The organism is Tenacibaculum sp. (assembly GCF_048269885.1).
Classification (GTDB): Bacteria; Bacteroidota; Bacteroidia; order Flavobacteriales; family Flavobacteriaceae; genus Polaribacter.
The window spans coordinates 107,099-159,508 of the sequence record NZ_JBLWTZ010000007.1; the positions used below are offsets into that span (position 1 = coordinate 107,099).

47 protein-coding genes are annotated in these 52,410 nt (G+C 32.9%); 25 read left to right on the top strand and 22 right to left on the bottom strand.

The features are described 5' to 3' along the window. The first annotated feature begins 124 nt into the window (after positions 1 to 124). The 3 genes from ACN0WY_RS07270 to ACN0WY_RS07280 are packed head-to-tail and all read left to right on the top strand — an operon-like array spanning position 125 to position 3,707. Positions 125 to 607, top strand: a complete 483-nt coding sequence (locus ACN0WY_RS07270; RefSeq protein WP_417799944.1) for a GNAT family N-acetyltransferase — start codon at positions 125 to 127, stop codon at positions 605 to 607. Further along, positions 594 to 1,847: an aspartate kinase gene (locus tag ACN0WY_RS07275; protein WP_330487852.1), complete on the top strand. Its 1,254-nt coding sequence runs from the start codon at positions 594 to 596 to the stop codon at positions 1,845 to 1,847. The genes ACN0WY_RS07270 and ACN0WY_RS07275 overlap by 14 nt, the downstream gene beginning before the upstream one ends. Positions 1,848 to 1,898: 51 nt before the next feature. Beyond that, complete coding sequence (locus ACN0WY_RS07280) at positions 1,899 to 3,707, top strand: lysophospholipid acyltransferase family protein (protein ID WP_330487853.1); 1,809 nt, start codon at positions 1,899 to 1,901, stop codon at positions 3,705 to 3,707. A gap of 78 nt (positions 3,708 to 3,785) precedes the next feature. Here the strand turns inward: ACN0WY_RS07280 and rseP are convergent, their stop codons facing one another. Further along, the gene (gene rseP / locus ACN0WY_RS07285) at positions 3,786 to 5,132 is read right to left on the bottom strand and encodes an RIP metalloprotease RseP (RefSeq protein WP_330487854.1); all 1,347 of its coding nucleotides are present in this window, start codon (positions 5,130 to 5,132) and stop codon (positions 3,786 to 3,788) included. A gap of 159 nt (positions 5,133 to 5,291) precedes the next feature. Between rseP and ACN0WY_RS07290 the strand changes: the two genes are divergently transcribed. Next, the gene (locus ACN0WY_RS07290; protein WP_417799975.1) at positions 5,292 to 5,969 is read left to right on the top strand and encodes an SCO family protein; all 678 of its coding nucleotides are present in this window, start codon (positions 5,292 to 5,294) and stop codon (positions 5,967 to 5,969) included. Positions 5,970 to 6,083: 114 nt separating this feature from the next. Here ACN0WY_RS07290 and ACN0WY_RS07295 read toward each other — a convergent pair whose 3' ends face one another. Continuing rightward, a complete protein-coding gene (locus ACN0WY_RS07295) occupies positions 6,084 to 6,425 on the bottom strand; it encodes an SdpI family protein (protein ID WP_330487855.1) in 342 nt (113 codons plus the stop codon). Between the two features lie 3 nt (positions 6,426 to 6,428). Further along, on the bottom strand, positions 6,429 to 7,754 hold the full coding sequence (locus tag ACN0WY_RS07300) for a serine hydrolase domain-containing protein (RefSeq protein WP_417799945.1): 1,326 nt from the start codon (positions 7,752 to 7,754) through the stop codon (positions 6,429 to 6,431). A gap of 92 nt (positions 7,755 to 7,846) precedes the next feature. On the opposite strand from ACN0WY_RS07300, the gene ACN0WY_RS07305 reads away from it, so the two are divergent. Further along, entirely contained in the window at positions 7,847 to 9,058 is a 1,212-nt protein-coding gene (locus tag ACN0WY_RS07305) for an aminotransferase class V-fold PLP-dependent enzyme (protein ID WP_417799946.1), read from the top strand. Between the two features lie 87 nt (positions 9,059 to 9,145). Here ACN0WY_RS07305 and ACN0WY_RS07310 read toward each other — a convergent pair whose 3' ends face one another. Next, entirely contained in the window at positions 9,146 to 9,847 is a 702-nt protein-coding gene (locus ACN0WY_RS07310) for a Bax inhibitor-1 family protein (protein WP_417799947.1), read from the bottom strand. A 407-nt stretch (positions 9,848 to 10,254) separates the two neighbouring features. On the opposite strand from ACN0WY_RS07310, the gene ACN0WY_RS07315 reads away from it, so the two are divergent. From ACN0WY_RS07315 to gwsS, 7 genes are all read left to right on the top strand, one after another. Then, positions 10,255 to 11,286 (top strand): zinc metalloprotease, encoded by a 1,032-nt coding sequence (locus ACN0WY_RS07315; protein WP_330487859.1) that lies wholly within the window; start codon positions 10,255 to 10,257, stop codon positions 11,284 to 11,286. A 540-nt stretch (positions 11,287 to 11,826) separates the two neighbouring features. Beyond that, a complete protein-coding gene (locus ACN0WY_RS07320) occupies positions 11,827 to 13,320 on the top strand; it encodes a YfcC family protein (RefSeq protein WP_417799948.1) in 1,494 nt (497 codons plus the stop codon). A gap of 3 nt (positions 13,321 to 13,323) precedes the next feature. Next, positions 13,324 to 14,298 (top strand): glycerophosphodiester phosphodiesterase, encoded by a 975-nt coding sequence (gene glpQ / locus ACN0WY_RS07325; protein ID WP_417799949.1) that lies wholly within the window; start codon positions 13,324 to 13,326, stop codon positions 14,296 to 14,298. 566 nt (positions 14,299 to 14,864) lie between these two features. Then, complete coding sequence (locus ACN0WY_RS07330) at positions 14,865 to 15,044, top strand: hypothetical protein (RefSeq protein ID WP_125066489.1); 180 nt, start codon at positions 14,865 to 14,867, stop codon at positions 15,042 to 15,044. Between the two features lie 62 nt (positions 15,045 to 15,106). Then, positions 15,107 to 16,111, top strand: coding sequence for a grasp-with-spasm system ATP-grasp peptide maturase (gene gwsG, locus ACN0WY_RS07335; protein ID WP_417799950.1), 1,005 nt, complete (start codon positions 15,107 to 15,109; stop codon positions 16,109 to 16,111). Next, positions 16,056 to 16,277 carry a hypothetical protein gene (locus ACN0WY_RS07340; RefSeq protein ID WP_417799951.1) on the top strand — a complete coding sequence of 74 codons (222 nt, stop codon included), beginning with the start codon at positions 16,056 to 16,058 and terminating at the stop codon, positions 16,275 to 16,277. Before gwsG ends, ACN0WY_RS07340 begins: the two co-directional genes overlap by 56 nt. Beyond that, positions 16,270 to 17,259, top strand: coding sequence for a grasp-with-spasm system SPASM domain peptide maturase (gene gwsS, locus ACN0WY_RS07345; RefSeq protein ID WP_417799952.1), 990 nt, complete (start codon positions 16,270 to 16,272; stop codon positions 17,257 to 17,259). Before ACN0WY_RS07340 ends, gwsS begins: the two co-directional genes overlap by 8 nt. On the opposite strand, the gene ACN0WY_RS07350 is transcribed toward gwsS, so the two are convergent. From ACN0WY_RS07350 to aspS, 3 genes are all read right to left on the bottom strand, one after another. Then, positions 17,256 to 19,028, bottom strand: a complete 1,773-nt coding sequence (locus tag ACN0WY_RS07350) for a chloride channel protein (protein WP_330487866.1) — start codon at positions 19,026 to 19,028, stop codon at positions 17,256 to 17,258. The two genes, gwsS and ACN0WY_RS07350, sit on opposite strands and share 4 nt — an antisense overlap. Before the next feature lie 98 nt (positions 19,029 to 19,126). Then, the gene (locus ACN0WY_RS07355) at positions 19,127 to 20,890 is read right to left on the bottom strand and encodes an APC family permease (RefSeq protein WP_417799953.1); all 1,764 of its coding nucleotides are present in this window, start codon (positions 20,888 to 20,890) and stop codon (positions 19,127 to 19,129) included. 97 nt (positions 20,891 to 20,987) lie between these two features. Beyond that, positions 20,988 to 22,742 carry an aspartate--tRNA ligase gene (gene aspS / locus ACN0WY_RS07360; RefSeq protein ID WP_417799954.1) on the bottom strand — a complete coding sequence of 585 codons (1,755 nt, stop codon included), beginning with the start codon at positions 22,740 to 22,742 and terminating at the stop codon, positions 20,988 to 20,990. A gap of 180 nt (positions 22,743 to 22,922) precedes the next feature. On the opposite strand from aspS, the gene ACN0WY_RS07365 reads away from it, so the two are divergent. The 3 genes from ACN0WY_RS07365 (at position 22,923) to ACN0WY_RS07375 (ending at position 25,525) form a co-directional block, all read left to right on the top strand. After that, positions 22,923 to 23,267, top strand: a complete 345-nt coding sequence (locus tag ACN0WY_RS07365) for a HopJ type III effector protein (RefSeq protein WP_417799955.1) — start codon at positions 22,923 to 22,925, stop codon at positions 23,265 to 23,267. Between the two features lie 131 nt (positions 23,268 to 23,398). Beyond that, positions 23,399 to 23,620 (top strand): hypothetical protein, encoded by a 222-nt coding sequence (locus ACN0WY_RS07370; RefSeq protein WP_417799956.1) that lies wholly within the window; start codon positions 23,399 to 23,401, stop codon positions 23,618 to 23,620. 168 nt (positions 23,621 to 23,788) lie between these two features. Continuing rightward, positions 23,789 to 25,525, top strand: a complete 1,737-nt coding sequence (locus ACN0WY_RS07375) for a M28 family peptidase (protein ID WP_417799957.1) — start codon at positions 23,789 to 23,791, stop codon at positions 25,523 to 25,525. Here the strand turns inward: ACN0WY_RS07375 and ACN0WY_RS07380 are convergent. From ACN0WY_RS07380 to pheS, 3 genes are all read right to left on the bottom strand, one after another. Beyond that, positions 25,512 to 26,876: an alanine/glycine:cation symporter family protein gene (locus ACN0WY_RS07380; RefSeq protein WP_417799958.1), complete on the bottom strand. Its 1,365-nt coding sequence runs from the start codon at positions 26,874 to 26,876 to the stop codon at positions 25,512 to 25,514. The two genes, ACN0WY_RS07375 and ACN0WY_RS07380, sit on opposite strands and share 14 nt — an antisense overlap. A gap of 90 nt (positions 26,877 to 26,966) precedes the next feature. After that, the gene (locus ACN0WY_RS07385; protein WP_330487873.1) at positions 26,967 to 27,362 is read right to left on the bottom strand and encodes a hypothetical protein; all 396 of its coding nucleotides are present in this window, start codon (positions 27,360 to 27,362) and stop codon (positions 26,967 to 26,969) included. 166 nt (positions 27,363 to 27,528) lie between these two features. Continuing rightward, on the bottom strand, positions 27,529 to 28,548 hold the full coding sequence (pheS, locus tag ACN0WY_RS07390; protein WP_330487874.1) for a phenylalanine--tRNA ligase subunit alpha: 1,020 nt from the start codon (positions 28,546 to 28,548) through the stop codon (positions 27,529 to 27,531). 191 nt (positions 28,549 to 28,739) lie between these two features. On the opposite strand from pheS, the gene gdhA reads away from it, so the two are divergent. After that, a complete protein-coding gene (gene gdhA, locus ACN0WY_RS07395; RefSeq protein WP_417799959.1) occupies positions 28,740 to 30,083 on the top strand; it encodes an NADP-specific glutamate dehydrogenase in 1,344 nt (447 codons plus the stop codon). 76 nt (positions 30,084 to 30,159) lie between these two features. Here the strand turns inward: gdhA and ACN0WY_RS07400 are convergent, their stop codons facing one another. Beyond that, positions 30,160 to 30,489 (bottom strand): hypothetical protein, encoded by a 330-nt coding sequence (locus ACN0WY_RS07400; protein WP_330487876.1) that lies wholly within the window; start codon positions 30,487 to 30,489, stop codon positions 30,160 to 30,162. 338 nt (positions 30,490 to 30,827) lie between these two features. On the opposite strand from ACN0WY_RS07400, the gene ACN0WY_RS07405 reads away from it, so the two are divergent. Continuing rightward, complete coding sequence (locus tag ACN0WY_RS07405; protein ID WP_330487877.1) at positions 30,828 to 31,787, top strand: endonuclease/exonuclease/phosphatase family protein; 960 nt, start codon at positions 30,828 to 30,830, stop codon at positions 31,785 to 31,787. A gap of 51 nt (positions 31,788 to 31,838) precedes the next feature. Here the strand turns inward: ACN0WY_RS07405 and glmS are convergent, their stop codons facing one another. Genes glmS through ACN0WY_RS07420 form a run of 3 tightly spaced genes read right to left on the bottom strand, consistent with a single transcriptional unit; the run spans position 31,839 to position 36,073 of the window. Continuing rightward, complete coding sequence (gene glmS / locus ACN0WY_RS07410) at positions 31,839 to 33,695, bottom strand: glutamine--fructose-6-phosphate transaminase (isomerizing) (protein WP_417799960.1); 1,857 nt, start codon at positions 33,693 to 33,695, stop codon at positions 31,839 to 31,841. Between the two features lie 9 nt (positions 33,696 to 33,704). Further along, on the bottom strand, positions 33,705 to 35,258 hold the full coding sequence (locus tag ACN0WY_RS07415; RefSeq protein WP_417799961.1) for a DUF4270 family protein: 1,554 nt from the start codon (positions 35,256 to 35,258) through the stop codon (positions 33,705 to 33,707). Then, positions 35,258 to 36,073: a glycogen/starch synthase gene (locus tag ACN0WY_RS07420; RefSeq protein ID WP_330487880.1), complete on the bottom strand. Its 816-nt coding sequence runs from the start codon at positions 36,071 to 36,073 to the stop codon at positions 35,258 to 35,260. The genes ACN0WY_RS07415 and ACN0WY_RS07420 overlap by 1 nt, the downstream gene beginning before the upstream one ends. A gap of 96 nt (positions 36,074 to 36,169) precedes the next feature. Between ACN0WY_RS07420 and panC the strand changes: the two genes are divergently transcribed. The 5 genes from panC to ACN0WY_RS07445 all read left to right on the top strand — a co-directional run bounded on the left by panC (position 36,170) and on the right by ACN0WY_RS07445 (position 41,276). After that, a complete protein-coding gene (panC, locus tag ACN0WY_RS07425; RefSeq protein ID WP_330487881.1) occupies positions 36,170 to 37,021 on the top strand; it encodes a pantoate--beta-alanine ligase in 852 nt (283 codons plus the stop codon). A gap of 96 nt (positions 37,022 to 37,117) precedes the next feature. Beyond that, complete coding sequence (panD, locus tag ACN0WY_RS07430; RefSeq protein ID WP_028891458.1) at positions 37,118 to 37,468, top strand: aspartate 1-decarboxylase; 351 nt, start codon at positions 37,118 to 37,120, stop codon at positions 37,466 to 37,468. A 1-nt stretch (position 37,469) separates the two neighbouring features. Then, positions 37,470 to 38,420, top strand: coding sequence for a lysylphosphatidylglycerol synthase transmembrane domain-containing protein (locus ACN0WY_RS07435; RefSeq protein ID WP_417799962.1), 951 nt, complete (start codon positions 37,470 to 37,472; stop codon positions 38,418 to 38,420). A gap of 35 nt (positions 38,421 to 38,455) precedes the next feature. Further along, entirely contained in the window at positions 38,456 to 39,817 is a 1,362-nt protein-coding gene (gene radA / locus ACN0WY_RS07440; protein WP_417799963.1) for a DNA repair protein RadA, read from the top strand. Positions 39,818 to 39,923: 106 nt separating this feature from the next. Beyond that, positions 39,924 to 41,276 (top strand): TlpA family protein disulfide reductase, encoded by a 1,353-nt coding sequence (locus ACN0WY_RS07445; protein ID WP_417799964.1) that lies wholly within the window; start codon positions 39,924 to 39,926, stop codon positions 41,274 to 41,276. Between the two features lie 26 nt (positions 41,277 to 41,302). On the opposite strand, the gene ACN0WY_RS07450 is transcribed toward ACN0WY_RS07445, so the two are convergent. Continuing rightward, a complete protein-coding gene (locus ACN0WY_RS07450) occupies positions 41,303 to 43,486 on the bottom strand; it encodes a transglycosylase domain-containing protein (protein ID WP_417799965.1) in 2,184 nt (727 codons plus the stop codon). Between the two features lie 141 nt (positions 43,487 to 43,627). On the opposite strand from ACN0WY_RS07450, the gene ACN0WY_RS07455 reads away from it, so the two are divergent. The 3 genes from ACN0WY_RS07455 to ACN0WY_RS07465 all read left to right on the top strand — a co-directional run bounded on the left by ACN0WY_RS07455 (position 43,628) and on the right by ACN0WY_RS07465 (position 46,585). Beyond that, positions 43,628 to 44,821 (top strand): hypothetical protein, encoded by a 1,194-nt coding sequence (locus ACN0WY_RS07455; protein WP_417799966.1) that lies wholly within the window; start codon positions 43,628 to 43,630, stop codon positions 44,819 to 44,821. A gap of 10 nt (positions 44,822 to 44,831) precedes the next feature. Beyond that, complete coding sequence (locus tag ACN0WY_RS07460) at positions 44,832 to 46,019, top strand: hypothetical protein (RefSeq protein ID WP_417799967.1); 1,188 nt, start codon at positions 44,832 to 44,834, stop codon at positions 46,017 to 46,019. An 80-nt stretch (positions 46,020 to 46,099) separates the two neighbouring features. Then, positions 46,100 to 46,585 carry a hypothetical protein gene (locus tag ACN0WY_RS07465; RefSeq protein ID WP_417799968.1) on the top strand — a complete coding sequence of 162 codons (486 nt, stop codon included), beginning with the start codon at positions 46,100 to 46,102 and terminating at the stop codon, positions 46,583 to 46,585. Positions 46,586 to 46,668: 83 nt separating this feature from the next. Here ACN0WY_RS07465 and arsM read toward each other — a convergent pair whose 3' ends face one another. The 7 genes from arsM to ACN0WY_RS07500 all read right to left on the bottom strand — a co-directional run bounded on the left by arsM (position 46,669) and on the right by ACN0WY_RS07500 (position 52,129). Further along, positions 46,669 to 47,637 carry an arsenosugar biosynthesis arsenite methyltransferase ArsM gene (gene arsM / locus ACN0WY_RS07470; RefSeq protein ID WP_417799969.1) on the bottom strand — a complete coding sequence of 323 codons (969 nt, stop codon included), beginning with the start codon at positions 47,635 to 47,637 and terminating at the stop codon, positions 46,669 to 46,671. Between the two features lie 90 nt (positions 47,638 to 47,727). Continuing rightward, positions 47,728 to 48,543 carry a purine-nucleoside phosphorylase gene (locus ACN0WY_RS07475; protein ID WP_417799970.1) on the bottom strand — a complete coding sequence of 272 codons (816 nt, stop codon included), beginning with the start codon at positions 48,541 to 48,543 and terminating at the stop codon, positions 47,728 to 47,730. A 48-nt stretch (positions 48,544 to 48,591) separates the two neighbouring features. Continuing rightward, entirely contained in the window at positions 48,592 to 49,194 is a 603-nt protein-coding gene (locus ACN0WY_RS07480) for a TIGR04282 family arsenosugar biosynthesis glycosyltransferase (protein ID WP_417799971.1), read from the bottom strand. Further along, positions 49,187 to 49,630, bottom strand: coding sequence for a rhodanese-like domain-containing protein (locus ACN0WY_RS07485; RefSeq protein ID WP_417799972.1), 444 nt, complete (start codon positions 49,628 to 49,630; stop codon positions 49,187 to 49,189). The genes ACN0WY_RS07480 and ACN0WY_RS07485 overlap by 8 nt, the downstream gene beginning before the upstream one ends. 224 nt (positions 49,631 to 49,854) lie before the next feature. Continuing rightward, on the bottom strand, positions 49,855 to 50,910 hold the full coding sequence (arsS, locus tag ACN0WY_RS07490; RefSeq protein ID WP_417799973.1) for an arsenosugar biosynthesis radical SAM (seleno)protein ArsS: 1,056 nt from the start codon (positions 50,908 to 50,910) through the stop codon (positions 49,855 to 49,857). Between the two features lie 102 nt (positions 50,911 to 51,012). Next, positions 51,013 to 51,348 carry an arsenosugar biosynthesis-associated peroxidase-like protein gene (locus ACN0WY_RS07495; RefSeq protein ID WP_330487894.1) on the bottom strand — a complete coding sequence of 112 codons (336 nt, stop codon included), beginning with the start codon at positions 51,346 to 51,348 and terminating at the stop codon, positions 51,013 to 51,015. 73 nt (positions 51,349 to 51,421) lie between these two features. Next, entirely contained in the window at positions 51,422 to 52,129 is a 708-nt protein-coding gene (locus ACN0WY_RS07500; protein ID WP_417799974.1) for a DUF547 domain-containing protein, read from the bottom strand. Between the last annotated feature and the right edge of the window lie 281 nt (positions 52,130 to 52,410).

The window sequence follows — 52,410 nt, forward strand, 5'->3', positions numbered from 1 at the left end:
ACAAAATTCCCAACTTTTATTTAGTATTTTAAAATTTTCAACAAAAAAATATGATGTGTTTTAATTTTTCATTTGTTTTATCAGAAAGTTTTAAGAGAAGTATCTTTACCCAAAAAAGTAAGAAATGAGTTTTATTATCAGGTCAGGAGAGCAAAAAGATGCTCAAGCTATATTAGATTTAATTATTGAATTAGCTGTTTTTGAAAAGGAACCTAACGCGGTTAAAATTACGGTAGAAGACATTATTAAAGATGGGTTTTCTGAAGAACCGAAGTTTAAAACCTTTGTGGCTGAAGAAGGTAATAAGATTATAGGAATGGCGTTGTTTTATGAACGTTATTCTACATGGAAAGGAAAAGCAATTCATTTAGAAGATCTCATGGTAACACAATCTAAAAGAGGTATTGGAGCTGGAAAAGCACTGTATAGTGCTGTAATGAATTATGCGCATAAAAACAATTGCAAAAGAGTGGCATGGGAAGTATTAGATTGGAATACAGGAGCTGTTGATTTTTACAAAAATACAGGAGCAACCATATATGATGAGTGGAGAGTATGCCATATGAATGAACAAAGTTTAGAACAGTTTTGTAATGAGAATATTTAAGTTTGGAGGAGCGTCGGTAAAAGATGCGAATGGAGTAAAAAATGTTGCAAAAGTATTGCAACATGAAGGAACAGAAAATACGTTGGTTGTAATTTCTGCCATGGGAAAAATGACCAATGCTTTTGAGCAAGTGGTTAATGATTATTTCTATAAAAAAGAAAGTCTTAAAGACTCTTTGAAGTTTGTAGAAGACTTTCATCAAAATATGTTGAACGATTTGTTCAGTCCAAATCATGAAGTATATAATAAAGTAAATCATTTATTTGGTGAATTGAGTGGTTTTATGGCTCGAAATACATCCAAAGATTATAACTATGTGTACGATCAAATGGTTGGTTTTGGAGAGTTACTATCTACCACTATAGTAAGTGCTTATTTGTCTGAAATAGGAGTAGAGAATCAATGGTTAGATGTAAGAGAGTACATAAAAACCGACGGAACTTATCGCGATGCTAAAATAGATTGGGAGCAAACACAACAGCAAATCCAAGAAAAGGTTGATATATTAAAACTAAATATTACCCAAGGGTTTTTAGGTGGGTTTGGTACAGAAACAACCACCTTAGGAAGAGAAGGCTCTGATTATACCGCAGGTATTTTTGCCTATTGTTTGGATGCTGATAGTGTTACTATTTGGAAAGATGTACAAGGTGTATTAAATGCAGATCCTAGAGTGTTTTCGGAAACTGCTTTGTTACAAGAAATTTCGTATACCGAAGCCATTGAAATGGCGTTTTACGGAGCCTCGGTAATTCACCCAAAAACAATTCAGCCTTTAGAACAAAAAAACATTCCGCTATACGTGCGTTCGTTTGAAGATGTTACTAAGACCGGAACATGTGTTGGAAGAGGAAAAAAAATAACACCTGAGGTTCCGTGTTTTATCGTAAAGAAAAATCAAATTCTAGTAGCGATTTCAGCAAAGGATTTTTCTTTCATGGTAGAAGACAATATTAGTGATGTTTTTAAGAAGCTTCATGATTATAATTTAAAAGTAAATCTAATTCAAAATTCGGCGATTAGTTTTTCTGTTTGTATAGAGGATAAGTACAATAAGTTTGAAGATTTTTACAACGATTTAAAAGGGGCTTATAACATAAGAGCATATAAAGAAACGACCTTGTATACAATTCGTCACTTCAATGACGAAGCAATAAAAACGATAAGAAAACGGGGAAAATCAATCATTCGTCAAATAAATACAGAAACTGCACAATTAGTGATTCAAGAAAACATGTAAAGCTTGCAAAAAATCGATTATATTTGCAGTTATGTCAATTGATAACTATGTATGGGATTAGTAACACCTAAAGAAGTTGCAAAAGCAATAGGAACCGATAAGTTCGGCGTTTTCGGAACGTTTTCAGGTTGGTTGCTGATGAAAGTTTTGCGAATTTCTACCGCCAATGAAATTTATAACAAGCATAAGCATAAGAAAGATTTACCTTTTTTAAATGGCTTGTTGGAGGAATTTCAGATTGAGTTTGAAATTCCAGAAGAAGATTTAAAGCGTATTCCTAAAGAAGGCCCTTTTATAACGATTTCTAACCATCCGCTTGGAGGGATAGATGGTATTTTATTATTAAAGCTTTTATTAGAGCACAGAACTGATTACAAAATTATAGCAAATTTTTTACTGCATAGAATAGCGCCATTAAAGCCCTATGTAATGCCGGTAAATCCTTTTGAGAACCATAAGGATGCTAAATCGAGTGTAGCAGGAATTAAAAATGCCTTATTACATTTAAAAGAAGGAAAACCGTTAGGGCTTTTTCCAGCAGGAGAAGTGTCTACGTATCGAGATGGAAAATTAATGGTAGATAAAGAATGGGAACAAGGAGCTGTACGCTTGATAAAAAAAGCAAAAGTACCTGTAATTCCTATTTATTTTCATGCTAAAAATAGTCCGCTATTTTACACGTTGTCTAAAATTAGTGATACATTAAGAACAGCAAAACTTCCGTCAGAGTTACTATCTCAGAAAAACAGAGTTATCAAAGTAAGAATAGGTAAGCCTATATCAGTTAAAGATCAAGATTCATTTACTGAGATTCCTGATTTTTATCAGTTTTTACGTAGAAAAACCTATATGTTGGCCAACCCTTACGAGAAAGCATCTCAAAAAATATTGTCAACACAAAAACTTAAGATTCCTAAAAAGGCAAAAAATATTACCTCTCAAAAGTCACCTGATTTATTTGTAAAAGAAGTAGATGTTCTGAGAGAGAAAGGAAGTAGGTTGTTAGAGAGCAAAAACTATGAGGTGTTTTTTGCAAGCGCAAGAGAAATACCAAATATTTTACATGAAGTAGGACGCTTACGTGAAATAACGTTTAGGGAAGTTGGTGAAGGAACAAATAAGCCTATTGATTTAGATAAGTTTGATAAGTATTACCACCATTTGTTTTTATGGGATAACGAACAAAAAAAGTTGGTTGGAGCGTACAGAATGGGCTTAGGAAAAGATATTTATAAAAAACACGGTGTTAATGGTTTTTACATTCATACTTTGTTTAGAATAGAACCTGAATTGTACCCAATGATGGAAAAAACCATTGAAATGGGACGTGCTTTTATTATTAAAGAATACCAACAAAAACCAATGCCACTATTTTTATTGTGGAAAGGAATTGTACATGTTACATTACGTTATCCTGAACATAAATATTTAATGGGAGGGGTAAGTATAAGTAATCAGTTTTCTGAATTCTCAAAATCCTTGATGATTGAGTTTATGAAATCTCACTATTACGATCCGTATGTAGCACAATATATTCACCCTAAGAAAGAATTCAAGGTGAAATTAAAAGATGCTGATAAAGATTTTGTATTTGATGCTACTGAGGCTGATATGCAAAAGTTCGATAAAATTATAGACGAATTGGAACCAGGAGAGTTACGTATTCCGGTATTGATTAAAAAATACGTAAAACAAAATGCACGTTTAGTTGCATTTAATGTAGATCCGAAGTTTAATAACGCGATTGATGGGTTAATGTATATTAAGGTAGCTGATATACCAGAAAGTACCGTAAAGCCTGTTATGGAAGAATTTCAAGCAGAGTTAGAACGTCGAGCGGCAGAGAACTTAAATAAGTAAAGGAACTAAGTTAAAACATGGCATAAAAAAAGCATCGTACTTTATAGTACGATGCTTTTTTATTTATAGTTTAGAAGGCTATTTGAATAGCCTAAATATATCGTTTCCGTTGGCAAATAGTAGTAATGCTATTAATAAGATAAACCCTGTAATTTGAGCATACTCTAAAAACTTATCACCAGGTTTTTTACCCGTAATCATTTCCCATAAGGTAAATACTACGTGACCACCGTCTAAGGCAGGAATTGGTAGTAAATTCATAAACCCTAACATGATTGATAAGAAAGCAGTAATGTTCCAGAAAGTTTCCCAGCTAAATTCAGAAGGAAATATACTTCCAATAGAAATAAACCCGCCTAAACCTTTGTAAGCACCTGTACTAGGATTTAAAATCTTTTTCATTTGCTTAATATAATTAGTTAAGGTTGTCCACGCTTTTTGAGTACCAGCAGGTATAGCTTCTCCAAAAGAATAGGTTCTTTCAGCTAAGTTATAGTAACCTAGCTTTTCTAAATCTACCAAAGAAACAGCACCAAGAGCAACTCCTAAATTTCCATAATTAGAAACCTTTGCAGGAACACTTAAGTTCTCTTTACCTCTTCTTATAGATAATGTAACTTCTTGTCCTTTTAAGCTATGTAAAATAGGTTTAGCTTGATCAAAATAAGTTATATTTTGTCCATTAACAGCAGTTATGATATCCTTTGGTAAAATATTGCTATCAGCATTTAATGAATCTTTTTGTACACCAGCAATAACAAATGGATATCTTGGAGTTATAAAAGCGCCAGCATCCTTACCTCTATCTACTAACTTCGAGATAAAATCTGTTGGAATTTCTTTTTCAAGAACAGTTCCGTTTCTTTCAACAGTGTAAGTAGTACCATTGATAAACTCAAGAGGAAGCTCTCTAAACTTTTCTATTTTTTGTCCGTCAATTGTTAAGATTTTATCTCCCGTTTCTAAACCTAAATCTTTTCCTAATTCGTCTTGCACCCAAACTCCATCTTTTAAACTTTCATTTGGTAAGTATTTTTCACCATAAGCCCACATTAAAGAGATATAAATTAAAATACCTAGTACAAAGTTTACAATAACTCCACCTAACATAATAATTAAACGTTGCCATGCAGGTTTAGAACGAAATTCCCATGGCTGTGCAGGTTTTTGCATTTGCTCAGTATCCATACTTTCGTCAATCATTCCAGCAATCTTAACATAGCCTCCTAATGGAATCCAGCCAATACCATAAACTGTTTCTCCAACTTTCTTTTTAAATAAAGAGAATTTATAATCGAAAAAGAGGTAGAATTTTTCGACTCGGGTTTTGAATAATTTTGCAGGAATAAAATGTCCTAATTCGTGTAAAACAATTAAGAGCGATAAGCTTAAAATAAATTGTGATGCTTTTATTAAAATTTCCATAAATGGTGTTCGTCTAAATTTAAAATCTGACAAATGTACGTTTTTCAGCACAGTTCTAAAAGTTTGTGTTACAGATGGGCATTTGTTTTAACAAAGTTTTTAGGGGAGTGGTTTATAAACCCTGTTTTAAGTCGTATTTTTGTAGAAAATTTTAGTACTGTGGATATTAAATTCTTTAAAAAATCAAAAAGCACCTTAATTTTTATTTTAGTTTTTTGTGCTATTGGCATACCTGTTTTTTACCATTTAGTAAAAGTTGACAATAAATTACCGATTTACAATCCTGCTGATATCAACCCTAAATTGGTGGACGTTTCTGTAAGGAATAGAACAAAAAACCATAAAGTAGGCGATTTTAAGCTAATTAATCAAAATGGTGATACCATCACAAATGCGAATTATAAAGGGAAAATTTACATAGCAGATTTCTTTTTTACCCGCTGCCAAACTATTTGTATTGCCATGGCGTATAATATGGGTGAGTTGCAAGAGCATTATAAAAATGATGATGATATTATGTTTTTATCACATTCCGTAACTCCAGTAATGGATAGCGTACCACAATTACGAAAGTATGCTACTGAAAAAGGAGTGATTGATGGAAAATGGAATGTAACTACTGGTGAAAAGAAGCATATATACAACTTAGCGCGTAAGCATTATTTTGCGGTGTTGGATGAAGGTGATGGAGGAGAGAATGATTGGGTGCATACTGAAAACTTTGTATTGATAGACAAAGAAGGGCGTATTAGAGGCTCGTATGATGGAACCAAAAAAGAAAATATGCAGAAAATTATAGATGATATTGCACTACTTAAAGAAGAGTATAAAAAGTAATTTTTCAAAGAAGCCTGTGCCTGTGCAAAAGGGATTTCTGATTACAAAAAGAAAGACCCAGATGTTTTTATAAAAACATCTGGGTCTTTGTGGGTAACACAATTTGATGGAGTTTTATTTCTTATTTCCGTCCTCATCAAAATTCTTATTTATTTCTTGTTCAGTTTTAACAACAGATACGGCTAGTGACAATAACATAATTGCCATAGGTTGCCATGTTAACTCTTTCGATATATAAGCCAATACCAAAGCAGCAACTAACGAAATAGCTGAATACTTCATAAACTCTTTGGTGAAAAAAGCGTTGGCAAATTGCCAAATAGTATCATTCTTCATAGTTTTATTCGTGCGATACCCATAAATAGCATTGATTTTTTTAGGCGGGAAAAAATGAAAAATAATACTGAATAAAAAAAGCAATCCGTTTATAGAAAGCACGTAATAAAAAGGGTTCATGGTTTAGTGTTTAATAGAATTTACAATTCCTTTTAGTAAGGTGTTTACATCTGCATTTTTGGTAAGTCCCGTACGAACAACTACCAAATCTTGATTAGGCAAAATAAATACATTTTGACCTTTATACCCATTAAAAGAAAACATATTTTTTGGAGCGTCAGGATATCTACCACCAGCATTTAACCAAATTTGAGCACCATACCAACCATCTGAAGTAGGAGTAGGAGTTGTAGCATAACGTACCCAATCTTTATCAAATAAATGCTCTCCGTTCCATTCACCATTGTGTAGGTATAGTAATCCAAGTTTAGCCCAGTCTCTTGCTGTTGCCCAAGCATAGGAAGAGCCTACAAAATGATTGCTCATATCTGTTTCAACAAGCATTGAATTCATGCCTATTTTATCAATCAAAGCACTGTACCAAAAATCAAGGTACTCTTGGTGTGTATCGAATGTTGTTCGTAAAATACCCGATAATAAGTTAGAAGTTCCAGAAGAATAATTCCAAGTTTCGTTTGGTTTGCCTACTAATGGCTTGTTTACTTGAACTTTGGTCATGTCTTTTTCTAAAAACAACATTTTAGTAGCGTCAGAAATAGTATTGTAATCTTCATTCCATTCCAAACCAGAATTCATTTGTAATAAATTATGAATTGTAATGTTTTTACGGTCGTCATTTTCCCATTCAGAAAATAAATTGTCTTCTTGAAGATTAATTTTTCCTCGACATTTTAAAATTCCAAACAACGTACCTGTAATACTTTTGGTCATAGACCAACCTAACTGTTTCGATTCTTTGGTAAAACCAGCATCGTATTTTTCAAAAATAATCTTGTCTTTATATACAACTACTACCGAGCGTGTTTGATTTCTATCATTAAAGATGGTATCAATGGTTTCGTTCAGTTTTGTATAATCAATGTTAGCAAAAATAGTGTCTTTATGATCTGCATTTCCGTAAGGAAAAGGAGTAACGTTGTCAGGTTCTGAACGTTTTGGAGTAAGTTGAGGTTTGGTAATGTCGAAATCATCAGTAACCAAAACAGCACCAAGACCATCTCTGTAAATAGCTTTTCTTTTGAGTAATCCGTATACTGAACCAGTGGCCGATTTTTCTGCTGTATTAATTTTATCAAAAGTAATATTTATAGGAGAAAAATTATTGTCATTAGCATCTGTAAAGGCTAAACTTCTTCCTGCGAGAAATACAGACGAAGCAGTGTTTTTTGCAGAATATCCTGCTAGTATATTTAACTTAGGATAATTGTAAAAAACAGCAATTGCCAAGGCAATCAGAATGAGTAAAAGAATTCTTTTTAAGTTTTTCATGTGACGGATTTCTAGCAAATGTAAGAATTTAATTGTTTGATGTTTGTATTTGAAATGCAAGCCCTACCTTTGTGCTAAATTTGATATTTTATATGTTTAGTATAGATAAAATTCGCGCTGATTTTCCTATTTTAAAAAGGGAAGTACATGGGAAAAAATTAGTGTATTTAGATAACGGAGCAACCTCACAAACGCCTCAGGTAGTAATTGACGCTATTGTAGATTATTACTCTAGTTATAATGCAAATATTCATAGAGGTGTACATACATTAAGTCAGGAAGCTACCGATAAGTATGAGGAAGCCAGAATTAAGATTCAAAAACATTTCAATGCGAAGCATTCGTATGAAATTATTTTAACCTCAGGAACAACGCATGGAGTTAATATTGTAGCATCTGGTTTTGCCTCAATTTTACAAGAAGGAGATGAAGTAATTGTTTCGGCTTTAGAGCATCATTCTAATATTGTGCCTTGGCAAATGTTATGTGAAAAAACAGGAGCTATTCTAAAAGTAATTCCGATGGATGAAGAGGGTTCTTTACGCATGGATTTATACCATGAATTACTAACTCCAAAAACTAAACTAGTTTTCTGTAATCATGTATCAAATGCACTAGGAACAATTAACCCCATAAAAGAAATTATTCATGCTGCACACAAATTTGGTGCTTATGTGTTGATTGATGGTGCACAAGCAGTACCGCACATAAAACCAGATGTACAAGCATTAGATGCCGATTTTTATGTGGCTTCAGCTCATAAAATGTGTGGGCCAACAGGTGTTGGGGTGTTATATGGGAAAGAAGAACTATTGCAATTATTACCACCATACCAAGGAGGTGGAGAAATGATTGAAACAGTTACTTTTGAAAAGACAACGTATGCAGGGTTACCTCACAAATTTGAAGCAGGTACACCTAATATTTGTGGAGGAATAGCTTTTGGAGTTGCTGTAGATTATATGAATTCAGTTGGTTTTTCTAACATAGAGAAGCAAGAAAACGAACTGTTATCGTACGCAACGCAAGAGCTAGAAAAAATAGATGGATTAAAAATCTATGGAACATCAAATAAAACATCAGTTATATCCTTTAATCTCGAAGGAATTCACCCGTATGATGTTGGAGCTATTTTAGATAAACTAGGAGTAGCAGTTCGTACAGGTCACCATTGTGCACAGCCTATTATGGACTTTTTCGGTATTCCAGGAACAGTACGCGCTTCTTTTTCTTTTTACAATACCAAAGAAGAAGTTAATGTATTGGTAAATGCTGTTAAGAAAGCACAGATGATGTTAAGTTAAAAGAAACTTAATTTAGATAAGAATAAAAAAAAGCCTCCAATTTTGGAGGCTTTTTTTATGTTATTATAATTTTTATAAGAGTCTTTCTTAATCTCTTGACATAAATATCTGTAGTACATACCAGAACAACAACATTAAAGAAGCAAATAAGCCTAATGCTGCTGGAATGTAATCATCTGTAGAGAATTTGTGAACTAAGTTAGATGTTTGATATAAAATAGAACCAGCAGCTAATACACACATTCCAACTGAAAACCATAACCCTAAATTAAACCCGAATAAAGCTCCTGCGATAATTAATCCAATAGCGATAAAAAATCCAACAGATAATCCAGCTCTTATAAAAGAAAAATCTTTTTTGGTAATAAAAACGATTGATGAAATTCCAATAAACAACGACAGCGTAACAATTCCCGCTTGTTTTATAACTTCAAAGTTGTTAGTGTATGCTATAGCTATATAAATTAGCGGAATAAAAATAAAGGCTTCAGCAAAAATATATCCTGAATATGCTAAGTATTGTAAGTTTTTATCAGAGGTTTTTAAAGCAGTACTTTCAGCGTAGTTAGTAATTAACATAAAACCACCTAATAACAATAACCATTTATACCCTTGTGTCATTGATAAAGCAAATTCAACAATAGTAGCACTTTGTAAAAATAAATATTCAAACAGTACAAATAATAATACCCCACCCGCCACATGTGCATAGGTTTTTTTGTAAAAAGCAATTTTGTCAGCTTCTGAGACTTGTGCAACAAGCACTTTTGAGTTAAATGAGTTTTCCATAATTAATTTTTTATTAAAACGTAAAGATATGCTTTTTAGATTATTTAAAAACAGGAGGTTTGCGTTGTTAAAAATGAAGTTTTGTGACTTTAAAATTATCGTATTGATGATTTAATTTGTTTAAAATTGACGTTTTTTTATTGTTTTTGTTAAATTTTAACATTTAGATATTGTTAAAAAATAGGGGTTCGCAAGTGATAAAACCTAAGAAATTAACTTTTTTTTAACTTTTTTTTAGCATTAAAAAAAAATTATATATTGCACATCGTTAAAAAACCCTTCAAATAATTATCAAAGTAATAGGTATTTAACAATTTAATTAATGAAGCCTTTTTTATTTTGAGTTTTTTAACAAATTTATTGCCTTCGGCAGTTTTTCAATAACTAATTTTTTAATTATTCACAACATGAAAAGAATTTTTTTAACACTAGCTGTAGCAGCCTCAGTTCTAGTAGGGTGTCAGGAGAACGCAAAAGAGGAAGCGTTACCAACCCAAGAAGCGATTGACATGAGCGATTTCTATGTAGAAACTGAAGAAGTTTCTCACAAAGGAGGATCTGAGCAATGTCACTCAATGAGAGTTTTAAACAGACAAGTAAAAGAGAACCCAGGATTATACAAGAAAATGTATAATATTGAGTATGCTACAAGAAAATTAACAACTGCAAAAGGTAAACCAGGAGGTGGAGACACAGGTGGTGGAGATGTAGATGTATTACCAATTGAAGACGGTTTAGGAACAATAAATATTCCTGTATACGTACACGTTGTTTTACCAAATGCAAATAGTGTTTCTGATAATCAAATTCAAGCACAAATGAATGTGTTAAATGACGATTTCAGTAATCCAAATACAAATCAACTTCCTTCAGGAGCTTCAGATTTTATCAATGATGCAACTGATACAGGAATCCAATTTACATTAGCAGGTACTTTCAGACACAATGACTCTAAGTCTTCTTGGGGAACTAACGATGCTGTTAAAGCTGCTTACCCTCCAATTACTCCTTCAACTCACTTAAATATTTGGGTGTGTGAAATAGGAGGAGGTATCTTAGGATATGCTCAATTCCCAGGAGGTTCTTCATCTACAGATGGTGTAGTATTATTAGCTGGAAGTTTACCAGGTGGTTCTTCTGCTCCATATAACATGGGTAGAACTGCAACTCACGAGGTTGGTCACTACTTAAACTTACGTCACATTTGGGGAGACGGAAGATGTCGTCAAGACGATTTCGTAGCGGATACTCCATCTTCTGATGCGTCAAACTACGGATGTCCAACTTATCCAGATGTTAGCTGTAAGTCTGCTGATATGACTATGAACTACATGGATTATACAAACGATGCTTGTATGTATATGTTTACAGATGGTCAACGTAACAGAATGAGAGCTTTATTTGCTTCAGGAGGAGCTAGAGCTTCTATGTTAAACTAGAAACCAATAGTCTTTTTTAAGACGTTCTCAATAATTATTACAATTATTACAAAGCCAAGAGATCCAAATCTCTTGGCTTTTTTAGTTGTAAAAAATAAAATCTTCTCAAAAGGATGTTGAGTTGTTTATTTGGTGTTTTTCCTGTTTCTATTGGTTGTTGTTATTTGTAAATTGGCTAACTATGAGATGAAAATGTTAACGCTGACTTTAAGAATGCCCCATTTTTATAGGATTTGTAATTATGACTGGGGCATTAACTAATGCTTAGAGTGAAACGAATACTAAGCAAGAAATGGTTCAAGAATTAGCTATTGAGATTATTGTCTTATATAAATTATACAAATGATGTTTGTAGAAGGATAAGACAACAGCATAAGAGCAATCATTCAATCAGAAAAAGTAAGAGTTGTGATGTTAAATTAGAAAACCAAAGTCTTTTTTCGAGATATTCTCAATAATTATTTTAATTATTATTAAGCCAAGAGATGCACATCTCTTGGTTTTTTTTACTTTTATGGAGATAAATAATAACTCATTGTCTTGAAGAAAATTAAATTTCCAACCCCGCATACCATTTTATTATTGATAGCAGGGTTAGTGGCTATTTTAACATGGTTTGTGCCTGCAGGTAAGTTCGATACGTTACAGTATCAAAAAAACAGTAATTCATTTATCTATTTACATTTAGAGGATGAAAAAACAATGCCAGCTAATCAAGAAACATTAGAAGCTTTGGGAATTAAAATTCCGTTGGAAAAGTTTACTAATGGAGATATAGCAAAACCAATTAGCGTACCAGAAACATACACTCAGTTAGATCCAAAACCACAAGGCTTTTTAGACTTCTTTAAATCTCCTATAAAAGGAATTATCCAATCATCTGATATAATTTTATTTGTTCTAATTTTAGGTGGAATTATAGGTATAATGAATTTTACAGGTGCTTTTGATGCAGGAATAGCTTGGTTAGCAAAAGTACTTAAAGGAAAAGAGTATTGGCTCATATTTGTAGTAACGACTTTAATAGCTGTAGGAGGAACTACCTTTGGGTTAGCAGAAGAAACCATTGCTTTTTATCCTATACTAATTCCCATATTTTTAGCAGCAAAATATGACGCAATTGTAGCTTTAGCTTGTGTATATATTGGGTCATCTATTGGTACGATGTGCTCAACAGTAAATCCATTTAGTGTTATTATTGCTTCAGATGCAGCAGGAATTAACTGGACAACTGGCTTTACTGGGAGATTGTTAATGCTAATTGGAGGTGTTGTTATTTGCGTTACTTACATTTTACGTTACGCAAACAAAGTTCAAAAAGACCCAACAAAATCGATTATTTACGATCAAAAAGAAATGATTGAAAATCTTTTTGGTAACTCAACATCAAATACACATACGTTAACAAGTAGATTACGAATTATACTAACCATTTTTGCGATGTGTTTCGTAATTATGATATACGGGGTTTCTCGTTTAGGTTGGTGGTTTGAAGAAATGACTGTAGTGTTTTTAATAGGAGCTATTTTAATTGGTTTTTTAGCCAAAATGAAAGAAGAAAACTTTGTAAATACTTTTATTAAAGGAGCAGGAGATTTATTAGGAGTCGCTTTTATTATAGGTATTGCACGTGGAGTTTCCGTATTAATGGAACAAGGTTTAATAAGCGATACTATTTTACAAAATGCAAGTGAGTTTACAACAGGAATGTCCAAGGGTGTTTTTACAAACGTAATGTTATTTATTTATTCAGGATTGTCGTTTTTTATTCCAAGTTCTTCAGGTATGGCAGTTTTAACTATGCCTATTATGTCGCCGTTGGCAGATACGGTTGGAGTGGGTAGAGAGGTAATTGTAAATACGTATCAATACGGTATGGGTTTATTTGCTTTTATCAACCCAACAGGGTTAATTTTAGCATCCCTAGCTATTGTGAAAGTTGGTTATGATAAATGGTTGAAGTTTGTAATCCCGTTAGTAATTATCTTAACAGTTTTTACAATGCTGGTTTTAACCGCACAAGTATATCTGTAAATAATGAAACAAATTTATATACTGTATTTCTTATCTCTTTTCTTTGGATGTAATCCAAAAACAAAACCAACGAATATGCAAAAGAAAATTGTAATTGCTCATCGTGGAGCCTCAGGGTATTTACCAGAACATACTATGGAAGCTAAAGCCATGGCACATGCTATGAACCCTGATTATATAGAACAAGATTTAGTATTGAGTAAAGACAATGTTGCTGTAGTTATTCATGATATTTATTTGGATGATGTTACAGATGTAGCTGAAAAATTCCCAGAAAAAAAACGAGAAGATGGACGATTTTATGTAATTGATTTTACTTTTAAAGAGCTACAAGAGTTAAATGTTACAGAACGTTTCAATACGAAGACGGGAGAGCAAGTGTACCCGAATCGATTCCCAAAGGGAAAAGGAAACTTTAAATTACATTCTTTACAAGAAGAGATAGAGTTAATTCAAGGATTGAATGCTTCCTCAGGAAAAAACATCGGGATTTATCCTGAAATTAAAAATCCAGAATTTCATAATGAAAATGGAAAAGACATTGCCAAAATTACGTTGAATATTCTTTCAAAATACGGTTATAAAACCAAGAAAGATAAATGCATGTTTCAATGCTTTGATGCAAAAGAATTGGAGAGGGTTCGAAAAGAGTTACAGTCAGATTTGTTTTTAGTTCAATTAATTGAATTCTCAGAGGAAACTAAACAACTGAAGCATTTTGCAACTTATGCTGACGGGTTAGGGCCTTGGTATAAACAAATTTTAGATAAGAAAGAAGGAAATCAATGGCAGTTTACAACATTGGTTGAAGAAGCTCATAAACTAGGGTTACAAGTGCATCCGTACACTTTTAGAGCTGATCAATTAGATGAATTTTCATCTTTTGAAGAAATGCTGCAAGTATTACTTTTTGAAGCTAATGCAGATGGTGGTTTTACCGACTTCCCTGATAAAATGGTTACTTTTTTAACCAGATAAATAGGCCTATATACTTCAGGCAGTTTACCAAAATGAGAGAACTATATTTTTTAAAATTTTTAAAAATGTAGCTTATGTTGTTATGGTAACAACCACATTACTTGAATTCTGTTAACAAGAGTTTTTTGGAGATGATTGTAGGTGTAATACTTAATTATACCCCCCCCAAAAAAAAAAGAAAAGTTTGTGACACACTCATTTGTCTAAGAATAAGCAAAATATTTAATGCAGCTTAAGAAGTTTTGTGGAGACACTTGTAAAAAACAAAATAGGAGCATGTGAAAAACGATAAATTGTAACAGCACAACAAACAAAAAGCGATTTTAGAATTAGAAATTAGTTTTATTAAGCCGTTATAATTTTTAAATAGTACCTCCTAATTTTATAAATAGTTCCTTAACACTTCAATTTTACCTTGCTAAAAATTCAATATTTGTATCTAACCTTTTAAAAAAAAGGGAAGTAAAAACACGCAAGAATTGATATAGTTAGTAAAGGGAGTAAGCCGAAAATCCCATAGTGAATAGAGTAGGTAAACAAATAAATATTTTATTATGAATTCAAAAATGAAATCATTGAAAGAGTTTGAAATGTCTCAAAATGAGATGGACACAACCAAAGGAGGTCTTTACTACGGATCTGGTGTTTATTGGAGAGACGAGAGAGAAGAAGACTATGTAGGAAGTTTTAATATTGGAACCTATGTAGACGGGATTAATATGGGAACTGATGGTTATAAAGATTAATTAGTTTTTAATAACCCATTCAGCTAATTCTATTTTGGCAGAATGGGTTAAATAGTTGAAGTATGATATTAATTTTATCCATAGAGCAAGATGAAAGTACCATTGACATAATAAGATGGCTTAGTTATTTAAAAGAAGATTTTATACTGCTCAACAATAATGAGCTTATAAGCAACTTAACCGTAAATATAAACACTTCTGAGGTATTTATTAGGACTAAAGACGCGACTGTTAATTTTAATGAAATTACTTCGGTTTGGTATCGAAGAGGAAACTTTACCCTGTATGACTGTATTGAGATAAAGGATTTTATAGGAGATAAAATAACTGAGTTTTATAATGAGGAGAAAAAAGATTTATTTGAGTACTTACATTTTTTACTACATCAAAAACCTTCTATAAATAATTATAACTTTAAAAAAGTTAATAAACTTATTGTATTAACCTTAGCAAAACAATTGGGGTTGTGTATTCCTAAAACCACCATAACAAATCAAAAAAAAGTTTTAAGAGAAGAATTAAAAAACAAATTGTTAATTACAAAGCCAATCAATGACCCCATGAGTTTGTATGGAGATACTTATTGGCTGCCTACCTATACAACATCAATAAATACAGAGAAAGTTGATTTACTCGACGATACTTTCGGGGTTAGTTTATTTCAAGAAAACATTAAAAAAATACTCGAAATACGTAGTTATTTTTTGGATGGAGAGTTTTATTCAATGGCTATTTTCTCTCAGTTAGACGAACAAACTAAAACAGATTTTAGATGTTATAATAATCAAAAACCCAATAGAACAATTCCGTTCAACCTACCTTCAGCCATTGAAATAAAATTAAAAACGTTGGCAGAAAAACTGAATTTAACGAGTTGTTCTTTCGATTTAATTTACACCCCCTCTAAACAATATGTTTTCTTAGAAGTAAATCCTATAGGGCAATTTGGTATGGTTTCTTATCCATGTAATTATTATTTAGAAGAAAAAATAGCGTACAAACTCAAAAACTATGATATCTCAAAAAGAAGCACAACAGTTATTAAACAAAACGAAAGAAGAGTATAAAAACAAATTACCGGCAGTAATTTATTTCTCAGAAATAAAACCTATTAGTAACAATTCTATGTCATTAATTCACAATAGAATATCAATAGACAAATATCACGATAGGTATGCTTTAAAAAGAAGTTTTTACAAGCCAATAACAATACAACACCCTACTAATGAATAACAGTAATAAATATGTAAGAATGTTTTCTAATTGCATTCCAGTTTTAGGGAGAGACAAATCTGTTATATACGACTTGCAAAGAAAGCAAATGTTTAATATTCCTAACGATTTATACAACTTCATTCAGTTATTCGAAGAACATACTATTTCAGAAATATTTGAATTATGTGGTAAAGATAATGAGCAAGTTGTAGAAGAGTACTTTCAATTTTTAACAAATAAAGAGCTTACATTTTTAATAGATAAAGATGAGCTAGAGTTATTTCCTAAATTGAGTATGAAATGGACATCTCCTGCTAAAATATCAAATGCAATTATTGAGATAAGTGAAACAACATATCCTTTTTTAGATAAAATATTAAAATGCCTTACAGCATTAGGCTGTGAATATTTGTATATTAAAATATGTATTCCTAAATCTTATAATGTTATTAAAGATATTGTGGGAAAATTAACCACTTCTTCTATTTTTTCTGTTGTTTTTGAAGCAAAATTCAATAAAGAAGAAAGAATAACCGATTATGAACAACTTATAGTTGAGAGTAAAAGGATAGAGACAATTTTTCTCTTAAGTGACGAACAGTTAAAAACAGCATCTTCTAAAATTCTTATAACATCACCTAAGCGATTTGTAAATAAAAAAGAATATTTTTTCAAGATAAACATATCCTTATTTACAGAATCTCAAAAATATAATACCTACTTTAATCAAAAGATTTTTATAAATAAAGAAGGGGGGGTATTGAATGCTCCAGAAACTGAAGAATTATTTGGTAACATCACAAGATTAAGGTTTAAGGAGCTGGAAGCGGTTGTAGACTCAGAACAGTTTCAAAGGTATTGGAGCATTAATAAAGATGTAATAGATGAATGTAGAGATTGTGAATTGCGTTATATGTGTGTGGATAATAGAGTACCCAAGCAATCTAAAGAAGGAAGCTATTTTTTTACTTCAAAATGTGAACTAAGAGTAATGAACTAAGCGGTAACCTCAATTAGCTTATTTCTATATACAGAGAGCAGTTTTGATTTGGATATAAAACCAACATATACCCCATTTTTAACTACAGGTAAGTTCCAAGCACCGCTTTCTTTAAATTTTTGCATCACCTTTTCAGTGCCATCATCATAAAAAATAATGGCGGGAGCTATTTTCATAATATCTTTAACAGAAGTTGTGTCGTATAGCTCTTGATTAAACATCATAGGGCGGATATCATCTAGCAAAACAATTCCTCTAAACTTATTGTCACTATCCACTACAGGAAAGATGTTTCGTTTCGATTTAGAAACAGCTTGTTTAAGCATCTCTCCCAAGGTCATATCAGGGTAAATTTTAATAAAGTTCTTTTCAATAATCTTACTAATCTTCATCATCATCATTACATTTTTATCTTTATTATGTGTAATAAGTTCACCGCGTTTAGCTAGCTCAATAGTGTAAATTGAATTAGAAACAAAGTATTTGGTAATGGCATAAGAAACTGCTGAAACGAGCATCAATGGAACAAATAAATCATAACCTCCAGTTATTTCAGCAATTAAGAAAATAGCCGTTAAAGGTGCGTGTAAAACACCAGCCATTAAGCCTGTCATGCCAATCAACGTGAAGTTAGTTTCCGAGACATCAAATCCGAATTGATTGATAATTTTAGCAGTAACATTTCCCAAAGCACTTCCCATAACAAGTGTTGGGATAAAAATTCCACCAACTCCACCTGCAGCAAAAGTAGTAGTCATGGCAATTACTTTGAAAACACCTATAATTAATAGAAAAATTATGACCATCCACACATTGTCAAAATCAATTGAATAATGAATACTTTTGAGAGCAGCACCAGCATTTTCAGATAATAAATTATTGATAATTCCGTATCCTTCACCAAATAAAGGAGGAATTAAAAAGAGCATTATACCAATAGCAATTCCACCAAATACTAATCGTTTAAAGGGAGTATATTTTTTGAAAAAATTAATGATTCTAAAATAGATTTTCGAAAAATATACAGAAGAAAATCCTGTAAAAATAGCCAAAGCTATGTAAAAGATAAGATCGTTAATTTCAAAAGCATCTTGCAGTTGCACACTAAACAACACATCTTTTCCCAAAAAGAAATAAGAAGTAATTACCGCAGAAACAGAGGCTAATAATAAAGGAACTAACGAAGCAAAAGCAAGATCCAAGCTAAAAATTTCCACTGCAAAAATGATAGCGGCAATAGGAGCTTTGAACATTGAAGACATTGCCCCAGCAGTAGCACAACCAATTAGCAACATACGAGTTCTCATATTCATATGAAAAAACTGAGCAACACCAGAGCCTAAGGCAGCACCAGTACTTACAGCAGGGCCTTGCAACCCTACAGAACCTCCAAAACCTACAGTTATAGGAGCGGTAATTAACGAAGCATAAATTTTATAACGCTCAATAATTCCATTTTTTTTAGAAATAGACTGTAAAGTGGTAGAAATACCGTGACCAATATCTTTTTTGATGAAATATTTCTTGATGTAAAACACTAAAAATAATCCGATAATAGGAAAAATAAAGTACAAAGAATGATGATAGTCTTTAATAAGCCCATCTTCTAAAATACGGTGAAAGTAAAAAGTAAGGTTCTTAAGAATTAAGGTGCCAATCCCTGCTAAAAAACCAACTAAAACACTTAAAACATATACAAACTGTCGTTCAGAGATATGTTTGTATCTCCAAATTAATATTTTTTTATAAGCTTCCTTAGATGTAGGCATTGTTTTTTAGATGCTTAGTTAATTTTTGAAAAGCTAGTTAAGAATACTTAAAGATACTATCCTCTTTTTGATTTACTAAATAAGAAGAAAAAAAATTATCAAACGATTAATCGGACACCACCTAGTTCTTCAACTTTATAAGGAAATTTATTACTTGGAGCGCCTATAAACATAAAATTAATAGGGATATTCCATTTTTCAGAAAGTTCCTTAATAAGTTCAGGACTAAACTTTCCCTGAACAACTTGAAAGTTTACTTTAATCTTTGGGTACTCTCTATCTAAAAAAGTAATCTCATTAGGTAAATTTTCAGGAATTGTATCCCCTTCGTCAAGCGCTAATACAATTTTTATTTTTTTAGTGTGTTCATTTTTAATAATATAGAGCATAACCTTGTTCAGAGTAGCAATATTATCTCCTTTGGTAAAAAAGACGAACTCTTGATCGTTTATTTTATTAATGGTTTTAGTAATTTTTCTATCCATGCTTGAAACTAAGCGTCTCAAAGGGTTAAAAAGAGCATAAATTATTTGTAGTACTAGTTTTAATAAAACAGTACGATTTAGCATAATTATGATAAAAATTATAGTAGGGATAAAATAATTTAAAAAGACAGACGTGTTGCTAGGTAAACCATCTTTTGGTTCCATTAAAATATTACCTATTAAAGCGCATAATACAGCAACTATAGCTAATAAAACAGAAGCCCAAGTTGCCTTTTCTGGTCTAGGTAATTGATTTCTCCTTATTTTTAATAAAATATTTCCTATAGCAAACAATGCCATTACCGATAAAAAAGAAATAGTATATACACCAGCTAATAAAGCAACATTTCCATTCGTTATAAGTAACACAGAAACTGCCAGAATAAAGAATAAAATAATAATTCGGTAAGAACTACCTCTTTTGTTCTTTTTTAAGAAGAACTGAGGCATAATTCGGTCTAATGTCATACGTTCCAACAAACCTGTAACACCTACAAAGCTGGTTAAAACAGCTCCGCTTAATACTAAAAAAGCATCTATAGCTATAACAGCAGCAACCCAATCACCACCCACAAATTCTCCCATTTGAACTAATAAAGTATTTTGGTAATCAGCACTCTGTAAAACAGGGATTGCGAAAAGAGATAATGCAAAAACAGCCATTAAAGGGTTAATAATACTTACAATTACCCACATGTTTTTTAGTGTTTTTGGAAAAACCCCTTTCTGTTGTTCTTCAACAAAGTTTGCAGAACTTTCAAAACCAGAAACTCCTAACATAGATGCTGCAAAACCAAAAAAGATAGCATACCAAATACTGTTTTCAGATTGATGATTCCAATTGTTAAAGAGAATGTCAATTCCGTTTTGAGATAAATAAAAAACAATAAAAAAGGCAAGAACGACTAATGATAGTAGGTGAAATAAAAAAATTCCGACAGCTACTTTAGCCGATTCTGTTATACCACCAATAGTTAATAAAGCAAAAAACAATAAAAGTCCAACAGTTGCTATAATAATAGGCATTGAGGGAATTAGATGGTGTAGGTAATGAATAGCTTCATTGGCAGAAATGACAGCAGTAGCCATATAAGAAAGTATGGTAAGTGTTGCGGCAAAAGAAGCCATTAACTTACTTGTGGTATTCAATAAAGCATTGTAAGCACCACCGTTTAACGGCATTGCACCAACTACTTCCCCATAAATTTTCCGAAATAAAAATAATACTACTGATACGATTAATAGCGTTATCCATGCATATTGACCAGCAAACGCAATAGCCAATGCTGATACATACAAAACAGAGGAGCTGATGTCGTTACCACAAATAGCGGTTGACTCTAATTCATTAAGCTTTTTAGAGATAGCTTGTTTCATAATATGTTATTGGTTTGTTTTCGTGAAGTTTAACCTTTTCAAGACGTACATTAAAGGTAATAAAAAACCCTGCAAATTTTGCAGGGTTTTTATTTTTTTAAGATTTTACAGCTAGTTTGATGCTTAGTTCTTGTAGTTGTTCATCGTCTATAGTAGCAGGTGCGTCTATCATTACATCGCGCCCTGAATTGTTTTTAGGAAAGGCAATAAAGTCTCTAATGGTTTCTTGACCTCCTAAAATAGCTACCAATCTATCCAATCCAAAAGCCAAACCTCCGTGGGGTGGTGCTCCGTATTCAAAAGCATCCATTAAGAATCCGAATTGAGCTTTCGCTTCTTCTTCAGTAAATCCTAAATGCTTAAACATGATAGCTTGTGTTTCTTTATTGTGAATTCTAATAGAACCTCCACCAATTTCGTTTCCGTTTAACACTAAATCGTAAGCGTTAGCTTTTACAGCTCCTGGATCAGTATCTAATAAGGCTAACTGACCTGGTTTTGGAGAAGTAAATGGGTGGTGCATTGCGTGGTAATGCCCTGTTTCTTCATCTAACTCTAATAATGGGAAATCGATAACCCATAACGGAGCAAACTCATCAGGTTTACGCAAACCTAAACGTTCTGCTAGTTCCATACGTAACGCACTTAATTGCGCGCGAACTTTGTTAGTATTTCCTGAAAGGATACAGATTAAATCTCCAGCCTTCGCTCCTGTAGCTTCAGCCCATTTAGCTAAATCTTCTTGGTCGTAGAACTTGTCTACCGATGATTTAAAGCTTCCATCTTCGTTACACTTTACATATACCATTCCTAAAGCTCCTACTTGCGGACGCTTTACCCAGTCGATTAATTTGTCAATCTCTTTACGAGTGTATGAAGCTCCCTCTGGAACAGCAATACCTACTACTAATTCAGCATCGTTGAATACTTTAAAGTCTTTGTGCTGTGCTACTTCGTTTAACTCGCCAAATTCCATTCCAAAACGGATGTCTGGCTTGTCGTTACCATATTTACGCATGGCTTCATCAAACGTAATTCGTGGGAATTTGTCTACTTCAACTCCGTTGATTTCTTTTAGTAAATGACGTGTCATTCCTTCAAAAATCTCTAACACATCTTCTTGCTCAACAAACGCCATTTCACAGTCTATCTGTGTAAACTCTGGTTGACGGTCGGCACGTAAATCTTCATCTCTAAAACACTTTACAATTTGGAAGTATTTATCCATACCACCTACCATTAACAACTGTTTAAAAGTTTGTGGCGATTGTGGTAAGGCATAAAACTGCCCTGCATTCATACGAGAAGGCACTAAGAAATCACGTGCTCCTTCTGGAGTAGATTTAATTAAATAGGGAGTTTCCACATCAATAAATCCTTTGTCAGATAAATATTTGCGAACTTCCATTGATACTTTATGACGGAAAACCAAGCTGTTTTTAACTGGGTTACGACGAATATCCAAATAACGATATTTCATACGTAAATCTTCACCCCCATCCGTTTCATCTTCAATAGTAAAAGGAGGTAATTTCGCTTCGTTTAAAATTTCTAGGGTTGATACTAAAACTTCTATAGCACCTGTTGGAATATTGGGGTTTTTAGATTGACGCTCAATTACGGTACCTGTTACTTGTACAACAAACTCACGCCCTAAGGTTTTTGCTTTATCTAGTAACTCTTTAGAAGTACGCTCTTCGTCGAAAATTAACTGTGTAATTCCGTAACGATCACGTAAATCTACCCAAATCATAAAACCTTTATCACGTGATTTTTGTACCCATCCAGAAAGGGTTACTTCAGTATTAATGTGCGATGCTCTTAACTCGCCACAAGTATGCGTTCTGTACATTTTTAAAAGTTTTTTTCTCGCGTAGCGAGATTTCCTACAAATTGTCATTCCGAAGGTATTTCGGAAACTTGAAATTTTTGCTGTGCAAATTTAACTATAAATGTTAGTTTGTAAAAAATTACTACGGGTTAGTTTTTACGAGTTTTAATCTTTTGTTTTGCAGCATAAAACCTTTTTAAAATGAGACTAGATAGATTTAAACAAATCATAGAAAGTACACCAGAAAAAGTTGAATTTTCTGATACTATGTTAGTGATTGAAAACGTATATAATTTTACACCCACTGCCTTTAAAAATGGAGATTTATACAATGAAGCTGAAAAAAATCAAGGTTCATGTAAAGTGTTTTCGTTTGCTATACAACAAGGGTTCAGTAAAGAAGAAACCTTGGCTTGTTTTGGACAGTATTATTTTGAAGATGTTTTAAAAAATCCTGAAAGAACAGATCATCAAAACATTAGAAATTTTATAAAAACTGGTTTTGAAGGCTTATTTTTTGAAGGAGTGGCGCTAACAAAACGTTAAGGATTTTTTTGAGAGTTAGTCTGTTTCTTCTATTCCAAAGTCAGCTTCAATATCAAAGGAACTCTTTATAAAGTAATTAGAGCTTTATTGTTTATTGATTTTTTCGTAAATTATAGGGTAATTTGATGGTTATGAGGATTTCGGCGATGTTTTTGGTGTTGTTTGTCACTGTTTTTTTATTGGTGCTAACTGCTTTGGTCTATACTAATATAGGCTTTAGCTGGATGTTTGTACTTACAGTTATCGGTCAACTACTAGTAGTGTTAATGGTTTACAAAGTATTAAAAGACCATTACACGACCGATAAAACCTTTGAAGACTTTTATGAAGATCATCCGATAGGGAAAGAGTAAAACTACATAAAGAAGTAGCAACAGCCTCTTAAAATTCATTCACTTTTAATTTCAATACAGTTTACAGTTTTTTGTAACAACTTAAAAAAGTTGTCGTTAGTAAGAAAGCAAAATAGACAAGCACAAGAAGACTTAAAAAGTGTACATTTAAAGCCACAAAACTCCGTTATGCAAAAAAAACGTTACCTATTACCTGTTGTCCTTTTATTATTTATAAGTTGTAAGAAAGAAAAAACAGTTCCCGTTTTAAATACCTCTAATTATTTCGATATTTTAAATGAAAAGTTTACTGGAGATTTAGCCTATGAAACAACTTCTTTTGTAGAAAAATATTGGCGTGTTGTTGGTAACACAGGCTTTAATAAAAGTGTGTACAAAATTGCTGAAGAATTAGAAAAATCAGGTTTTGTTAAGGAAGATAGTGCTGCGAGTAATGACGTTTTAACTTACAGAATAGAAAAAAGATCCTTAAAAAAACCTACTTGGGAATCTGTGAACGCTTCTGTAAAGATAGTTGGAGAAGAGATGCCTCTTTTACAACATAGCACCAATAGAAATTTGATTGCTTTAAACTCTTACAGTACCCCTAAAGAGGGAGTTAATGCAGAGGTTGTTTACGTTAAAGACTTAAAAAAAATAAAAGACTTAGATGTGAAAGGAAAAATTGTTTTTGCAGAAACAAGTCCTCATAGCATTTTTAATCAAGCTATTGTAAAAGGAGGTGCTTTAGGACTTATTACCTATAGCAACCCAAAATACTTACAACCTCAAAAAAATACTACGTCTATTCAATTTAGAACGATCCCATTAAATGAAGAAGTAAAATCGTGGGCAATTGCCATGTCTTATAAGGCTAAAGAAAAATTGAAAGAGGAATTATTAAAAGGAAAAGTATCTTTAAATGTAGCTATAGAAACTAATATTTATCCATCAGAAGAACTAACAATTATTGCCGATATAAAAGGGAATAAGTTCCCTAAAGAGCGGTTGGTTTTTAGTGCTCACATACAAGAATCTGGAGCAAACGATAATGCTACAGGAGTTGGAGTTGCTTTAGAAATGGCTACACTTACAGCTGAACTTATTAAAAACAACATATTTGTACCTAACAGAACCTTAACTTTTTTATGGGGTGATGAAATTATTTCAACAAACAGGTATGTGAAAGAAGATAGTATAAGAGCAAAAGATATTAAATGGGGAATTTCTTTAGACATGGTTGGGGAAGATACCCAAAAAACAGGGGGTACATTTTTAATTGAAAAAATGCCTGATCCTAGTGCAATTTGGACAAGAGGTAACGATAAGCATACTGAATGGGGAGGACGAAAAATGAAGTTGGAAGAAATGACTCCGCACTATTTGAATGATTTTTTAATTGATAAATTCAAAGAACAAGGAAAGAGAACAAATTGGGTGGTGAATACCAATCCGTTTGAAGGAGGAAGCGATCACGTGCCTTTTTTGAAAAGAAACATTCCAAGTGTTTTGTTTTGGCATTTTACCGATCAATTTTATCATACCGATAACGATCGAATCGATAAAGTATCTCAAAAAACGTTAAAAAACGTAGGGGTTGCCTCATTAGCTTCAGCATATACCTTATTAAATGCGGATGGTGTTACAGCAAAAACAATACTTCAAGATATTGAAAAAGTAGCGATATCAAGACTTCAAGAAGAAAAGAAGCAAAGCGAAATTGCATTAAAAAAGGGAGATTCGTTATCAACCCAATTATCCATTATTTCAGCTTGGAAAGACTGGTATATCAATTCAACCAAGACAACCTTAGATGTGGTTAAGGGTTCAACAAAACATCAAGAATATATAAAAGAGGTATCAGAGAAAATAGATTCTCTATCGTCTAAAATTAGTGAAGAGCTTACACGTATTAAAACGAATTAGTTTTTAGTTTTTGAAAATATTTTCTAGCTTCTCTCTTTACTTTTGGAGCTAAAATTAGCGTGGATAATACTGTAGGGATTGCCATTAAAGCATACGCACTGTCAATTAGATTGATAACAAAGTCTAATTTGATGATAGAAGCCACTACAATGGTAAAAATATAAATGTAGTTGTAATTCTTTCCTATTTTGGTATTGGTTAAAAAACTCAAGCAACTTAGTCCGTAAAAGGAGTAAGTAAACAGGGTTGAAAACGCAAAAATCAATACACAAATGGTTAAAATAACACTTCCTATGTTATAAGGAAGTACCGCATCAAATGCAGCTAAGGTCATCGAAATTCCGTTGCCTTCAAAACCTTTCCAAACACCCGAAGCTAAAATAGCCAAGGCAGTTAAAGAACAAACCAATAGTGTGTCAATAGCAGGGCCTAACATAGCAACCAATCCTTCACGGATAGGTTCTTTGGTTTTTGCGGTTCCGTGCATCATAGGGGCGGTACCTAAACCGGCTTCGTTAGAAAATGCAGCACGTTTAACACCAGTAATTATCAAAACCCCTAAAGCACCTCCTAAAACAGATTTTCCTGAAAAGGCATCTTCAAAAATTAAAGAAAAAATAGCAGGAACTTGTTCCATTCTTAAAAACAGAATAGTTAACACTGTAATAAGGTATATGACCACCATTACAGGAACTAATTTACCTGCAACACTACCAATTCGTTTAATTCCCCCAAAAATTACCATAGCTACAATAATGGCAATGGCAATACCTAGTAATAATTTTGCAGTAAAATGATTGGTTTCTTGTACATGAAAAACATCAATCAATGTCTGAGTTAATTGGTTTGCTTGAAAAGCAGGCAATGTACCTACCAATCCAGCAGCAGCAAAAAATACAGCTAAAGGTTTCCAGCGCTTTCCTAAACCTTCTGTAATTACATACATTGGACCACCTTTTACATTTCCTTCTTCATCTTTTCCACGATACATAACCGACAAGCTACAGGTAAAAAACTTGGTTGCCATGCCTACAAAAGCACTTACCCACATCCAAAAAATAGCACCTGGTCCACCTGTTGCAATGGCAATGGCAACACCACTGATATTTCCCATTCCTACCGTAGCAGCGATAGCAGAAGATAAAGCTTCGTAGTGTGATAAATCTCCAGGAGAATCAGCTTTGTCATACTTTCCTCTTAAAATGGCAATAGCATGACCGATGTATCTAAAAGGAACTAACCCTGAGTACATAAAGAGGTATAAACCGCCACCAATTAATAAAATTAGTAAGGGAATTCCCCATACCCAAGAAGAAAATTGAGCAACTAAGTCTTGAATGTTTGCAAACATAAAGTGATATTTTAAGCGAAAGTACTAAAAGTGAGTATAAACAAAAGAACGATAGCTGCGAATTAACAACTATCGTTCTTTTGTGAATTTTTACTTACAAACAATTCCTCTTTTTCCTAAGAACTCAATATCTCTTAAAAAACCTTCTTGAATAGTTTCTGCTTGAAAAATAAAGGTCTTATCATGTAATCTATTGTTTTCAAAAAAGGTCACCTGAAAACGGTTGTCTAAATCGAACAATTCAGGTTGCATCAATTCAAATTTTTGATAGCTGTTTGCAGGTAATTTATCTATTTTTCTTCGGAAAACAGAAGTAGTTTTAGTGTCTGAGAATCCTTGAGAAACAATAACGACCATTTCTAAATCGACATCTTTCTTGTTAAGAATGTATACATTCCAATCCTCTTTACCGTCGATTTCATTGGTTTCTAAAACTACAGCGATTTCTACATCGGTTACTTTAGGAATTTCAATATCTTTTTTCATTGAATGTTTCTTTAAAAGGAAAGACGAAAGTTGAGTGCTTTCGTCTTTTATATTGTTTGAATTTATTTAAAAATCAATTAAATAGGGGGAAGCTTACGAGATGTTTAAAGGATATACGTCTTAGCATTTAAATCAAATCTCAATACCCTTGGCTATCGCTCTGCTATTAAATTACAGATTTAAACTGCTCTAAGAAACGTTTGTCATTTTCGTAGAACATACGAATATCTGGAATTTGGTATAACAACATGGCAATACGCTCAATACCCATTCCAAAGGCATATCCGCTATATTTAGTTGGATCGATATTACAGTTCTTTAATACATTTGGGTCTACCATACCACATCCCATAATTTCTAACCAACCTGTACCTTTGGTAATTCTGTAGTCGGTTTCAGTTTCTAATCCCCAATAAATATCTACTTCAGCACTTGGCTCAGTAAATGGGAAATATGACGGACGTAAACGTATTTTAGATTTACCAAACATTTCTTTGGTAAAGTATAATAAGGTTTGTTTTAAGTCAGCAAAAGAAACATCAGTATCAATATACAATCCCTCTACTTGATGGAATATACAGTGTGCACGAGCAGAAATATCTTCATTTCTAAAGACACGCCCTGGAGAAATGGTACGAATTGGAGGTTCGTTGTTCTCCATATAACGTACCTGAACTGATGAGGTATGTGTTCTTAGTAAGGTATCAGGATTCTTTTCAATAAAGAAAGTATCCTGCATATCACGTGCTGGGTGATATTCTGGTAAGTTTAAAGCAGTAAAGTTATGCCAATCATCTTCAATTTCTGGTCCTTCAGAAACGGTAAAACCAATACGGTTAAACACTTCGATAATTTGATTTTTCACTAAAGAAATCGGGTGGCGTGAACCTAAGTTAATTGGTTCTGACGGACGCGTTAAATCACCATAAACACCCTTTTCTTCAACAGCATTTTCTATAGCCTCTTTTAAAGTGTTTACCTTTTCTTCAGCAGAATTTTTAAGTAAATTAATGGTTTGCCCAAATTCTTTCTTTTGGTCGTTAGGTACATTTTTAAACTCAGCAAACAACTCTTTTAAAATTCCTTTGCTTCCTAAATATTTAATTCTAAAGGTTTCAATTTCTTCTTTTGAAGTGGTGTTAAAAGCATTTACCTCTCCAATCAATTCTTTTACTTTGTCTAACATAATCTTTCCAAAAGTTAAGGTGCAAATTTACGTTTTTTTGTGTAAAAAAAAGGACTTTTAAGAGTGTTTGCAAAAACACCAATAAAATAAGGGAAATAAACAGTAAAATAGAAATTAACGAATCGTAAAATAATTATATTTGCATAGTAAAATTGTTAATATTATAAAATAACAGAACAACAACTAAGTTTATGGAATCTAAGATACAAGCATTTATGGATTACGTAAAAGAGCGTAATACATATGAACCAGAGTTTTTGCAAGCTGTACATGAAGTAGCAGAAACAGTAATTCCGTTTATAGAAAATAATCCAAAATATCAAGATAAGAAATTACTTGAGCGTATGGTGGAACCTGAACGTACTATTATGTTTAGAGTACCTTGGGTTGACGATAACGGAGAAACTCAAGTAAATAGAGGGTATAGAGTTGAGTTTAACTCAGCTATTGGTCCTTATAAAGGAGGATTACGTTTTCATCCTTCAGTAAACTTATCAATCTTAAAGTTTTTAGGATTTGAGCAAGTATTCAAAAACTCATTAACTACCTTACCAATGGGTGGAGGTAAAGGAGGATCTGATTTCAACCCTAAAGGAAAGTCTGATCGTGAAGTAATGGCTTTTTGTCAATCATTCATGACTGAATTAGCACGTCATATTGGTCCTGATACTGATGTTCCTGCTGGAGATATTGGTGTTGGAGGTCGTGAAATTGGTTACATGTTTGGTCAATACAAGCGTTTGCGTAACGAATTTACCGGAGTATTAACTGGTAAAGGAGCTTCTTGGGGAGGTTCATTAATTCGTCCTGAAGCGACAGGTTATGGAGATGTGTACTTTGCTGAAAACATGTTAAAAACTAAAGGAGATTCTTTCGAGGGTAAAACTGTAGTTGTTTCTGGTTCTGGTAATGTAGCGCAGTATGCTACTGAAAAAGCAACTCAATTAGGAGCTAAAGTGGTTACTTTATCTGATTCTTCAGGGTATATTTACGATGAAGAGGGTATTGATGCTGAAAAATTAGCTTTTGTACAAGAGTTAAAAAATGTAAAACGTGGAAGAATTCACGAATATGTAGAGAAATATCCATCAGCAAAATTCTTTAAAGGAGAAAGACCTTGGGGAACCAAGTGTGATGTAGCTTTACCATGTGCAACTCAAAATGAGTTAAATGGAGAAGAAGCGAAGGCATTAGTTGAAAACGGATGTATCTGTGTGGCAGAAGGAGCCAATATGCCATCAACTCCTGAGGCTATTGAAGTATTCCAAAATGCAAAAATCTTATTTGCACCTGGAAAAGCTTCAAACGCAGGAGGTGTAGCAACATCTGGTTTAGAGATGTCTCAAAACTCTTTACGTTTGTCTTGGACTCGTGAAGAAGTAGATACTAAGTTACATTCTATTATGAATAACATTCACGAAGCTTGTGTAAAGTATGGTACACAAGAAGGTGGGTATGTTGATTATGTAAAAGGAGCAAATATTGCTGGTTTTGTTAAGGTTGCAGATGCAATGCTTGACCAAGGAGTTGTATAATTTACCGAATAGTCATATCAAAGCCTCATAGAATTCTATGAGGCTTTTTTTATTAGGGGATGATCGTAGGTAATGACTAATTACTGCTTTTCTGTATAGTTAAAGGCATTTTATAAATATGGTTCTTTACCGTTAACTCTTTATTAATTAATTTATAATTCAGTCTGTTTTTTACATAGTTGCAAACTTGCTCAGTATCACAGTTCACATTTAAAATAACTATTTCACCGTTTTTGTTTATTAAAAACTCTACAGTAGTTTTTACTTCCTTATCAAGGATGAAATTTGGGTTTCCTAATAGTTCGATAATTTTTGTTCTAATTTGTTTCTTAGCAGGATTTTCGTTTATTGAAAATACTGAGGTACTCATCAGAGTAACAAACACGAATACGAATAACTTTTTCATTTTTTAGAAGTTTAGGGTTTTGTTTAAGTTTTTGTGTTAAAAAATAACAGTGTAAAAGTATTGTAAATGAGTTGTTTAGGTAGTTTTTATTCGTTAATAAAATATTGTTTTAAAGTAAAACATATAGAAGGGTGTAAGCGATTTTACATCTTATTAATATTGACTATTTTTTCATTATTACTTTTCTTCTTTAGGAAGTTATTAAACAATTCAATAATTTTTATGAAAATCAATAAGGTTGTTTTTAAAATTTAGTCCAAATCATTAATCATAAAGGTTAGCTTTATGTTAGATAACGTCCTTCATTTTCGTATTTTCGAAAAACAAATATTTTCTAAATGATAAGAAACAAGAGAAAAAATAGGTACACAATTGCTTTTTATAATGTGGAAAACTTATTTGACACAGTTGATAATCCCCATACTTATGATAATGATTTTACACCAAATGGTAAATTAAAATGGAACAGGGATAAATACAGTCATAAACTTAGAAAAATTACATCTGTAGTTAGTCAATTAGGAAAAAATCAATCAGCATATCCACCAATTATAGTTGGTTTGGTAGAAGTGGAAAATGCCAATGTTGTTAAGGATTTAGTACAGCATCAAAATTTATCAAAGTTTAATTATGATTATGTTCATTATGATTCTCCTGATGAAAGAGGTATAGACGTTGCCTTGATGTATAATAAAGACTTCTTTGAAATACTATGCTCTAAAACACACTCACTTTTGTTAACAAATGATGATGGAGAGGTAGATTATACACGCGATTTATTGGTGGTTAAAGGAAGGTTTAATGATGAAATAATATACGTTTTAATCAATCATTGGCCTTCACGTAGAGAAGGAGTAATGGAAACGGAAAAGAATAGAATAAAAGCAGCGCAATTAACACGAAGTGTTATGGATGCAATCAAGGAGGAAGAGAGAGGGGCTAAATTTATTGTCATGGGAGATTTTAATGATAATCCGATTAGTAAAAGTATAGCAGAGTACTTAATGTCCGACGACTTGTATAACCCTATGAAATCCTTATATGATATGGGAATTGGAACAACTACCCACTATAAAGAATGGCATTTGTTTGATCAAATTATATTTTCTAGGGATTTTTTTGATTTAGGAAAAAGTAAGCATAGTTTTTTACATGCTAAAGTTTATAATAAAGATTGGTTAAAAATATACAAAGGGAAGTATGAAGGAAGTCCATTTAGAACCTTTATAGGGCCTTTTTATAAAGGAGGTTTCTCTGATCATTTTCCTGTTTATATTACGCTTGAAAAAGAGGAATAAAAAAAATCCTGAGAAATTTCTCAGGATTTGTATTTTAAATAAAAGCAATTATTACTCAACGGTAACTGATTTTGCTAAATTTCTTGGTTGATCAACATTTTTGCCCAACATTACCGCTATGTGATATGATAGCAATTGAAGAGGAATGGTGGTTAATAAAGGAGAAAAAGCTTCTTCTGTATCTGGAACTTCAATTACATGGTCGGCTATTTCTTTCACTGTTTCGTCACCTTCAGTAACGATTGCGACTATTTTTCCACTTCTAGACTTAATTTCTTGAATATTACTTACTACTTTTTCGTAATGTCCTCTACTTGTCGCAATCACAAAAACAGGCATGTTTTCATCAATTAAGGCAATCGGTCCGTGTTTCATTTCAGCAGCAGGATAGCCTTCAGCATGGATATAAGAAATTTCTTTTAATTTCAATGCACCTTCTAAAGCTACAGGGAAATTAAATCCTCTACCTAAATATAAACAGTTTTTAGCGTCTTTATAAACAGCAGCTATTTCTTTCACCTGAGCATCTATTTTCAATAAATTCTCTACTTGAGCAGGAATTTGCTGCATCGTTTGTAAATAAGTATTTACCGCAGATGTAGCTAAAGTTCCTTTTGCCTGCGCTAATTTTAAAGCTATTAAAGAAAGTACTGTGATTTGCGTTGTAAATGCTTTGGTTGAAGCAACCCCAATTTCTGGACCAGCATGGGTGTAAGCACCAGCATGTGTTTCTCTTGCGATAGAAGAACCTACTACATTGCAAACTCCAAAAACAAAAGCTCCTTTAGATTTAGCTAACTTTATGGCAGCTAAAGTGTCGGCGGTTTCTCCAGATTGAGAAATAGCAATTACTACATCTTTTGCAGTTATGATAGGATTTCGATACCTAAACTCTGAAGCGTATTCAACTTCAACAGGAATACGAGCCATATCTTCGAAAAGATATTCTCCAACTAAACCTGCGTGCCATGAAGTACCACAAGCTACAATAATGATTCTGTCTGCATTTAAAAATTTAGACATGTTATCATCAACACCAGCCATTTTTATAATGCCTTCGTTAGCTAACATTCGACCTCTGTAGGTGTCTATAATAGCTTTAGGTTGTTCATATATCTCTTTCAACATAAAGTGATCGTAACCACCTTTTTCAATTTGTTCTAAGCTTAACTGTAGTTTTTGAATATTCGCATCAATCTCTTTGTCGTTTTCAATTTTACGAACCTTTATTCCTTTGTTTTTTTTGATAATTGCCAACTCACCATCTTCAAGGTAAATAGCATCTTTTGTATATTCAATAAAAGGAGAAGCATCTGAAGCGACAAAAAACTCTTCGTTGTTTTTTCCAACCCCAATGGCAATTGGACTCCCTAAACGAGCGACCACTAATTCATTTGGTTTGGTTTTGTCAAAGACAGTAATAGCATAAGCACCAATTACATTGGTTAATGCTAACTGAACAGCTTTACCCAATTTGCATCCTTCACTTTTTTTAACTTCTTCAATAAGATTTACCAATACTTCTGTATCGGTATCACTTTTAAAAACATAACCTCTTGAGGCTAATTCTTTTTTAATAGTGTCATAGTTCTCAATAATACCATTATGAACAATTACCAGGTTGCCAGATTGAGAAAAATGAGGATGAGAGTTTACGTCGTTAGGAACACCATGAGTTGCCCAACGAGTGTGACCAATACCTATTTGTCCTTTTTTTCTTTCCTCTTCTTTGTTTGTAATTACCTCTAAGTCAGAGACCTTTCCTTTGGTTTTTGATAAATGCATCGTTTCGCCATCATACATCATAATACCGGCACTATCATAACCTCTATACTCTAAGCGTTTTAATCCGTTAATTACAATCGGGTACGCCTCTCTATGTCCAATATATCCTGTGATTCCACACATAACAATTTCTTATTTTTCTTTTGAATATGATATTTTTAAAACCGCTCTTTTAGTTCCATTTGCAGCTTCGTTTCCGTTGAATAAAGTTACTGCCCTAGGATTCCAATTATAAGATTTAACTGATGTTGTTAAAATATTATTATTTACAGGTGAATCTGTAGGATTATAAACTTTTAAAACCAATGGATCAGTCGTTATGTTTTCTCCTCCAGATAACAGTTTTGATATATAATCGGTAATTCTAAAGGTATATTTTTCAGGAGCATCATCATCTGTTTTCTGTAAACCACCACCATAAGAGCTAGGGTCAACATATGCATCTGTTAACTGTGTAGATGAAATACCTCCTGTTTCGTTCTCCTTATTTTGATATAAAAATAATTGTTGAGGAGTCGTATTAGCATCACTGTTAATTGTTTGGTTTATGTAGAAAGTAAGTGATGCATCATTAATTAACCAATTGTTACTTTTTAATTCTTGAACTTTTGATTCGTCTAAGATTTTAACTTCAGCCATGCTACCAGCAGTTCCTTGAATAACGAAGTTATTAGCAGGAGCTGGGTTAGTAGCAGGAGTCATTTTATAATAACTATTCCTTATTCCAGATAAAGGGAAGCGAAATACCCCTTTTGTAGTTTTTTTAATTGTAGCACCGTCCATACTAGATTTAGTGTATAAGAAATCTATAGAGGGTGTTGGACTTACAGAAGCTAAATCGAGAGGAACCATAGATCCGTCACTTCCTGTAGCAAGTATCTTAATTCCTCTAAAATAATCATCAAAAGCTTCTTTAGATGCGAATTCTGGAGCTTCGAATTTATCCCAAAATAAATCTTTCATTTTGTCAAAATCTAACGGAATTGCCAAAAACGGAACTTTAAGGTTTTGTGAGTTTGAAGCTCTAATGGTATCTTTATATGTATCAGTACTTGTCAATGAAGTAGACCTATCAATTCTATCAAAAATAAACAGAGTATCAGTAGCCTTAGGTTTTAATTCGTATGCCCCTCCTCCGTCATTCAATACATTGTTGCCTAAGTAGTCATTATTAGAAAGAAAAGTGTTTCTTTTAGAAGGATCACTAGGGTTTAATATATTTAAGTAAGTTTCATTTTGTAAAACTTGAATAGAAGTTGCAATATTAGGATTGCCTAAAACAGAGTCTAATTTAAAACTAGTTACGCCGTCAGTTGTTCCTGTCGAGGTTGCTTGGTATGGGATTTTTAAGACCACCTTATCAAGGTTAAATGCAGTGGTATCAGTATCCTTATTATTAAGGTTTATAACATATCCAATTTGAGAAATTATTGAAGCCTCAATTTTTTCTGCATTAAGGTTGTTATATACACCTAACCAATACTCATTAATGTTAGCATTGATATTGTCAGCTTGTACGCTTTCTATATCTATTGGAGTTATTTCAACATCCAATAAGATTTCTCCAGTTTCGAATTTATCGTTGTTAACAACATTCGTTCCAATCTCACTAAAATCTTTTTCACAAGACGTAATAGTTGCTAAACATAGCAAGCTAATACCAAGTACACCAATTTTTCTAATCATTATTCGCTTAATTCTAAAACGTTCTCTTTATAAAATTCTAAATATGCTTCAGTTAAAGTTTCCTCCGATTGAAAGTCTAAGATCTTCACATCACTTTCATCCATGAAAGCCTCAATTTCTTCAGGTAAAACCTCGCTACCTTTTATGATAGCATCTGAATTTTCAATAGCGCTTTTTAAAATATTAATATGACTTGGTGTTTCAATTGTTGCTACTTTAGAATCGTCAACTTTATCAAAGCGAACTTTGTTAGCTAACTCTTTATTCAAGTCTTCAATATCACTATTGTAAAGCGAAGTTACAATCTTGCTTTCAGCAAACAATGGCTCTTCTTTATAAAATTCTCTTAAATACAAAGGAAGTAATGAAGCCATCCACCCATGAACATGAATAATGTCAGGAGCCCAATTCAGCTTTTTAACAGTTTCAACAACACCTTTGGCGAAGAAAATCATACGTTCATCATTATCATCAAATAACGCATCATCTTCGTCAGAATATACAGCTTTACGCTTAAAATATTCATCGTTATCAATAAAATACACTTGCATTCTTTCTTTAGGAATCGAAGCAACTTTAATTATCAAAGGCATGTCCATGTCGTTAATAATTAAGTTCATACCCGATAAACGAATAACCTCATGTAACTGATGCCTTCGCTCATTAATCACCCCAAATCGAGGCATGAATATACGGGTTTGAATTCCTTTAGAATGTGCATTTTTAGCAACGTTAAATGCGGTAGACGATAATTCTGTTTCTGGTAAATATGGTGTTACCTCTGATGAAACATATAAAATTCTCTTATCCTTCATTAAATCGGTCTCTTTTATTGAAGGTGCAAAAATACGAAATTTAATGCAAAAATCGTGTTAAATTGCTAATTTTGCATGCATTTCAATTAAATAACAATGAAAATTTTCACAAGAAAATCCGAAATAAAAGAGTTTTTATCCACCCAAAAAAAGGATAAAAAGTCCATCGGGTTTGTCCCAACTATGGGAGCTCTGCATCAAGGGCATTTATCGCTTATTAAAAGAGCCAAAAAAAAGAATGATATTGCAGTGGTTAGTGTCTTTGTAAACCCTACACAGTTTGATAATAAAGAAGATTTAGAGAAATACCCTAAAACGTACGAAAGTGATGTAGCGTTGTTGGAATCTGTAGATTGTGATGTGTTATTCTTTCCTTCAGTAGAAGAAATATACGCCGAAAATGTAACTTCTGAAAAGTTTGATTTCGATGGATTAGAACATCAAATGGAAGGAAAGTTTAGAGACGGTCATTTTGATGGAGTAGGAACGATTGTAAAAGCACTATTTGAAATAGTGGAACCAAATACCGCTTATTTTGGTAAAAAAGATTTTCAGCAACTGCAAATTATTAAAAAATTAGTAGAGAAATACAAACTTCCTGTAAAAATTAAAGGAAGACCCATTTTTAGAGAAGAAGATGGATTGGCAATGAGTTCTAGAAATACTCGTTTAAGTAAAGAACATAGAGAGACAGCGCCATTTATTTATAAGACATTGAAAAAGGCGAAAAAGAAATTTGGAGCAAATAGTCCAGAAGAATTAACCAAATGGGTAGAACAACAATTTAAAAAACATCCGTTATTTGAGTTAGAATATTTTACCATAGCAGATGAAAAAACATTACAAACGGTAACAGAGATTAAAGAAAATACAAAGTATCGTGCCTTTATCGCTGTTTTTGCTGGAGATATTCGCTTAATTGATAATATTCGTTTAAAGAATAATTAAAAACTTAGTGTTTAAGGTTTAGAAGGAGGTTTGTAATAATGTTAAAATCATCAAAAAACAACCTAGTATTCATTAAAAAACAATTATTTTTGCAGCATGTTAGTACAAGTAGTAAAATCTAAAATACACCGTGTTAAAGTAACTAATGCGGATTTAAACTATATAGGAAGTATCACCATTGATGAAGATTTAATGGATGCTGCTGGAATTATTGAAGGTGAGCGTGTACAGATTGTGAATAACAATAATGGAGAGCGTTTAGAAACTTATGCAATTCCAGGGCCAAGAAAGAGTGGAGAAATTACATTGAACGGAGCAGCAGCTCGTAGGGTTCAAAAAGGAGATGTACTTATCTTAATTGTATATGCTTTTATGGAGTTAGAAGAAGCCAAAAAGTTTAAACCACAATTAGTATTTCCTAACGAAGAAAACAACTTGCTAGAATAGTTTGAGTTTATCAGTCAAAAAAATTACAAAAATAGGATTACCTCTCATTTTGGGAGGTATTTTAGTTTGGTATATGTTTACCATAATACCACCAAAAGACTTACTAGAATACTTTAAAAATGCGAACTATTGGTGGATAGTTTTAGGATTGTTTTTTGGGGTTTTAAGCCATTTATCCCGCGCCTACCGTTGGAAGTTTTTATTAAATCCGATAGGTTATTACCCGAAATTTGTAAATAGCACACTTGCGGTTTTGGTAGGTTATTTAGTTAATTTGACAATTCCTAGGGCAGGAGAAGTATCACGTGCAGCGGTGATGACTAACTATGAAAATATTCCGTTTGAAAAAGGTTTTGGAACCATTGTGGCTGAACGAATGGCAGATTTAATTATGATGCTAAGCATTATAGTAATCACACTCTTTGTACAATTTGATTTTATTTTTGAATTACTAACAAAGAATTTCGACCCTATTAAAATAGGAATTCTTTTAGGGGCTTTAGTTATAGCATTTGTAGTTTTTACACGGCTTGTAAAAAAGGCGCAGTCTGGAATTGGGTTGAAAATTAAAAACTTCATTTTAAGTTTATCTGAAGGCGTTTCTAGTATATTTAAAATGGAAAACAAATGGGCATTTATTTTCCATACGGTGTTTATTTGGTTAATGTATATTGCTATGTTTTGGGCTACTATTCCTGCAATAGAAGGACTAAATGTTTCCTTTGGGGCTGTTTTGGTTGGTTTTATAGCTGGTGGTTTTAGTATAGCTGCTACTAATGGAGGTTTAGGTTTGTATCCTGTTGCAGTGGCTAGTGCGTTTGCTTTGTTTGAATTGCCTGAAAAGACTTCACTTGCTTTTGGAAGCGTAATGTGGGCTTCACAAACGTTAATGATTATTGTCTTTGGAGGGTTGGCGTTTTTGTTCTTACCCATCTACAATAAAAACAAATAGTTTTCTTTTCTTTGTAAGTAAATCTTACAAATCGAATGGCAAAAACCAAAACAACTTTTTTCTGTCAAAACTGTGGAGCTCAACATGCGCAGTGGGTGGGGCAATGTGGCTCTTGTAAACAATGGAATACTATTGTTGAAGAAGTCATTCAAAAAGAAGAAAAAAGAAATTGGAAATCGCCATCAAACGCACAAAAAAGAGTCGCAAAACCTTTACGAGTTGAAGATATTCAACTGAATCCAGAAGAGCGTTTTGGTACTAAAAACCAAGAATTAGATACGGTTTTAGGAGGTGGTTTGGTCAAAGGTGCTGTGGTGTTATTAGGTGGGGAACCAGGAATTGGTAAATCAACCTTGTTGTTACAAATCGCTTTACAAATTCCGCAAAAAGTGTTGTACGTGTCTGGAGAAGAAAGTCAATCGCAGATAAAAATGCGAGCAGAACGTATCGAAGGAAAAAATCCTAACTGTTTAATTCTTACAGAAACCAACACCCAACAAATTTTTAAAAATATTGAAGAAGTTCAGCCAGAGGTATTGGTAATAGATTCTATTCAAACCCTACATACAAACACAATTGAAGCGTCACCAGGAAGTATTTCTCAAATACGAGAGACTTCAGCAGAATTGATAAAGTTTGCGAAAGAAACTGCTACTCCAGTATTGTTAATTGGGCATATCAACAAAGAAGGACATATTGCGGGACCTAAGATTTTAGAGCATATGGTGGATGTAGTATTACAATTTGAAGGAGACCGAAATCATACCTACCGAATTTTACGTTCACAAAAAAACCGTTTTGGCTCTACTGCCGAGTTAGGGATTTACGAAATGTTATCAGATGGATTGCGAGAAGTATCCAATCCTTCAGAAATCTTAATCTCGAAAAAAGATGCCGATTTAAGCGGAACAGCTATTGCTTCAACTTTAGAAGGCATTCGTCCGTTGATGATCGAAATTCAAGCCTTGGTTTCTACAGCGGTTTACGGAACGCCACAACGAACTACTACAGGATATAACCTAAAACGTCTGCACATGATTTTAGCAGTGTTAGAAAAACGTGCGGGTTTCAAGTTAGGAGCAAAAGATGTGTTTTTAAATGTTACGGGTGGAATTCATGTAGACGACCCAGCAATAGATTTAGCAGTAGTAGCAGCGATTTTATCGTCAAATCAAGATTTAGCCATCAATCCCGATGTGTGTTTTGCAGCCGAAGTAGGTTTAGCAGGTGAAATTCGTCCTGTTTCTAAAATAGATCAGCGCATTACCGAAGCTGAAAAACTAGGCTATAAAACCTTTGTAACCTCAAAATACAACAAGATTACCAGTAAAAACCATTCTATAAAACTGATTTTAGTAAGTAAGATTGAAGAAGCTTTTGCTACCTTGTTTGCTTAAGGGAGGTGTATCCTTACAATGTGTTAAAATTGTTAGTCTTTGTGGTGTATAGTAATGAAATAGATTGTTACCTTTAGCGCGTTTTTGTAATTAATTACCAACACAAATGAGTAAGTTTATCCATACTTTTTTTGCAGTTTTTATTAGCTTATCTGCAATTGGAAATTCAGGAAAAGTAAATATTTTAGGACAAGTAAAGAATCATTCATCTGATCCGATTACTATTACATACCTTAATAATCAAAAATTAACATTTACTGAACTTGATGTTGATGGTAAGTTCAGTATTTCTGCTGAAATAGAAGGAGGTTATTATTTCCTTAAATATGGACGTAATACCATTTACATTTATCTTAACCCTAAAGATGAGTTGAGTATTTTTTTTGATGCTAAAAACTTTAAAGAAACTCTTGTTTTTAAAGGTAAAGGAGCAACACGAAATAAATACCTTGCTAAGAAAGCAGAAGTAGAAGAAGAACTAACCAAAGATTTTGAAGCTTTTTATAAAGTAGGTGAAACAGTATATCTCAAAAACTTAATGAAAATTAAAGATGCTCATTTAGCTTTATTGTCTCAATATGATGTTGAGAGATTTTTTGTAAAAGAGGAAAAAAAATCATTAGAGTATGAAAGACTTCTTAATATTCAAAATTATAAATCAAATTATAAGTTTTATTTAGGAGATGATATTATACTTTCAGAGAATTTTTATGAGCCAATAAAAAAAGTGAATCTCAATAATGATAAGGATTATAAAAAACAGTTATACTATCGTTATTTGGTGAATTCTGTTTGGAGTAAACGTGTAGATGCAGCCCCTAATGTAGATGAAATGTTAAATGTTTTACGCAGGGTTCCATCAAAAGAATTAGCTATTAGTTTAGTGAATGGGTTTTATTCTAAAATAACAATCAAGGAGGATCGTGCAAAAGATTATCTTGATCTTATTAAAAGGGTTACCAATCACCAACCTTTTATTGAAGCTGTTGAAAAAAAATATGAGAAAATAATTAATTCAAAAGCATTAAACGTAGGAGATGCTTCACCAGAGTTTAGTTTTGAGAATGTAGGAGGTAAAGTGTTTAGTTTAGAGAGTTTTAAAGGGAAGTATGTTTACATTGATGTTTGGGCAACTTGGTGTACACCATGTATTAAGCAGATTCCTTATCTGAAGGAATTAGAGAAGCGTTATCATGATAAGAATATTGTATTTGTGAGTATTTCTGTAGATAAGAAAGAGGATAAGGATACATGGAAAAATATGATAAACGATAAAGCACTAGTAGGGGTGCAATTATTTGCTGATAAATCATTTGAAAGTGATTTTATGAATGCCTACGCAGTAACTTCTATTCCTCGTTTTATTTTGATTGATCCTCAAGGTAAGATTGTAACAACTGAAGCACCGAGGCCTTCTTTTGATAAGACAAAAACTCTTTTGGATGAACTGTTGAATTAGAGGTATAACTTTTTAAAGTATTAAACTTATTCCTTTTTCTTTCCAAAAAGTCTGTTGAAAAACCCTTTAATTCCTTTTTCTCTGTAGGGAGTACAGTCTATTGACGAAGAAATTTCATCAGGAATATCAAAAGAGGTTAAGTATTTTTCCTTTAGTTCAGGGTTGTTTTCAATTTCTTTTAGAATGTTAGCAACAATTGGTAGGGCTAAAGAAGAACCAGAACCATTTCCGCTAGTAAAATGTATGTCATTTTTAGAAGTTCCTACCCAAGTTCCGAGAACAATATTTGGTGTATACGCCATAAACCAAGCGTTGGTATAGTTTTGAGCAGTACCTGTTTTACTGGCTAACGGACTTTTGATTTTATACCTGCTTCTTATACTGGCTCCTGTTCCTTGTTCTACCGCTTGTTGTAAAATGGTATTTAGTGTTTGCGTACTTTTTTCTGTAAATACTCTTTCTGCCTTTTGTTTTTCACTTTCATAAATGATATTTCCCTCTTTGTCGGTAATCTTGTTAATCATATATAGGTCATTCATTTCACCTTTATTAGCAAAGGCACCGTAGGCTCTTGTAGCTTCAAATAGTGATAAATCTAACGTTCCTAAAGCAATAGAAGGAGCATTGTTTGTGATTTCTGGAAATAGTAGCTTTTCACAAGCGTTGATTAACCATTCCTTTTCTAATTTAAAATATAGATTTACACTAGGGATGTTCATCGATTTAATTAAGGCATACCACATGGCAACTTTTTTATCAGGAGTAGTGCTATGATCGGCATTTTGTGGCTTCCAGTTATCGTATTCTGGATAGGTTTTTTCTTCGTTTTCAAAATAATCACAAGGAGAAATTCCGTTTTCCAACGCTGTAGCATACAAAAACGGTTTAAATGCCGAGGCTATTTGGCGGTGCGATAGCACCATATCAAAAGGAAGCGTGTTAAAATTATTACCACCCACCCAACTAATTACGGCTCCGTTTTTCGGGTTTGTAACCAAAACAGAAGCATTTAGCATTTTATCATAATACCAAAGGCTATCAATTTTATTACCAGTAATGGTCTTTGTACTATCCCAATCAAATAGTTGAATAGTTCTATTTTGCTTATCCTTTTCTGTGAATTGCTGCTTTTGTAGCCATCTACTTTTTAGTCTGTTTGAAGCTAACTCTTTGTCTAGTTGTTGTTGTTTGACGATGAGTTGCTCTTTAGCAGCTTTTTCCGCAACTTTTTGAATCTCATAATTCAGCGTCGTATGAATTTTTAAACCGTCGGTTTCTAAGTTATAATTGCTGTTAGAAGTTTCATTGCTCTTTTTTATGAGTTCAGCAGCTTTTTTCTTTACCTGATAGGTAAAATAACCGGCCGTTGTGTTGATATCAAGGTTATGATAGTTGAGTGTAATAGGTAGTTTTTGTAAACTATCAGTAACTTTATTGTTTAAATACGCTTCGCTATTCATTAACTGAAGAACCGTGTTTCGACGTTTTTTAGCATTTTCTGGATTCAATCTAGGATTGTAATAGGTGTTAGCCTTTAGCATCCCTACAAGTACTGCGGATTCTTCAATGTTTAATTCACTGACTGATTTGTTAAAAAATCGATTAGCAGCCGATTCTACTCCGAAACTATTTTCGCCAAACGGAACCGAATTCAAATACAATAACAATATTTCATCTTTACTGTATAACTTCTCCATACGACTAGCAATGATGAGTTCTTTAATTTTGTTAATAGGCATGCTCAAAAATCCATGATACTGCCTTCCGTAGAGGTTTTTAATTAGTTGTTGTGTAATTGTACTTCCACCACCTCCAGAGGCGTCTTGTAATAGAATACTTCTAAAGAAAACGCGCGCATAGCTTTGACCATCGTATCCGTTATGGGAATAGAATCGCTTATCCTCTGTAGCAATGAGTGCTTTTTTTAAGTGATTTGGAATTTGAGTTAGTTGAACATTAGTTCTATTCTCAGCAAATATTTTCCCGATAATTACCTCGTCTGATGAATAGATTAAAGAAGCTTCTTCGTTTATGACAGAGGTTAATTCTTTTTTGTTGGGTAATTTACCAAACACTTCAAAATACACTAAAGAGAATAACAATACTACTAAAAGAACTCCAAACAGTACAACTCCTGTTATATATTTTAATACAAGGGTTAGTTTCTTATTTTCTTTAAGTTGAAGTTGTATTTCTTTGAGTGTTTTCATTGTGTCATTAAACGATGATTAGTTGGTAAAATTGTAAAAATACGACCAATATTATAGGTGTAAAACTTATTTAATATCAAGTATAAACAAACTCCAAAAAAACGATATTTTTGTGATTTAAACGTAAAAACCAAAAATGTTATGAAAAAATTATCAGTTTTATTACTGTGTTTATCCTTTTGTTTTCAAATTAAGGCGCAGTCTGTATCAAATACCACCTTTACAACTTCTGATGCTGGATGGTTTCAGGTAGGAAAATGGACTTTGGGGCAAAGGGGTTCTGAACGTGTTGTAATTTCATTGAACGGAGGAGCGTATACACCTCAAGAAGTAGTTATTGATGTTTTTAAAGATTGGTCTACAAGCTTTTTGATGGATGTAAAAGGGGTTAGAAATGGATATGTTGAACAAATTAGAATTACAAAAGACGATACTTACTATTATTTAGAAGCTTATTTTGATAGAGCTATAAGCCAAAGTAGTTCTCTTCATTTGCATAATATTGAAGGAAAAGCTAGTGGCTTTGTATTAAACTCTGGAGCATTACCAGTGAGTACTGGAAGCGTGTTTTACGAAACAGGAGATATTCAATTTAAAACGATGTTCTCTAATACATTAGACTTAAGAAATAAACTTTTTGTAAATGGTGATGTTGGAATAGGCACAACAAACCCAGAGGCCAAGCTACAAATTAAAGATGCAGGAACTTCAGGTGTGACTACTTTACAATTAAATAATAGAATGAAATTTAGGGGAGATGGCGTGTTTACTTGGGGGAATACAGCGGATCATGGATTGTTAAGTTGGGAAGCAAGTAAAACGATTGTAGGTGCACAGTCAACTAAAGATCTTAGTTTGTTTGCCAATGGTACTGAAAAAATGATTATAAAAACTAATGGAAACGTTGGTGTAGGAACCACAACTACTGGATCTCATAAGTTAGCTGTAGAAGGTTCTATTGGAGCAAGAGAAATAAAAGTAGAAGGAAGTGGTTGGTCAGATTTTGTTTTTGAAAAAGAGTATGAGTTACCCACTTTAAAAGAGGTAGAGAGTCATATTAAAGAAAAAGGGCATTTAAAAGACATACCTAGTGCGAAAGAAGTAGAGAAAAATGGCTTTTATTTAGGAGCAATGGATGCTAAATTGTTACAGAAAATTGAAGAACTAACTTTGTATACAATTCAACAAGAAAAGAAAATAAATAATCAGAAAAATAAGTTGGACAATCAGAAAGAAAATTTAAAGGATTATAAAGAGCTATTAAATCAACAGGCAAATGAAATTGAGAAGTTAAAAGAGTTAGTAAGAAAAATATTAAAGGAAAGTAAACTATAATCATTCTTAAATGAAAACGAAAATTAAAATTACTGTTATTGCTATAACAGGGTTTGTGCTTACGATAAAAGCACAGACAGGAGAGGGAGACAATTATTTTAACGGGAATAATTTTTATAAGGGAATTAGCTGGCAAGCTATTAAGTCTAGATTCTATAGTTACGGAGGAAATGGTTCTGAAGCCAAATGGTTATTACATAATATTCCAGAACAAGGAGGACGTTTTGTTGTTGTGGCTGGTCCAGTGGGGCAGACAGGGAATAGTAATGTTGCTTTTTCCATAGAGGGTAATAAAAGTGCATTATTTACTGGTAATGTTGGAATTGGAATTACAAGCCCTGATAAACAATTAACAGTGAACAGCCAGATTAAAATTCTAAAGTCAGGGGATGCAAGAACATCTGGAGATAAAGCAGAATTAATTTTTGGAGAAAAAGATTCTGACTCCTATTCAGGAAATATTCGAATTGAAAATACAAATTCTAATCCTGGATATGTAAATCCAAAGATGGTTTTTTCTCTCCAAGATTATAATAGTAGTACTTTAGATAAAGTAATTGATAGGATGACAATTCTTCCAAATGGTAATGTAGGAATAGGAACTTCTAGTCCAGCAGCTAAATTACACATTCAAAATGGAGGACAAGCTTTGAGTTTCCTTAGAGGAAGTAACACTAGTGGTTACACTTTAGATATTGGAGTAAATGATGACGGAGTTAACTTTACAAATAGTTCGAGTGTTAGAGGGTTTAATTTTCATAATGTAAACGGAGATCTTTTAAAAATTTCACATAATGGAAACGCTGCATTAAATGGAAAGTTTGAATCAAAAGAAATTAAGGTAACTAATACCCCGACTGCTGATTTTGTTTTTGAAGAAAGTTATAACTTACCAACTTTAGAATCAGTAGAAAACCACATAAAAGAAAAAAGACACCTACCTGAAATAGCATCCGCTAAAGAAATGAAACAAAATGGTGTTAATGTTGGTAGTTTTCAAATTCAGTTACTTCAAAAAATAGAAGAGTTAACCTTGTATACGATTGCGCAAGAAAAGAAATTACAATCTCAAAACAAAGAGATTGAATTGTTAAAGGGGCAACAAGCAAGAATTGAAAAGCTTGATAAAGAGAATAAAGTTTTAAAGGCCTTATTAGAAAAGGTGAATCGATTGGAGAAGTTGATTGAAGAAAAATAAAAATTATCGTACTAATAAAAACCTGCTATTTTATCGTTGTTCTTAATGATAAGTACAGGTTATTTAAAATTAATGATCACATGAAAAACAAACTGTTAATTTATTTGTTGTTATTCCCTGTAGTGGTATTATCCCAGAGGTTTCCGAGTCCACCCAGTACTGCTCAAATCAATAATATTGTGTCACAGCAACATCAGATGATGATGCAACAACAACAAATGATGCGAATGTTGCAAAGAAACTATGAAACAGATCAACAAAAGTTAGCGAAAGCTAAAGGGAAGAAAGTAAAAATTGAGTATAAGATTCGTACTCTTAAAAACGAATTGTCAGCCACAAGAGAAGATCTCAGTTTATTGCAAGGTTCTGACATGAAGTTGAATAAGCAACAACAAAAGAGAAAGAAAAAACTGCTTAAAACTTTAGCAAAAATGAATGGTAAAATTGCTAAAAATACTGAGAGGCTGCGAAGTATTAATAGTGATATCGCCAAATTAGAAACACAAATAGAAGAAACTTCTCAGGAAATTGAAAAAGAAAATAAGAAAACAAAAAACTCAAAATAACACTGGAAAAAGTAAATGTATTTGAGAAACGTAAAGCTAAAAAGCCTTACAGGTTTCAAAACCTGTAAGGCTTTTTTAGTTGTTTAACAACATCCACCACCGTCGTAATGATAGGTAGATTCTGAGAAAAATATATCGTCTCTTCCCAACGCTTTTAAAGCTGCGGCTGTTTTATCGCAAATCGCTAAAGGTTGGTTTTTTAATAAGGTATGTCCTTCGCCATCATCAAAATAGTCTTCATTACCAAAGTAAATGGCAGCTTTTCCTGTAAAAATACAAGGTCCGTCAGCAGGCATCGGATCTTTAATAGCAGCTACTTCAATCGATTCGATATAAATCAATTCATCCGTAGGATAATTCTTAGGATCTAAAATTCTGTATGGTTTACGCGCTCTAATTTCAATGGTTCCAAAACCAGCGTCGGTTAACATCTTTACATATTCCGCAATCGGTAAACTTCCACTTAAACACAAGGCACGCAAACGTTCGTCGTTACGTAAGGTTTCGTTCATAGGTTGCTCACAGGTTGGATCACTCATTACCAAACGCCCGTGAGGTTTTAACACGCGATACATTTCAGCAATGGCTTTTTTCAGTTCTTCAGCTTTAAAAATGTTAAACAAACAGTTTTGAGCAGCCACATCAATCGAATTATCTTCTACCGGTAAGTGTAAAGCATCACCTTTGCGTAAATCGACAAACTCACTTTTAAACCAATCGTTTTGCGCTTCGGCTTCCAAAAAATTCTTTTGAGAAGCTTCCAACATTTCATCTACCACATCAATTCCTATCACACCGTTTTTCTGACGTGAGAAATACGCAAACTGCAACAATTCCATTCCGCCACCCACACCTACATATAATATTTTAGGATTGTTGGTTAAATCGCGTGCATGTACGGTAGAACCACATCCGTAGTTCATTTCTTGCATGATTTTTGGAATTTTTAATCCTGGTAACTCCCAAATAGGGTTTGTGGTACAGCATAAACCAACATCAGGGGTTAAGGCTGCTTCTTTATATACATTTTTGGTGGTTTCTAAGTAACTCATATTTTTAAGATAAAAGACCGCTATGCTATTAGGTAAAAGAATAAAAACTTGTATTGTTTGTCTTGATTCTTAAGTATAATAGTCTTGCTTCTATAAATTAGTAATCAATTCTTTAAATAGCGTAATCATTTTAGGCTCTGCTTTTCCGGCAACTTCAATGATTTCGCTAATATTTACAGGGTGTAAATTTTTAGGGTCGCACTCATCGGTTAATACAGAAACGGCTGCACACGGAATATTGAGTTGTTTTGCCACGATAACTTCAGGTACCGTGCTCATTCCCACCGCATCTACTTCTAAAATTTGTAACATTCTGTATTCAGCTCTGGTTTCCAATTGCGGACCTACAACACTTGCATATACACCTTCTTTCAGGTCTATGTCGCTCGCTTTGGCAATAGCTTTTAGTTGAGTGTTTAATTTTTTTGAATACGGTTCTAGCATATCGGCAAAAATATTTCCAAATTCATTAGCTCCTTTAAAGGCAAGGGGAGAGCCTCCTTGTAAATTCAAGTGATCTTCTAATAACATCAAATCTCCTTTTTTATAAGAAAGGTTGATAGCACCTGCAGCATTAGAAACTAACAAAGTTTGAATACCTAATGCGTGCATGGTTCTAATACCATAGGTTACTTCCCATAAATTATATCCTTCGTACATATGAAAACGCCCAGACATAATCACCACTTTTTTACCCGATAGGGTTCCGTAAATTAACTTTCCGGAGTGAAACTCTACAGTTGCTTGTGGAAAGTGTGGAATATCAGCATACGAAACTTCTTGTTCAATGCTAATTTCATCAACTAATTTTCCTAACCCTGTTCCTAAAACAATTCCTATTTCTGGGTGGGTAATTCCTTTGTGTTGAAGAAATTCTTGTGTTTCCTGTAGTTGTTGTTTTTTCATAATTTATATTGAAAAGACCCTTCGACTGCGCTCAGGGTGATATAATGCTTAGTTTAAAAATTGATTGAATATAGGAATGTTTTTGATATCGTCAAAAACATCTACATCATTTAAGGTTTCCAACAAATGTACGGTTTCGTTTTGTAAATCGTTTAAGGTATCTTTTCTAACGGTTGAGGTTCCCCAGTTTTTATGTTGAAAAACGGTAGCATGGAGTTTTTTCATGCCTAATAGGTAATAACCGCCATCTTCTGCTGGTCCTATAACGACATCGTTTGAGTTGAGTTTCTCAAAAGCTTCGTTAATATGTTTGGAAGTTATATCAGGTAAATCACTACCAATAATTACAATTTTTTCATATCCAGAAGAAAATGCTTGTTGAAAAGCATTGTACATTCGCATACCTAAATCACTTCCTTCTTGTTGATGCTTTTGATATGTGGTAGCATCCCAAATATCATTTTCACGAATTTTTACTGAATAATATACGGCTTTGTCACAAGATAAATTTTGGGTGACTTGTTTTGTGTGTGCTAATAAGAATTTATAAATATTTAAGGCAGCTTCGTCTCCAATTGTTTTAGCTAAACGTGTTTTTACTTTACCTAATTCAGGGTTTCTGGTAAAGATTAATAATAAGTTTTTACTCATAAATCTTTTCTCCTTTATGTAACCATTTACTCCATTCTTTATTGAAAGCATGGACTTTTTCTGTTGGGTTGTTTTGTAGATTAACGATTGTGTTTCCTTGGTTTTTCCACTCAAAGATCCCGCCATATAGGTTAAAGACGTTGATGTAACCTTCTTTATGTAATTTTTCAGCAACCTCTTCTGACCGAATACCTAACGAGCAATACACCATAATTTTAGTGTTTTTATTCTTCGGAAGTTTTGCTAAGGTATTTTCTAAGTTGAAAAAATCATAGCCAACACACATCGCGTTTTTAAGATGACTAACTTCAAACTCTTTGGGTTCTCTAGCGTCTAGTATAATTATGCCGTCACCTTGAGCGGAGTCGAAAGGCTTTTCTTTTTGTAGTTCACTAACAGAAATATACGGAACACTTTCAGTGTTATATTTTTTCAATAACTGTTGTAGGTTTTTTTGCGAAAAAGAATTTACGGATACTAAAAATATGAGAAAGATGAGGTTTTTCATGTTTAAAGATATTCAACGGTGTTTGATAAAATCTATAGAGAATTAAAGTGATTACATCTCGATACAATTTTTCTTCCAAAATATCAGAAAAATCACTCGATGTGACATTATTTTACTTTTACATTATTACATTGTTTCGTTAATTCATTGAACTAGGCTACGGTTCCTTGACAACTACTTCCTGCACCAGCAGTACAACCATAACAGTGTTGATTGATGATAATATTTCTGTTTTGCAACAATGCTTCGTTGTATTCAGAAATGTGTTGGGACTTACTAGCTACTTTCAAATTTAGCATTTGATTGAAATCGCAATCGTATAAATATCCGTCCCAACTTACTGATAATGTATTGGTACACATTACATTTTCTACTGCCATCGGATTGTAGGCGTCTACTAACGAATACATATAATCTTCGTAGTTTTCAGAAGCAATTAGATAATCTAAAAATCGACTGATAGGTAAATTGGTAATGGCAAATAAACTGTTGAATGAGATTCCGAAATCTTCATCTAAAGCTTTTTTAAAATCGTTTTCTAAGGCAACCTGATCTCCTGGTAAGAAAGCTCCTGACGGATTGTAGACTAAATCTAGTTGTAAACCAGTTCCTTCAATTCCATAACCTACAGCATTTAACATTTTTAAAGCTTCGATAGATTTATCGAAAACACCATCACCACGTTGTTTATCGGTTTTTCCACGCGTCCAGTGAGGCATAGAAGAAACTACATGTACATTGTGTTTTTTAAAGAACTCGGGTAAATCGTAATATTTTTTATTCGCTCTGATGATTGTTAAGTTAGAGCGCACAATAAAATCTTTAATTCCTGCTTTGGAAGCTTCTTCGACAAACCATCGAAAGTTCGGATTCATTTCAGGTGCGCCACCCGTTAAATCTAAGGTATGTGCTCCAGTCTTTCGAATCACTTCTAAACACTGTTTCATGGTTTCTAAGGTCATGATTTCTTTTCGGTCAGGACCCGCATCTACATGGCAATGTGCGCAAACTTGATTGCACATATATCCTAAATTAATTTGAAGAATTTCTAATTTTTTAGGACGCAATGGAAACTGATTGGTTTCTTTGAGTTTTTGGGCAAACGTAGGCAATTCACCATCAGCAAAAATTCCGTTTGATAAGATTTCAAGCTGACGTTGCGTGTTTGCCAAATCGTTATTTCTAGATTTTAAAGATTTTTTCATCATCCTTCCTATAAAGCTGAAATAAGTTCAGCTTTTCATCATTTTTAGTATTTAATATCCTTCGACTAGTTCCTAGTGTACTTTCAATCAAAATTGGTTCTCTGCTTACATTTCTAATTTATTGACTTTGTTCATCATTTGAACTCCGTGTACTAAGGTTGCTCCACTTTTAATAGCGGCTCCAACGTGGATTGCTTCCATCATTTCTTCTTTGGTAATGCCGCGCTGTAATCCGTCTTTGGTATAGGCATCAATACAATAAGGACATTGTTCAGTATGTGCAACAGCCAAGGCGATTAAGCTTTTTTCACGTGCGGTTAAAGCTCCATCCTCAAATACTTTTCCGTAATAATCAAAAAACTTGTTTCCAAGTTCTTCACTCCACTCTGTTATTTTGCCAAACTTACGTAAGTCGGCAGGATCGTAATATGTTTTTGACATGCTTCTTTGTTTCTATTAAAAAAGTAAAAATACCAAATTGTTTTCACTGCTGTTATACAAAAGTGTAATGAGATTACTTCCCATTTAATGACCAATCGTATTTTAAATAACCAATCTTAGCTTTTTGATTGATGTTTACATCTGAATATTGATTCAGAAAGTTGATTAAGTCTCCTTCTTTTGTAAAATCTCCTTTGAACCATTCGAATATTTTAGATAGTAGAACGTTATTTTCTGAAATTTTATTTCTAGAGGAGTCGTTAATAAACCTTTTCATTAAAAGAGTAGTTTTTGATTCATAATTTTTTTCTGTAAATGCATAATTTGGTAGTTTAGGGCAAGAAACTGAAGCGCAATTTACGGCCACATGAATTTTAGGGTCACTATATTTTTTACGTAAAATCTCGTGTTCAATTTGATTTAAGGTGTATGTTTTTCCTCCAACTTTAGCAAAAGGTATTTCCCAAGCATTTTTACCGTTCTTTTTAATATTCATAATGCTTTTAAGAGGGTAATTATCTAAAATCAATTTGATGGTATAAGCATTATATGCATTAGCCCAAAAGGCTTTGGCTTTTGAAGCTGACCAGGATTTTTGTGGTTTCGTGTTGGCTAACTCATTTAAATAGGCTTTAAGTTGTGTTTCGTCTTGTTTAAACCCTTTATAGTTAACGTTTCCTTTAGTATTTACATGTTTTTTTAGTAACGCATCAAAAGTGTTGGTTTGAGCGGTAGAGTTTAGAAAAAAAGCTAAACTTAACAGTAAAAAGATATTTCGCATGATTTTCGATTTTGAAGTTTAGACGTAGGTTTTGAGGGGACATTACAAAAGAAAAAGTTATTATTGAAAATGACCTATTTATTAAGGTAAACCATATAGGTGAGGTTATTTTATAGATAATTTTTAAAACTGTATGTTTTTCTTATAAGAATATAATACATTTGTCCTGCTATAGAAATTTTTAAAAAAAACTGCTATTAATTATTCTTAAAATTTTTATTAAATAGGACAGTATTAGTATTGTTTTTAAACTAAACTATTTTAAAATTACGATTTAATGT

Bases quoted from the DNA above. Each gene is read 5' to 3' on its own strand.
- ACN0WY_RS07270 (WP_417799944.1), top strand. From the start codon at position 125: ATGAGTTTTATTATCAGGTCAGGAGAGCAAAAAGATGCTCAAGCTATA.
- glpQ (WP_417799949.1), top strand. From the start codon at position 13,324: ATGAAACAAATTTATATACTGTATTTCTTATCTCTTTTCTTTGGATGT.
- ACN0WY_RS07355 (WP_417799953.1), bottom strand. From the start codon at position 20,890: ATGAAACAAGCTATCTCTAAAAAGCTTAATGAATTAGAGTCAACCGCT.
- ACN0WY_RS07480 (WP_417799971.1), bottom strand. From the start codon at position 49,194: ATGAGTAAAAACTTATTATTAATCTTTACCAGAAACCCTGAATTAGGT.
- ACN0WY_RS07280 (WP_330487853.1), top strand. From the start codon at position 1,899: ATGGGATTAGTAACACCTAAAGAAGTTGCAAAAGCAATAGGAACCGAT.
- gdhA (WP_417799959.1), top strand. From the start codon at position 28,740: ATGGAATCTAAGATACAAGCATTTATGGATTACGTAAAAGAGCGTAAT.
- ACN0WY_RS07300 (WP_417799945.1), bottom strand. From the start codon at position 7,754: ATGAAAAACTTAAAAAGAATTCTTTTACTCATTCTGATTGCCTTGGCA.
- ACN0WY_RS07405 (WP_330487877.1), top strand. From the start codon at position 30,828: ATGATAAGAAACAAGAGAAAAAATAGGTACACAATTGCTTTTTATAAT.
- panD (WP_028891458.1), top strand. From the start codon at position 37,118: ATGTTAGTACAAGTAGTAAAATCTAAAATACACCGTGTTAAAGTAACT.
- ACN0WY_RS07340 (WP_417799951.1), top strand. From the start codon at position 16,056: ATGATATCTCAAAAAGAAGCACAACAGTTATTAAACAAAACGAAAGAA.
- ACN0WY_RS07495 (WP_330487894.1), bottom strand. From the start codon at position 51,348: ATGTCAAAAACATATTACGATCCTGCCGACTTACGTAAGTTTGGCAAA.
- arsM (WP_417799969.1), bottom strand. From the start codon at position 47,637: ATGAGTTACTTAGAAACCACCAAAAATGTATATAAAGAAGCAGCCTTA.
- gwsG (WP_417799950.1), top strand. From the start codon at position 15,107: ATGATATTAATTTTATCCATAGAGCAAGATGAAAGTACCATTGACATA.
- ACN0WY_RS07295 (WP_330487855.1), bottom strand. From the start codon at position 6,425: ATGAACCCTTTTTATTACGTGCTTTCTATAAACGGATTGCTTTTTTTA.
- ACN0WY_RS07370 (WP_417799956.1), top strand. From the start codon at position 23,399: ATGAGGATTTCGGCGATGTTTTTGGTGTTGTTTGTCACTGTTTTTTTA.
- ACN0WY_RS07310 (WP_417799947.1), bottom strand. From the start codon at position 9,847: ATGGAAAACTCATTTAACTCAAAAGTGCTTGTTGCACAAGTCTCAGAA.
- rseP (WP_330487854.1), bottom strand. From the start codon at position 5,132: ATGGAAATTTTAATAAAAGCATCACAATTTATTTTAAGCTTATCGCTC.
- ACN0WY_RS07420 (WP_330487880.1), bottom strand. From the start codon at position 36,073: ATGAAGGATAAGAGAATTTTATATGTTTCATCAGAGGTAACACCATAT.
- ACN0WY_RS07375 (WP_417799957.1), top strand. From the start codon at position 23,789: ATGCAAAAAAAACGTTACCTATTACCTGTTGTCCTTTTATTATTTATA.
- arsS (WP_417799973.1), bottom strand. From the start codon at position 50,910: ATGATGAAAAAATCTTTAAAATCTAGAAATAACGATTTGGCAAACACG.
- ACN0WY_RS07445 (WP_417799964.1), top strand. From the start codon at position 39,924: ATGAGTAAGTTTATCCATACTTTTTTTGCAGTTTTTATTAGCTTATCT.
- glmS (WP_417799960.1), bottom strand. From the start codon at position 33,695: ATGTGTGGAATCACAGGATATATTGGACATAGAGAGGCGTACCCGATT.
- ACN0WY_RS07315 (WP_330487859.1), top strand. From the start codon at position 10,255: ATGAAAAGAATTTTTTTAACACTAGCTGTAGCAGCCTCAGTTCTAGTA.
- ACN0WY_RS07460 (WP_417799967.1), top strand. From the start codon at position 44,832: ATGAAAACGAAAATTAAAATTACTGTTATTGCTATAACAGGGTTTGTG.
- ACN0WY_RS07465 (WP_417799968.1), top strand. From the start codon at position 46,100: ATGAAAAACAAACTGTTAATTTATTTGTTGTTATTCCCTGTAGTGGTA.
- radA (WP_417799963.1), top strand. From the start codon at position 38,456: ATGGCAAAAACCAAAACAACTTTTTTCTGTCAAAACTGTGGAGCTCAA.
- ACN0WY_RS07385 (WP_330487873.1), bottom strand. From the start codon at position 27,362: ATGAAAAAAGATATTGAAATTCCTAAAGTAACCGATGTAGAAATCGCT.
- ACN0WY_RS07475 (WP_417799970.1), bottom strand. From the start codon at position 48,543: ATGAAAAAACAACAACTACAGGAAACACAAGAATTTCTTCAACACAAA.
- aspS (WP_417799954.1), bottom strand. From the start codon at position 22,742: ATGTACAGAACGCATACTTGTGGCGAGTTAAGAGCATCGCACATTAAT.
- pheS (WP_330487874.1), bottom strand. From the start codon at position 28,548: ATGTTAGACAAAGTAAAAGAATTGATTGGAGAGGTAAATGCTTTTAAC.
- ACN0WY_RS07400 (WP_330487876.1), bottom strand. From the start codon at position 30,489: ATGAAAAAGTTATTCGTATTCGTGTTTGTTACTCTGATGAGTACCTCA.
- ACN0WY_RS07500 (WP_417799974.1), bottom strand. From the start codon at position 52,129: ATGCGAAATATCTTTTTACTGTTAAGTTTAGCTTTTTTTCTAAACTCT.
- panC (WP_330487881.1), top strand. From the start codon at position 36,170: ATGAAAATTTTCACAAGAAAATCCGAAATAAAAGAGTTTTTATCCACC.
- ACN0WY_RS07305 (WP_417799946.1), top strand. From the start codon at position 7,847: ATGTTTAGTATAGATAAAATTCGCGCTGATTTTCCTATTTTAAAAAGG.
- ACN0WY_RS07455 (WP_417799966.1), top strand. From the start codon at position 43,628: ATGAAAAAATTATCAGTTTTATTACTGTGTTTATCCTTTTGTTTTCAA.
- ACN0WY_RS07365 (WP_417799955.1), top strand. From the start codon at position 22,923: ATGAGACTAGATAGATTTAAACAAATCATAGAAAGTACACCAGAAAAA.
- ACN0WY_RS07350 (WP_330487866.1), bottom strand. From the start codon at position 19,028: ATGCCTACATCTAAGGAAGCTTATAAAAAAATATTAATTTGGAGATAC.
- ACN0WY_RS07330 (WP_125066489.1), top strand. From the start codon at position 14,865: ATGAAATCATTGAAAGAGTTTGAAATGTCTCAAAATGAGATGGACACA.
- ACN0WY_RS07275 (WP_330487852.1), top strand. From the start codon at position 594: ATGAGAATATTTAAGTTTGGAGGAGCGTCGGTAAAAGATGCGAATGGA.
- ACN0WY_RS07415 (WP_417799961.1), bottom strand. From the start codon at position 35,258: ATGATTAGAAAAATTGGTGTACTTGGTATTAGCTTGCTATGTTTAGCA.
- gwsS (WP_417799952.1), top strand. From the start codon at position 16,270: ATGAATAACAGTAATAAATATGTAAGAATGTTTTCTAATTGCATTCCA.
- ACN0WY_RS07450 (WP_417799965.1), bottom strand. From the start codon at position 43,486: ATGAAAACACTCAAAGAAATACAACTTCAACTTAAAGAAAATAAGAAA.
- ACN0WY_RS07380 (WP_417799958.1), bottom strand. From the start codon at position 26,876: ATGTTTGCAAACATTCAAGACTTAGTTGCTCAATTTTCTTCTTGGGTA.